This window comes from Massilia sp. NBRC 108631, from assembly GCF_059704565.1.
Genome location: NZ_BAAKJE010000303.1, coordinates 1 through 55,775, shown reverse-complemented (window position 1 = coordinate 55,775; position 55,775 = coordinate 1). Strand labels below are relative to the sequence as shown.

55 protein-coding genes and 1 tRNA gene (1 of these 56 running past the window's edge) are annotated in these 55,775 nt (G+C 64.6%); 38 read left to right on the top strand and 18 right to left on the bottom strand.

Translation table 11 applies throughout. The annotated features are described in order from the left end of the window. The 6 genes from AC6H42_RS32785 to AC6H42_RS32760 form a co-directional block, all read right to left on the bottom strand. On the bottom strand, positions 1-573 hold the 5' portion of the coding sequence (locus tag AC6H42_RS32785) for a diguanylate cyclase (RefSeq protein ID WP_497549908.1). It extends 1,116 nt beyond the left edge of the window; the window shows 573 of its 1,689 coding nt (coding positions 1-573); the start codon lies at positions 571-573; its stop codon lies off the left edge, out of view. A gap of 162 nt (positions 574-735) precedes the next feature. Beyond that, a complete protein-coding gene (locus tag AC6H42_RS32780; protein ID WP_057155866.1) occupies positions 736-1,902 on the bottom strand; it encodes an ABC transporter permease in 1,167 nt (388 codons plus the stop codon). Continuing rightward, the gene (locus AC6H42_RS32775) at positions 1,902-3,059 is read right to left on the bottom strand and encodes an ABC transporter permease (RefSeq protein WP_497549907.1); all 1,158 of its coding nucleotides are present in this window, start codon (positions 3,057-3,059) and stop codon (positions 1,902-1,904) included. The genes AC6H42_RS32780 and AC6H42_RS32775 overlap by 1 nt, the downstream gene beginning before the upstream one ends. Positions 3,060-3,093: 34 nt before the next feature. Beyond that, on the bottom strand, positions 3,094-3,792 hold the full coding sequence (locus AC6H42_RS32770) for an ABC transporter ATP-binding protein (RefSeq protein ID WP_057155864.1): 699 nt from the start codon (positions 3,790-3,792) through the stop codon (positions 3,094-3,096). Continuing rightward, entirely contained in the window at positions 3,789-5,012 is a 1,224-nt protein-coding gene (locus tag AC6H42_RS32765) for an efflux RND transporter periplasmic adaptor subunit (RefSeq protein WP_057155863.1), read from the bottom strand. The genes AC6H42_RS32770 and AC6H42_RS32765 overlap by 4 nt, the downstream gene beginning before the upstream one ends. Positions 5,013-5,094: 82 nt before the next feature. Beyond that, positions 5,095-5,994 carry a LysR family transcriptional regulator ArgP gene (locus AC6H42_RS32760; protein ID WP_497549913.1) on the bottom strand — a complete coding sequence of 300 codons (900 nt, stop codon included), beginning with the start codon at positions 5,992-5,994 and terminating at the stop codon, positions 5,095-5,097. A 106-nt stretch (positions 5,995-6,100) separates the two neighbouring features. On the opposite strand from AC6H42_RS32760, the gene AC6H42_RS32755 reads away from it, so the two are divergent. The 14 genes from AC6H42_RS32755 to AC6H42_RS32690 all read left to right on the top strand — a co-directional run bounded on the left by AC6H42_RS32755 (position 6,101) and on the right by AC6H42_RS32690 (position 16,699). Continuing rightward, complete coding sequence (locus tag AC6H42_RS32755; protein ID WP_497549906.1) at positions 6,101-6,712, top strand: LysE/ArgO family amino acid transporter; 612 nt, start codon at positions 6,101-6,103, stop codon at positions 6,710-6,712. A 73-nt stretch (positions 6,713-6,785) separates the two neighbouring features. Then, on the top strand, positions 6,786-7,478 hold the full coding sequence (locus AC6H42_RS32750) for a DUF4214 domain-containing protein (RefSeq protein WP_057155860.1): 693 nt from the start codon (positions 6,786-6,788) through the stop codon (positions 7,476-7,478). A 63-nt stretch (positions 7,479-7,541) separates the two neighbouring features. Next, positions 7,542-8,318 (top strand): uracil-DNA glycosylase family protein, encoded by a 777-nt coding sequence (locus AC6H42_RS32745; RefSeq protein ID WP_057155859.1) that lies wholly within the window; start codon positions 7,542-7,544, stop codon positions 8,316-8,318. Between the two features lie 131 nt (positions 8,319-8,449). After that, the gene (gene iscR / locus AC6H42_RS32740; RefSeq protein WP_056405225.1) at positions 8,450-8,923 is read left to right on the top strand and encodes a Fe-S cluster assembly transcriptional regulator IscR; all 474 of its coding nucleotides are present in this window, start codon (positions 8,450-8,452) and stop codon (positions 8,921-8,923) included. Between the two features lie 39 nt (positions 8,924-8,962). Beyond that, positions 8,963-10,228: an IscS subfamily cysteine desulfurase gene (locus AC6H42_RS32735; protein WP_057155858.1), complete on the top strand. Its 1,266-nt coding sequence runs from the start codon at positions 8,963-8,965 to the stop codon at positions 10,226-10,228. 24 nt (positions 10,229-10,252) lie between these two features. Next, a complete protein-coding gene (gene iscU / locus AC6H42_RS32730; protein ID WP_057155857.1) occupies positions 10,253-10,654 on the top strand; it encodes a Fe-S cluster assembly scaffold IscU in 402 nt (133 codons plus the stop codon). A 15-nt stretch (positions 10,655-10,669) separates the two neighbouring features. After that, positions 10,670-10,993, top strand: a complete 324-nt coding sequence (iscA, locus tag AC6H42_RS32725) for an iron-sulfur cluster assembly protein IscA (RefSeq protein WP_056405219.1) — start codon at positions 10,670-10,672, stop codon at positions 10,991-10,993. A 25-nt stretch (positions 10,994-11,018) separates the two neighbouring features. Next, positions 11,019-11,534 (top strand): Fe-S protein assembly co-chaperone HscB, encoded by a 516-nt coding sequence (hscB, locus tag AC6H42_RS32720; protein ID WP_057155856.1) that lies wholly within the window; start codon positions 11,019-11,021, stop codon positions 11,532-11,534. Between the two features lie 30 nt (positions 11,535-11,564). Beyond that, positions 11,565-13,448: a Fe-S protein assembly chaperone HscA gene (gene hscA / locus AC6H42_RS32715; RefSeq protein ID WP_057155855.1), complete on the top strand. Its 1,884-nt coding sequence runs from the start codon at positions 11,565-11,567 to the stop codon at positions 13,446-13,448. Positions 13,449-13,471: 23 nt separating this feature from the next. Next, positions 13,472-13,813, top strand: coding sequence for an ISC system 2Fe-2S type ferredoxin (gene fdx, locus AC6H42_RS32710; RefSeq protein WP_056405212.1), 342 nt, complete (start codon positions 13,472-13,474; stop codon positions 13,811-13,813). A gap of 10 nt (positions 13,814-13,823) precedes the next feature. Continuing rightward, complete coding sequence (gene iscX / locus AC6H42_RS32705; RefSeq protein ID WP_057155854.1) at positions 13,824-14,018, top strand: Fe-S cluster assembly protein IscX; 195 nt, start codon at positions 13,824-13,826, stop codon at positions 14,016-14,018. After that, a complete protein-coding gene (locus AC6H42_RS32700) occupies positions 14,005-14,937 on the top strand; it encodes a class I SAM-dependent methyltransferase (RefSeq protein ID WP_057155853.1) in 933 nt (310 codons plus the stop codon). Before iscX ends, AC6H42_RS32700 begins: the two co-directional genes overlap by 14 nt. Positions 14,938-14,954: 17 nt before the next feature. Continuing rightward, positions 14,955-15,974, top strand: a complete 1,020-nt coding sequence (gene ltaE / locus AC6H42_RS32695) for a low-specificity L-threonine aldolase (RefSeq protein ID WP_497549905.1) — start codon at positions 14,955-14,957, stop codon at positions 15,972-15,974. After that, positions 15,971-16,699: an rRNA pseudouridine synthase gene (locus tag AC6H42_RS32690; RefSeq protein WP_497549904.1), complete on the top strand. Its 729-nt coding sequence runs from the start codon at positions 15,971-15,973 to the stop codon at positions 16,697-16,699. The genes ltaE and AC6H42_RS32690 overlap by 4 nt, the downstream gene beginning before the upstream one ends. Before the next feature lie 43 nt (positions 16,700-16,742). Here the strand turns inward: AC6H42_RS32690 and AC6H42_RS32685 are convergent, their stop codons facing one another. From AC6H42_RS32685 to AC6H42_RS32665, 5 genes are read right to left on the bottom strand one after another with little or no spacing between them, the layout of a single operon-like run. After that, positions 16,743-17,339 (bottom strand): hypothetical protein, encoded by a 597-nt coding sequence (locus AC6H42_RS32685; protein WP_157200959.1) that lies wholly within the window; start codon positions 17,337-17,339, stop codon positions 16,743-16,745. A gap of 49 nt (positions 17,340-17,388) precedes the next feature. Then, positions 17,389-17,922, bottom strand: a complete 534-nt coding sequence (locus AC6H42_RS32680) for an RDD family protein (RefSeq protein WP_057155849.1) — start codon at positions 17,920-17,922, stop codon at positions 17,389-17,391. Continuing rightward, positions 17,912-18,718, bottom strand: a complete 807-nt coding sequence (locus tag AC6H42_RS32675) for a DUF3106 domain-containing protein (RefSeq protein ID WP_082551858.1) — start codon at positions 18,716-18,718, stop codon at positions 17,912-17,914. Before AC6H42_RS32675 ends, AC6H42_RS32680 begins: the two co-directional genes overlap by 11 nt. Positions 18,719-18,720: 2 nt before the next feature. After that, a complete protein-coding gene (locus AC6H42_RS32670; RefSeq protein WP_057155848.1) occupies positions 18,721-19,122 on the bottom strand; it encodes a DUF3619 family protein in 402 nt (133 codons plus the stop codon). Further along, entirely contained in the window at positions 19,119-19,691 is a 573-nt protein-coding gene (locus AC6H42_RS32665; RefSeq protein WP_057155847.1) for an RNA polymerase sigma factor, read from the bottom strand. Before AC6H42_RS32665 ends, AC6H42_RS32670 begins: the two co-directional genes overlap by 4 nt. Positions 19,692-20,172: 481 nt before the next feature. Here AC6H42_RS32665 and AC6H42_RS32660 point away from each other — a divergent pair, with 481 nt between their 5' ends. The 3 genes from AC6H42_RS32660 to ilvC are packed head-to-tail and all read left to right on the top strand — an operon-like array spanning position 20,173 to position 23,459. Beyond that, positions 20,173-21,897, top strand: a complete 1,725-nt coding sequence (locus AC6H42_RS32660; RefSeq protein WP_057155846.1) for an acetolactate synthase 3 catalytic subunit — start codon at positions 20,173-20,175, stop codon at positions 21,895-21,897. Continuing rightward, complete coding sequence (gene ilvN / locus AC6H42_RS32655) at positions 21,897-22,388, top strand: acetolactate synthase small subunit (RefSeq protein ID WP_057155845.1); 492 nt, start codon at positions 21,897-21,899, stop codon at positions 22,386-22,388. Before AC6H42_RS32660 ends, ilvN begins: the two co-directional genes overlap by 1 nt. A 54-nt stretch (positions 22,389-22,442) precedes the next feature. Beyond that, the gene (gene ilvC / locus AC6H42_RS32650; RefSeq protein ID WP_057155844.1) at positions 22,443-23,459 is read left to right on the top strand and encodes a ketol-acid reductoisomerase; all 1,017 of its coding nucleotides are present in this window, start codon (positions 22,443-22,445) and stop codon (positions 23,457-23,459) included. Between the two features lie 41 nt (positions 23,460-23,500). On the opposite strand, the gene gcvA is transcribed toward ilvC, so the two are convergent. Further along, positions 23,501-24,433, bottom strand: coding sequence for a transcriptional regulator GcvA (gene gcvA / locus AC6H42_RS32645; RefSeq protein ID WP_497549903.1), 933 nt, complete (start codon positions 24,431-24,433; stop codon positions 23,501-23,503). Between the two features lie 154 nt (positions 24,434-24,587). On the opposite strand from gcvA, the gene AC6H42_RS32640 reads away from it, so the two are divergent. From AC6H42_RS32640 to AC6H42_RS32630, 3 genes are all read left to right on the top strand, one after another. Further along, positions 24,588-26,030 (top strand): amidase, encoded by a 1,443-nt coding sequence (locus AC6H42_RS32640; RefSeq protein WP_057155842.1) that lies wholly within the window; start codon positions 24,588-24,590, stop codon positions 26,028-26,030. A 2-nt stretch (positions 26,031-26,032) separates the two neighbouring features. Further along, the gene (locus tag AC6H42_RS32635) at positions 26,033-27,280 is read left to right on the top strand and encodes an MFS transporter (RefSeq protein ID WP_497549902.1); all 1,248 of its coding nucleotides are present in this window, start codon (positions 26,033-26,035) and stop codon (positions 27,278-27,280) included. A 351-nt stretch (positions 27,281-27,631) separates the two neighbouring features. Further along, a complete protein-coding gene (locus AC6H42_RS32630; protein WP_497549901.1) occupies positions 27,632-29,431 on the top strand; it encodes a putative bifunctional diguanylate cyclase/phosphodiesterase in 1,800 nt (599 codons plus the stop codon). A 10-nt stretch (positions 29,432-29,441) separates the two neighbouring features. Here AC6H42_RS32630 and AC6H42_RS32625 read toward each other — a convergent pair whose 3' ends face one another. Then, on the bottom strand, positions 29,442-29,858 hold the full coding sequence (locus AC6H42_RS32625) for a YidB family protein (protein WP_057155840.1): 417 nt from the start codon (positions 29,856-29,858) through the stop codon (positions 29,442-29,444). Between the two features lie 160 nt (positions 29,859-30,018). On the opposite strand from AC6H42_RS32625, the gene AC6H42_RS32620 reads away from it, so the two are divergent. From AC6H42_RS32620 to AC6H42_RS32610, 3 genes are all read left to right on the top strand, one after another. Next, positions 30,019-30,780, top strand: a complete 762-nt coding sequence (locus AC6H42_RS32620; protein WP_057155839.1) for an SIMPL domain-containing protein — start codon at positions 30,019-30,021, stop codon at positions 30,778-30,780. A 97-nt stretch (positions 30,781-30,877) separates the two neighbouring features. Further along, positions 30,878-31,750, top strand: coding sequence for a CDP-diacylglycerol--serine O-phosphatidyltransferase (pssA, locus tag AC6H42_RS32615; RefSeq protein WP_057155838.1), 873 nt, complete (start codon positions 30,878-30,880; stop codon positions 31,748-31,750). A 53-nt stretch (positions 31,751-31,803) separates the two neighbouring features. Then, positions 31,804-33,351: a 2-isopropylmalate synthase gene (locus AC6H42_RS32610; protein ID WP_057155837.1), complete on the top strand. Its 1,548-nt coding sequence runs from the start codon at positions 31,804-31,806 to the stop codon at positions 33,349-33,351. 37 nt (positions 33,352-33,388) lie between these two features. Here AC6H42_RS32610 and bamE read toward each other — a convergent pair whose 3' ends face one another. Continuing rightward, complete coding sequence (bamE, locus tag AC6H42_RS32605; protein WP_057155836.1) at positions 33,389-33,889, bottom strand: outer membrane protein assembly factor BamE domain-containing protein; 501 nt, start codon at positions 33,887-33,889, stop codon at positions 33,389-33,391. 131 nt (positions 33,890-34,020) lie between these two features. On the opposite strand from bamE, the gene AC6H42_RS32600 reads away from it, so the two are divergent. The 3 genes from AC6H42_RS32600 to pnp all read left to right on the top strand — a co-directional run bounded on the left by AC6H42_RS32600 (position 34,021) and on the right by pnp (position 37,501). Then, a complete protein-coding gene (locus AC6H42_RS32600; protein ID WP_497549900.1) occupies positions 34,021-34,752 on the top strand; it encodes an MOSC domain-containing protein in 732 nt (243 codons plus the stop codon). A gap of 115 nt (positions 34,753-34,867) precedes the next feature. Then, positions 34,868-35,137: a 30S ribosomal protein S15 gene (rpsO, locus tag AC6H42_RS32595; protein ID WP_056405183.1), complete on the top strand. Its 270-nt coding sequence runs from the start codon at positions 34,868-34,870 to the stop codon at positions 35,135-35,137. 237 nt (positions 35,138-35,374) lie between these two features. Further along, positions 35,375-37,501, top strand: a complete 2,127-nt coding sequence (gene pnp / locus AC6H42_RS32590) for a polyribonucleotide nucleotidyltransferase (protein ID WP_497549899.1) — start codon at positions 35,375-35,377, stop codon at positions 37,499-37,501. A gap of 255 nt (positions 37,502-37,756) precedes the next feature. On the opposite strand, the gene AC6H42_RS32585 is transcribed toward pnp, so the two are convergent. After that, positions 37,757-38,389 (bottom strand): hypothetical protein, encoded by a 633-nt coding sequence (locus AC6H42_RS32585; RefSeq protein WP_497549898.1) that lies wholly within the window; start codon positions 38,387-38,389, stop codon positions 37,757-37,759. 89 nt (positions 38,390-38,478) lie between these two features. Here AC6H42_RS32585 and AC6H42_RS32580 point away from each other — a divergent pair, with 89 nt between their 5' ends. From AC6H42_RS32580 to AC6H42_RS32550, 7 genes are all read left to right on the top strand, one after another. Then, positions 38,479-38,916: a DUF29 domain-containing protein gene (locus tag AC6H42_RS32580; protein ID WP_057155832.1), complete on the top strand. Its 438-nt coding sequence runs from the start codon at positions 38,479-38,481 to the stop codon at positions 38,914-38,916. Positions 38,917-38,988: 72 nt separating this feature from the next. Next, positions 38,989-40,569, top strand: coding sequence for an AAA family ATPase (locus AC6H42_RS32575; RefSeq protein WP_497549897.1), 1,581 nt, complete (start codon positions 38,989-38,991; stop codon positions 40,567-40,569). Positions 40,570-40,583: 14 nt separating this feature from the next. Further along, positions 40,584-41,591, top strand: coding sequence for a hypothetical protein (locus AC6H42_RS32570; protein WP_057155830.1), 1,008 nt, complete (start codon positions 40,584-40,586; stop codon positions 41,589-41,591). Beyond that, positions 41,588-43,393, top strand: coding sequence for a VWA domain-containing protein (locus tag AC6H42_RS32565; protein WP_497549896.1), 1,806 nt, complete (start codon positions 41,588-41,590; stop codon positions 43,391-43,393). The genes AC6H42_RS32570 and AC6H42_RS32565 overlap by 4 nt, the downstream gene beginning before the upstream one ends. Beyond that, positions 43,390-43,977 carry a hypothetical protein gene (locus AC6H42_RS32560; RefSeq protein ID WP_497549895.1) on the top strand — a complete coding sequence of 196 codons (588 nt, stop codon included), beginning with the start codon at positions 43,390-43,392 and terminating at the stop codon, positions 43,975-43,977. The genes AC6H42_RS32565 and AC6H42_RS32560 overlap by 4 nt, the downstream gene beginning before the upstream one ends. Before the next feature lie 7 nt (positions 43,978-43,984). Continuing rightward, positions 43,985-45,352: an AMP-binding protein gene (locus AC6H42_RS32555; RefSeq protein ID WP_229418202.1), complete on the top strand. Its 1,368-nt coding sequence runs from the start codon at positions 43,985-43,987 to the stop codon at positions 45,350-45,352. Then, positions 45,349-46,413 (top strand): AAA family ATPase, encoded by a 1,065-nt coding sequence (locus AC6H42_RS32550; protein ID WP_057155827.1) that lies wholly within the window; start codon positions 45,349-45,351, stop codon positions 46,411-46,413. The genes AC6H42_RS32555 and AC6H42_RS32550 overlap by 4 nt, the downstream gene beginning before the upstream one ends. A 289-nt stretch (positions 46,414-46,702) precedes the next feature. Here AC6H42_RS32550 and AC6H42_RS32545 read toward each other — a convergent pair whose 3' ends face one another. Both AC6H42_RS32545 and AC6H42_RS32540 read right to left on the bottom strand, forming a co-directional pair. Continuing rightward, positions 46,703-46,903: a YbdD/YjiX family protein gene (locus AC6H42_RS32545; RefSeq protein ID WP_057155826.1), complete on the bottom strand. Its 201-nt coding sequence runs from the start codon at positions 46,901-46,903 to the stop codon at positions 46,703-46,705. After that, positions 46,903-48,963: a carbon starvation CstA family protein gene (locus AC6H42_RS32540; protein ID WP_057155825.1), complete on the bottom strand. Its 2,061-nt coding sequence runs from the start codon at positions 48,961-48,963 to the stop codon at positions 46,903-46,905. The genes AC6H42_RS32545 and AC6H42_RS32540 overlap by 1 nt, the downstream gene beginning before the upstream one ends. Positions 48,964-49,231: 268 nt before the next feature. Here AC6H42_RS32540 and AC6H42_RS32535 point away from each other — a divergent pair, with 268 nt between their 5' ends. The 5 genes from AC6H42_RS32535 (at position 49,232) to AC6H42_RS32515 (ending at position 54,804) form a co-directional block, all read left to right on the top strand. Next, entirely contained in the window at positions 49,232-50,605 is a 1,374-nt protein-coding gene (locus AC6H42_RS32535; RefSeq protein WP_497549894.1) for a cache domain-containing protein, read from the top strand. Between the two features lie 15 nt (positions 50,606-50,620). Continuing rightward, positions 50,621-51,256 (top strand): response regulator transcription factor, encoded by a 636-nt coding sequence (locus AC6H42_RS32530; protein WP_057155823.1) that lies wholly within the window; start codon positions 50,621-50,623, stop codon positions 51,254-51,256. A gap of 296 nt (positions 51,257-51,552) precedes the next feature. Continuing rightward, positions 51,553-52,656 carry an EAL and HDOD domain-containing protein gene (locus tag AC6H42_RS32525; RefSeq protein WP_307188281.1) on the top strand — a complete coding sequence of 368 codons (1,104 nt, stop codon included), beginning with the start codon at positions 51,553-51,555 and terminating at the stop codon, positions 52,654-52,656. Between the two features lie 2 nt (positions 52,657-52,658). Continuing rightward, a complete protein-coding gene (locus AC6H42_RS32520) occupies positions 52,659-54,692 on the top strand; it encodes a putative bifunctional diguanylate cyclase/phosphodiesterase (RefSeq protein ID WP_497549893.1) in 2,034 nt (677 codons plus the stop codon). A gap of 22 nt (positions 54,693-54,714) precedes the next feature. Then, positions 54,715-54,804, top strand: a tRNA-Ser gene (locus AC6H42_RS32515). Between the two features lie 188 nt (positions 54,805-54,992). On the opposite strand, the gene AC6H42_RS32510 is transcribed toward AC6H42_RS32515, so the two are convergent. Next, positions 54,993-55,541, bottom strand: coding sequence for a hypothetical protein (locus AC6H42_RS32510; RefSeq protein ID WP_497549892.1), 549 nt, complete (start codon positions 55,539-55,541; stop codon positions 54,993-54,995). Between the last annotated feature and the right edge of the window lie 234 nt (positions 55,542-55,775).

Genomic DNA, 55,775 nt, shown 5'->3' with positions numbered 1-55,775 from the left:
CGCGGCGCGCACGCCGGCGATCCATTCCTGCACGCGGGGCGTCTGGTCGCCCACCACCACGATGCGCTTGACGCTGGGCGCCACCAGCGGGATCACGCCCAGCATGCGGCCATAGTCCGGCGCCAGTTCCAGTGCTTCGCCGTCGCCGGGGCGCCAGTTGCGGCGGCCGTGGTTGACGTAGTAGCGCGGCACGCCGGGGAACAGGTCCGGGTGGCTGTTGAGGAACCCAGCCGCCAGGTGGTTTTCGGTGACGATGGCGTCCAGCTTCACGCTGGCGTATTTGGTGCGCAGGTACGGCGCCATGCTGTCCAGCGACGCCTGTTCGCCCACCCGCACGGAGTCGAAGTGCTCCTCGAAGATGTTGGGCGCGTCGCCCCAGCGCTTGTTGGCCAGTTCGTCATCCATGCCCTTGCGCACCAGCTGCTGCCACTCCGACGCGGAGTCCGAACCCAGCGAGTACAGCACCAGCACCGTGCGCGTGCCCGCCGCCTGCGCGTGGCGCGCACCCAGCGTGGCGAGTGCGGCCAGTATCAGCAGCAGGCACAGCAAGGCTCGGCGGGGCGGAAAGCGCATGGCGGGAAGGTGGAATCGGCGGAAGTTTGTCTGACGGTCAATATAGTTTGACACAAAGTATCTGGGATTGTGTCTACACTTGTCTATATATTGCAAATCGCTAATAAAATCTCGACGCATATTGCGGTGGCTTATGGCGCGCAGGCAAGCGATCTGCCAAGTCTAGGCCGCCCGTAGCGCGTCCACGATCTTCATGCGCGCGGCGCGCACGGCGGGCAGGAAGCCGCCGATGAAGCCCATCGCCAGCGAGAACAGCAAGGTCTTGACGACGATGGCGCCATCGAGCCGGAAGCCGAACGCCAGTTCCGAGAAGGACTGGAAGTTGGTGGTGGAGAAGGACAGGAACTGCATGAAGGATGCGAACACCAGCCCCGCTGCGCCGCCGGCCAGCGCCAGCAGCATGGACTCGGCCAGGAAGGCGGCCAGGATGTTGCGCCGCTGGTAGCCCAGCGCCCGCAGCGTGCCGATTTCGCCGGTGCGGTTGGCCACCGACGCATACATGGTGATGGCCGCGCCTATCATGGCGCCGATCGAAAAGATGATCGACAGCGTCAGCCCCAGTATGCTGATGAAGGTGGACAGCGCGCGCGACTGGTCCGAATAGAAGGTTTGCTCGCGCTTGGCCTCCAGCGTCAGGCGCTGGTCGGACTCGATATCCTGCTTGAAGCGCGCGAACAGCCCGCTGTCGGCCAGCCGCAGCACCATGGACGAATAGCCGTTGCGCCGGAAGGCCTGCATCAGCTGGTCCGCGTCGCCCCATATCTCCGAATCGAAACCGCTGTTGCCGGCGTCGAACAGGCCCACCACGGTCCACTCGCGCTGGCCGAAGCGCAGCTTTTCGCCGATGCCCGCGCCCGCAAAACGCTTGGCGATGCTGGCCCCGGCCACGATCTCGGAGGCGCCGGGCCGAAACATGCGGCCGGCGCTCAGCTTCACTTGCGGGCGCAGCACCAGGCCGCGCTGGTCTATGCCCCGTATCACCACGTTGGACGGCTTGTCCGAGCCGCGCTTGAGCAGCGAAATCAGCACCACGGTCTCCTTCGAGATCATGGGCTGGCCATCCGCGCCGAGCGCGATGGCGGCGTGGCTGGCGGCGATGTTGGCCTGCGCGCGCTCAACGCCGCTCTGTACTTCGCTTTCGGCCGAACGGCGTATCAGGATCACGTTGTCGTACTCGCCGGTGGTGACCAGCGTGGTGCGCAAGCCCTCGTCCAGCATCAGCACCGTGGCGAACACGAACACCACCAGCGCCAGCCCGCCGGCCGTCAGCACGGTGGTCAGGCGCCTGGCCCACAGGTTGCGCGCGACATAGGAGAGGGGGATCCGCATCAGCCTATGCTCCTCAGGCCCTCGACGATGTTCACGCGCACCGCGCGGATGGTGGGCGCGATGCCCGCCACCACGCCGATCAGCAGCGCGGCCAGGCCCTGCAGCAGCAGGGTGGGCGGCGCCACCTGGAACACCGGGAACATGGTGCCCATGGCCGAGCCGATGATGGCCGCCAGCGGGAACAGCAGGGCGATGCCGAGCGCGGCGCCGAACACGGACAGCAGCAGCGATTCGCCGAAGATCAGCGCCGCCAGGTAGCCCGGGCCGAAGCCCAGCACTTTCAGCGTGGCGTATTCGCCCAGCCGCTCGCGCGCGCTCATGGCCATGGTGTTGGCCATCACCGCCATGATGATGACGATGACCACGAAGGACACCACCCGCACCGCCACCACGATGGCCTCGGACATGGACACGAAGCCGAGCTGGAACGCCTTCTCGGTTTCGGTCAGCGTTTCGGCCAGCGAGTTGCGGAACTGCGAGTCGATCACGCTGGAGGTGGCGGCGGCGTCCTCGGCGCGGGCGATGCGCACCACGTACACGCCCACCTGGTTGGCGCGGCGCGGGTAGATTTTCTTCAGGCCCTCGTTCACGTAGTCCCAATGGAAGAACATGGTGGCGGTGTTGGTCGACTCCTGTTTTCCGTCGTAGATGCCGCGCACCACGAATTCCCATTGGCCGGGATAGATGGTGCCCTTGATGGGAATGGTGTCGCCCACCTTGAAGCCGTACTGGTTGGCCAGCTTGCGGCCGACGATGGCGCCCTTGCGGTCGCGCAGGAAGGCGGCCCGTTCTTCCTCCGGCAGCAGGTAGTCCGGATAAATGTCCAGGTAGCTCTGGCCGGAGATGGCGAATTGCGCGAAGAAGTTCTTTGGGTCCTTGTAGACGCCGCCGAACCAGTTGGCGTAGCCCACGCCGGTCACGCCGTCCACCGCGCGCAGGCGCGCCTGGTAGGCCAGCGGCAGCGGGAACACCAGCGAGGTGGCGTTGCGGGTGACCAGCGTGGTGTTGGATGCGCCCTCGGCGCCCGCGTACCACGCGTCCACCACCGTTTGCAGCAGGCCGAAGGACAGCGTGGCCACCACCAGCCCAAGCACGGTCAGCCCGGTGCGCAGCTTGTGGCGCAGGGCGTTCTTGAAGATCAGCTTGAGCAGGTACATGGCATTTGCATGACAGATGCGTGGCGCGGGCCGGCTACCCGGGCGTGGCGATGAGCTCGCCTTTTTCAAGGTGGATCAGGGTACGCGCCTGCTGCGCCGCATGGGCGTCGTGGGTGACCATGATGATGGTCTTGCCCAGTTCGCGGTTCAGCTGCTGCATCAGCGCCAGCACGTCGCTGGCCGATTGCCGGTCCAGGTCTCCGGTGGGTTCATCGGCCACGATCAGTGTGGGGTCGGTGACGATGGCGCGCGCGATGGCCACGCGCTGCTGCTGGCCGCCGGACAGCTCGTTGGGCGTGTGGTCCATGCGCTCCGACAGGCCCACCATGGACAGCGTCAGCGCCACCCGCTCGCGCCGCTCGCGGCGGGACAGGGGCGTGAGCAGCAGCGGCAGCTCCACGTTTTCGAACGCGGATAGCACCGGCATCAGGTTATAGAACTGGAAGATGAAACCCACGTTGGCCGCGCGCCAGTGCGCCAGGTCGGTCTCGGACATGGAAGCGATGTCCAGGCCGTCCACGCGCAGCAGGCCGGAGTCCGGCTTGTCGATGCCGGCGATCAGGTTCAGCAGGGTGCTCTTGCCGGAACCGGACGGTCCCATCAGCGCGGTGAAGTCGCCGGCCTGGATGTCGAGCGTGATGTCGGTCAGCACCGGCACGTGCTGGCCGCCGCGCCGGTAGGATTTCACCAGGTGCTCGATGCGCACCAGCGCTTCGCTGCCGGGCGCGGTCATTTCTTCGCCACCGACACTGCCTGCCCGTCCTGCAGCCTGGCGTCCGGGTTCGACACGAGCTTGTCGCCCGGCTTCACGCCTTTCACCTCCACCAGCTCGCCGACCTTGCGGCCGCTGCTCACGGCCACTTGCCGCGCTTTGCCGTCCGCCACCACGAACACCACCGGCTTGCCGCCGCGCGTGGCGATGGCGGCCGGCTGCACGGCCGTCACCGGCGCCTTGTCCTCGGCCGGCACCGGCTTGGAAAGGAACGCCACCTTGGCGCTCATGTCCGGCAGCACGCGCGGGTCGCGGTCGATGAAGCGCACCTTCACCAGCAAGGTGGCCTTGCTGCGGTCCACGGTGGGCACCATGCGCGACACCACGCCGGCCAGGCGCAGCTCGGGGAAGGCGTCAAGCTGGATTTCGGCCGGCTGCTCCGCCCTGATCTTCGACAGGCTGGACTCGGACACGTCCGCCTCCACCTCCAGCGTGTCCATGTCGGCGATGGTCACCACCGCGCCCTTGCTGTCGGCGGCGGAGGAGAAGGGCGTGATGTTATCGCCCACGTTGGCGCTCTTGGTCAGGATCACGCCGTCGAACGGCGCCCGGATGACGGTCTGGTCCAGCGCCACTTGCGCGGCCTGCGCGTTGGCCTGCGCCGCCGCGATGGCCGCGCGTTGCGCCGCGATGGCGGCCCTGGCCTTGTTGTAGCGCGCCTGCGCCGTATCGTAGCTGGCCGCCGCGATGAACTTCTGCCCCAGCAGTTCGCCGGCGCGCTTGTAGGCCTGCTGCGCGTCCTGCAGCTCGGCCTGGCCCTGTTCCAGGTTGGCCTGCGCCACTTTGATGTTGGCCTGCGCCTGGCCCAGCGTGGCGCTCACATCGCGGTTCTCCAGCCGCGCCACGATCTCGTCCTTCTTCACGCGCGAGCCTTCCAGCACACCCAGCCACTCCAGCCGTCCGGTGGCCTTGGACGACAGCGCCGCCTTGCGCTGTGCCACCACATAGCCGGTGGCATTGAGCAAGGTGTAGTTCTGCGAGGGATAAGCCTGCGACACCGTCACCGTTTCCACGTCCGCCTTGCCGCCGGCCTGGCGGCTGATGACGACGCCCGCCGCCGCCAGCGCCAGCAGCACCAGTGCAATCTTTATCCACTTGCGCCGGCGCGCGCGCTGGCCCGGTAGCTGGGCTTGGGCGTCGCGGTCGATTTTCAGTTTGGAGAGATCGGGAGACGGCGGCATGGGGCACCTCTGAGTGAATTGCTTGCAATTATAGCCATTTTTCCGTGCGGGGCAGGCGCCGCCGCAGGGCGCCGCTGCGCGTTCACGACGGCAGCAGGCTGCGCCGTCCAGCTTCCAGTATGGCCGCGCTCAGGCGCTCCAGCCGCGGCGACTGCACGCGCCAGGTGTGCCAGTGCAGCGCCACGTCGCTGAACTTGCCGGGCGCCAGGTCGAGCAGGGCGCCGCTGGCCAGCCGGTCGCCCACCTGCTGCTCGGCCACCATGCCGTACCCCAGGCTCAGGTCTATGCAGCGCAGAAAGCTTTCGTTGGCGGGGATGTAGTGGCAGGGATGGCTGCCGGGCAGCAGGCCGCATTCGCGCTGCATGAAGTTCGCTTGCAGCAAATCCTTGCGGTCGAACACCATCATTGGCGCCGTCAGCGCCGCTTTGCGGCTCAGGCCGTCCGGGAACCAGCGCGCGGCGAAGGCGGGCGAGGCCAGCATGCGGTAGCGCATCACGCCCAGCGGCTGAGCCACGCAGCCGCGCATGGGCTGCGCCTCGGTGGAGATGGCCGCCAGCGCCTGGCCGCGCTCCATCAGCGTGTACGTGTGGTCCTGGTCGTCCAGTGACAGGTCGAGCAGGATGTTCTCCTTGATCAGGAAAGGCGCCAGGGCCGGCAGCAGCCAGGTGCCCAGCGTATCGTTGTTGACGGCCAGCGACACGCTGAGCGGGCGGGCGTCCTCCTCTTGCATGGCGGACAGAAATTCGTCTTCCAGCAGCTTGCTGCGGCGCAGGTATTGCACCAGGCGTTGGCCGGCGCTGGTGGGGCGGCAGGGACGGCTGCGGATGACCAGCGGCGTGCCCAGCGCCACCTCCATGGCGCTGACCCGCTGCGACACGGCCGAGGCCGACACGTGCAGCAGCGCGGCGGCCTGCTCGAAGCTGCCGGTGTCGATGATGGCCAGCAGGGCTTCGGCCTGGCGGGTGTCGGGCAGCATGGCAATCTCCAGATTAGCGATTCTTAAGTATCCTGAGCAATATTAATCCAGCTTCATCTACGGCGGCAAGCCATGGAAAATGCGTGCACCCCCACTCATCAGCGAGCTTGCCATGTTTACTACGCACGTCTTCTTCAACGGCCTGGGCCTCGGCGCCAGCCTCATCATGGCCATCGGCGCCCAGAATGCCCACGTGTTGCGGGTCGGCGTGCGGCGCCAGCATGTGGCGGTAACGGTAGCGACCTGCATCCTGATTGACGTGCTGCTGATCGGCGCCGGCGTGGCCGGCATGGGTGCGCTGATCCAGGACTCGCCGCTGCTGATGGGCCTGGCGCGCTGGGGCGGGGCGGCGTTCCTGGTGTGGTACGGCCTGCGCAGTTGGGCCGCCATGCTGCGCGCGGACGCGCTGCAGCTGCAGGCGGGCGCGGTGCCGCCCAGCCTGCAACGCGCCCTGGTCAGCGTGCTGGCGCTGTCGCTGCTCAACCCCCACGTCTACCTGGATACGCTGGTCTTGCTGGGTACCTTGGGCGGCAACTATCCTGCCCATCAGCGCGCCAGCTTCGCGGTGGGCGCGATGACGGCCTCGCTGCTCTGGTTCACGGCGCTGGGTTTCGGCGCCAGCCGCTTGTCGGATGTATTCCAGCGCCCCCTGGTCTGGAAAACCATCGAAGCACTGACCGGCTGCGTCATGCTGGCGCTGGCGGCCGGACTCGTGTTGCAGTAACTAGTATTATGATATTTGCAATATCTTCAATGTGCATGCATGATGGTGGCCAGTCCACCTATCCAGGATAAACATGGCCACCGCAGAAGACTATACCTTGCTTGCCCAACAGCTTTATTTGGCCAACCTTTGGCGTCCAGCCGACTACAACGGCTTGAAGTCCCTTTCCACCTACCTGGCCAATGCCAACGCGCCCACCAATCTGACGGACCTGCAGGCGTCCTACAACACCCATAGCGGCGTGCGGGACGTCCTGAACAATTTCAGCGGCAGCGCGGAATCGGCAGCCCTGTACGGCAATGTCACCGATGCCGTCTTTGTCACCGCCGCCTACCAGCATCTGCTGGGACGCGATCCCTTGCTGGCCGGCCTGACGTTCTGGACCGATGCCCTGAAAAACCACGAAGTCACCCGCGCCACGGTGGCGACGCAGATCATCGCTGCCGCCAGCAAGGAGGGCGCCAACGCGGCCGACAAGGCGACCATTGCCAACAAAATGCTGTTCTCCACCTACTTCACGTCCGTCATCGACACGCCGGCCGAGATCGCCAAATACAGCGGCGCCGCCGCCGCTGCCCAGGTGCGCGTGCTGGAGGGGGCGGTTGGCGCCACCACGGCGGAAAGCGTGATCAAGTCGCTGGTGGATAACTACTGGAATCCCGTTCCGACACCGGTGGCCGCGATGGCCGCCGAAACCCATCTGGCCGTGGCCAACGCCGACGGCGCGGAGCTGATCGGCATCAACCAGTCCACCGTGCTGAGCTGATCCAGCGGCCCTGCCGGGGCGGCCGCAAGCGGGGAATGCGGGGCTAAGGTAAAATCTTGCCCCATGCCTCATACACCGCCCCTCCCAGCCCCCATACTGCAAGCGCTGGACCGTGCCGACGCCTCCTGGCGTGCGGTCCTGTTGCGCGGCCTGGAAGCGATGGCGGCGGCCGATCCGGCCTATCTGCCGGCGCTGGCCGCGGACAACTACCTGCCCACTGAATTGCGCCTGTTCGCCGCTTTCGAGCTGCCGCTGGACCGGGTGCGCTATGTGCTGGTGGGCGAGGGGCCCTATCCGCGCGCGGAAAGCGCCACCGGCGTCTGCTTCATGGACGGCGCCGTCAAAGGGCTGTGGTCGGACCAGGCGGGTGGCGGCCTGGCCAAGCCGGTCAACAAGGCCACCTCGCTGCGCAATTTCATGAAAATGCTGCTGGTGGCGGACGGCCTGCTGGCCGCCGACAACACCGCCGGCGCGGCGCTGGCCGCCGTGGCCGCCCAGGCGCGCGGCAGCGCGCAGGCGACCCAGACCCTGGCCGGCATCCAGCACAAACTCATCGGGCACGGCTTCCTGCTGCTGAACGCCTCGCTGGTGTTCCGTCCGCATGTTGCTCCCGTGAAAGACGCGAAAGCCTGGCTGCCGTTTTTTGAAACGGTGATCGCCGCGCTGGAGCCGGCCCAGCCTACGCTCATCCTGTGGGGAAAGATCGCCGAGCAGCTGAACCGCTTGCCCGTGGTGCAGGCGCTGCCGCAGATCGTGGCCGAGCACCCTTATAACCTGTCATTTATCGGCAACCGCGACATGCACGCCCTGTTCGGGCCGTTGCGGCTGCTGCGCGCCTGAAGGGCAAGCAAGCGGCTTGCCAGGGGTGCCTGACAAAATTGGTCAAGTTTGGTATACTTGACTAAATCGTTCAACTAATCAGGGTTTCGACTGCTTGGAAGGAACGATATTTTAACCGAACCGAGGTTGTGATGCGTCTGACCACCAAAGGCCGTTTTGCAGTGACTGCGATGATCGATCTGGCTTTGCGCCAAGGCAAAGGCCCGGTCACGCTGTCTGGCATTTCGCAGCGCCAGGCCATTTCGCTGTCTTACCTGGAGCAGCTGTTCGGCAAGTTGCGCCGCCACGAGATCGTCGAATCGATCCGCGGCCCCGGCGGCGGCTACAGCCTGGCCCGCCGCGCCGACAAAGTCACGGTGGCGGACATCATCATCGCCGTCGACGAGCCGCTGGACGCCACCCAGTGCGGCGGCAAGGAAAACTGCCATGGGGCGGACGCCGCCACCGGCGCGCGTTGCATGACCCACGAACTGTGGGCCACATTGAATGAAAAAATGGTCGATTACCTGGACTCCGTATCGCTGCAGGATCTGGTCGATCAACAAAGGCAAAAACACGCCGAGCAGGCCGTGGTGGTGATGCACCGCAACGCCGCCGTCGGTTAATAGATTCGCAGTACGCAGATACGCTGATTGGAGTAATAGATGAACGCCCCAGAAAAAAACGTCGCCCAGGTAGCCCCGGTTGAATTCAAGACCGCGCCGCACTTCCCGATCTATATGGACTATTCGGCCACCACGCCGATCGACCCGCGCGTGGCCGACATGATGATCCCCTACCTGCGCGAGCAGTTCGGCAATCCCGCTTCCCGCAGCCATATGTACGGCTGGACCGCTGAAAAAGCGGTGGAAGAGGCGCGCGGCCACGTGGCTGCGCTGGTCAACGCCGATCCGCGCGAAATCATCTGGACCTCCGGCGCCACCGAGTCGAACAACCTGGCCATCAAGGGCGCGGCGCAGTTCTACAAGACCAAGGGCAAGCACATCATCACCGTGAAGACCGAGCACAAGGCAGTGCTGGACACGGTGCGCGAACTGGAACGCGTGGGCTTCGAAGCCACCTACCTGGAACCGCAGGACAACGGCCTGATCACCATCGCCCAGCTGGAAGCGGCGATCCGCCCGGATACCATCCTGATCTCGGTCATGCTGGTCAATAACGAGATCGGCGTGATCCAGCCGATCGACGAGATCGGCGCGCTGTGCCGCTCGAAAGGCATCATCTTCCACTGCGACGCCGCGCAAGCGACCGGCAAGGTGGTGATCGACCTGCAGAAGACCAAGGTCGACCTGATGACCTTCACCGCCCACAAGACCTACGGCCCGAAAGGCATCGGCGCGCTGTACGTTTGCCGCAAGCCGCGCGTGCGCATCGAAGCGCAGATGCACGGCGGCGGCCACGAGCGCGGCCTGCGCTCCGGCACCCTGCCGACCCACCAGATCGTCGGCATGGGCGAAGCGTTCCGCCTGGCGAAAGTGGAGATGGAGAGCGAAATCGCGCGCATCAAGGCGCTGCGCGACCGCCTGGCAGCCGGCCTGCAGGAGATTGAAGAAACCTACATCAACGGCGACATGGAACACCGTGTGCCGCACAACCTGAACGTGAGCTTCAACTACGTGGAAGGCGAGTCGCTGATCATGGCGGTCAAGGACCTGGCCGTGTCGTCCGGTTCGGCCTGCACCTCGGCGTCGCTGGAGCCATCCTACGTGCTGCGCGCCCTGGGCCGCAGCGACGAACTGGCGCACAGCTCGATCCGTTTCACCATCGGCCGTTTCACCACCGAGAAGGATATCGACTTCGCGGTGGAACTGATGAAGTCCAAGGTCGGCAAGCTGCGCGAACTGTCGCCGCTGTGGGACATGTTCAAAGAAGGGATCGACATCAATTCGATCCAATGGGCAGCGCACTAATTTTAAGATTACAGGAGCATCAAAATGGCATACTCGGAAAAAGTGTTGGACCACTACGAAAATCCACGCAACGTCGGCGCCTTTGAAAAGGGCGACGAATCGGTCGGCACCGGCATGGTGGGCGCGCCTGCCTGCGGCGACGTGATGAAGCTGCAGATCAAGGTCGGCGCCGATGGCCTGATCGAAGATGCGAAATTCAAGACCTACGGCTGCGGCTCGGCGATCGCCTCGTCGTCGCTGGTGACCGAATGGGTCAAGGGCAAGACCCTGGACCAGGCGCTGGCCATCAAGAACACCGCCATCGCCGAAGAACTGGCGCTGCCGCCGGTGAAAATCCACTGCTCCATCCTGGCTGAAGACGCCATCAAGGCGGCAGTTGAAGACTACAAGGCCAAACACGCGGCACCAGTGGCAACAGCGGCTTAAACGCCGGAGGACAGCATGGCAATTACCCTGACCGAAAAAGCGGCCAAGCACATCAACCGTTACATCGAACGCCGCGGCAAAGGCATCGGCCTGCGCTTCGGCGTGCGCACCACGGGCTGCTCCGGTCTGGCCTACAAGCTGGAGTACGTGGACGAAGTGACGGACGAGGACAGCGTGTTCGAGTCGCACGGCGTGAAGGTGTTCGTCGACCCGAAAAGCCTGCCGTACATCGACGGCACCGAACTGGACTTTGCGCGCGAAGGCCTGAACGAGGGCTTCAAGTTCAACAATCCGAACGAAAAAGACGCCTGCGGCTGCGGCGAAAGCTTCCGTATCTAAACCCGCAGTTTCTTTGTAATGCGCCGTGCAAAACCACTTCGAACTTTTCCACCTGCCGCAGCAGTTCGCCGTCGATAAGGAGGCGCTTGACAGCGCCTACCGCGACGTCCAGGGCCGCGTCCATCCCGACCGTTTCGTCAACGCCACCGATGCAGAAAAGCGCGTCGCCATGCAATGGGCCACGCGGGCCAACGAAGCCTACCAGACCCTGAAAAACCCGCAGAAGCGCGCGCAATACCTGTGCGAGCTCAATGGCGTGGACTTGCAGACCGAGTCGAACACCGCCATGCCGGCGGCTTTCCTCATGCAGCAGATGGAATGGCGCGAAGAGCTGGACGACGCGCGCAGCGGCAAGGACCTGGAACTGCTGGAAAAGCTGGACGGCCAGCTGCGCGCCGCGCGCAAAGAGCAGTTGACGGACATCGAGCGCAGTATCACGGCTGGCGACTTCCACGCCGCCGCGCAAGGCGTGCGCGCGCTGATGTTCCTTGAAAAATTCGGCGAAGAAGTCCGCTTCGCCTTCGACGCCCTCGAGGCGTAACTCGCCACCAGGCATACAGCACGAGAACCTATGGCACTACTGCAGATTTCCGAACCCGGCATGTCGACCGCGCCGCACCAGCACCGGCTGGCGGTGGGTATCGACCTGGGCACCACCAATTCGCTGGTCGCCACCGTGCGCAACAGCATCCCCGAAGTGCTGAACGACGAGGAGGGCCGCCCGCTGCTGCCTTCCGTGGTGCGCTATCTGCCGAATGGCCACGCCAATATCGGCTACAAGGCCCAGGCCGCGCAGACCACCGACCCGAAGAACACCATCGTCTCCGTCAAGCGCTTCATGGGCCGTGGCCTGAAGGACATCGCCTACGCCGAGAACCTGCCGTACGACTTCGTCGATGAACCCGGCATGGTGCAGCTGCGGACCGTGGCCGGCGTGAAGTCGCCGGTGGAAACCTCGGCCCAGATCCTGGCCACCTTGCGCCAGCGCGCCGAAGACTCGCTGGGCGACGACCTGGTAGGCGCCGTAATCACCGTGCCGGCCTACTTCGACGACGCGCAGCGCCAGGCCACCAAGGACGCGGCCCAGCTGGCCGGCCTGAACGTGCTGCGCCTGCTGAGCGAGCCGACCGCCGCCGCCATCGCCTATGGGCTGGACAGCGCTTCGGAAGGCCTGTTCGCCGTGTACGACCTGGGCGGCGGCACCTTCGACATCTCCATCCTGAAGCTGAGCAAGGGCGTATTCGAAGTACTGTCCACCGGCGGCGACTCCGCGCTGGGCGGCGACGACTTCGACCACCGCCTGTTCTGCTGGATCCACGAGCAGGAAAAACTGGCGCCGCTGTCCGACGAAGACACCGCCGTGCTGATGGTGAAGGCGCGCGAAGCCAAGGAACTGCTGTCCACCAAGTCCGAAGTGACGGTGGATGCCGCGCTGAGTTCGGGCGAGGAAGTACACCTCAAGATCACCGCCGAGACCTTCGCCGAGATCACCAGGCACCTGGTCGGCAAGACCATGAACGCCATCAAGAAAGCGCTGCGCGACGCCAATGTGGACGCGGACGACGTGGACGGCGTGGTGATGGTGGGCGGCGCCACGCGCATGCCGCATGTGCAGCGCGCCGTGAGCGAATACTTCCACACCATCCCGCACGCGAATATCGACCCGGACAAGGTGGTGGCGCTGGGCGCCGCCATCCAGGCCAATCTGCTGGCCGGCAACCGCGCGCCGGGCGACGACTGGCTGTTGCTGGACGTGATCCCGCTGTCGCTGGGCATTGAAACCATGGGCGGCCTGGTCGAGAAGATCATCCCGCGCAATTCCACCATTCCTTGCGCCCGAGCGCAGGAGTTCACCACTTTCAAGGACGGCCAGACCGCGCTGGCAGTGCACGTGCTGCAGGGCGAGCGCGAGCTGGTGAGCGACTGCCGTTCGCTGGCGCGCTTCGAGCTGCGCGGCATTCCGCCGATGGCGGCCGGCGCGGCGCGCATCCGCATCACCTATCAAGTCGATGCCGACGGCTTGCTGTCCGTGTCGGCGCGCGAACTGCGCTCCGGCGTGGAAGCATCGATCTCGGTCAAGCCGTCCTACGGCCTGGGCGACGACGACGTGGCGCGCATGCTGCAGGATTCCTACAAGTCCGCCGACGTGGACATGAAGGCCCGCGCGCTGCGCGAAGAACAGGTGGAGGCCGAGCGCATCCTGCTGGCCACGCAGTCCGCGCTGGACGAGGACGCGGGCCTGCTGGACGACGCCGAGCGCATCGAGGTGGACGCGCTGATGGCGCAGACGCGCGCGGTGCTGCAGCAGTCCGTGGACGGCACGGTGGACCACCAGGCCGTCAAGCTGGCGGTGGAAGCCCTGGCGCGCGGCACCGAAGAATTCGCATCGCGCCGCATGGACCGCAGCGTGCGCAGCGCACTGGCCGGCAAATCGCTGGACCAGGTCGCGGGTTAAGTTGAAAAATCTGAAAGAACACAATGCCTCAAATCGTATTCCTGCCCCACGCCAAGCTGTGCCCTGAAGGCGCGGTAGTCGAAGCTCCCGCCGGCAAAACGCTGTGCGACGTCATGCTGGAAAATGACATCCACATCGAGCACGCCTGCGAAAAGAGCTGCGCCTGCACCACTTGCCACGTGCTGGTGCGCGAAGGCTTCAATTCGCTGAGCGAAGCCAGCGAAACCGAAGAAGACCTGCTGGACAAGGCCTGGGGCCTGGAAGCGGTGTCGCGCCTGTCGTGCCAGGCGGTGGTGGCGGACGAAGACCTGGTGGTCGAGATTCCGAAGTACACCATCAACCATGCCAGCGAAGGCGGGCACTGAGGAGCGCAGCATGAAATGGAGTGACATCACGGCCATCGCCGAAGCGCTGTACGACAAATACCCCGAGATCGACCCGATCACCATCCGCTTCACCGACCTGCACAACTGGGTGGTGGACCTGGATGGCTTCGACGACGACCACACCCGTGGCGGCGAAAAAGTTCTGGAAGCGATCCAGCAGGCGTGGATCGATGAAGCAGCTTAAAACAGCAGTGAAGACCGCAGCGAAGCCGGCCAGGCCGGCGCCGCTGGGCGACACCGTCACAGTGGCGGCCAACATGCCCGAGATCCGCGAAGGGCAGTCGGTGGCCTTGCTGCAGGAGCTGCACATCCTCACGCGCGACGGCAAGCTGAACCAGGACAGCCGCCGCAAGCTGAAGCAGGTCTACCACCTGTACCAGTTCATCGAGCCGCTGCTCAGGGAAGTACAGGCCCAGGAGGGGAAACTGCGTCCCGGCGTGTCGCTGGTCGACCACGGCGCCGGCAAGTCCTACCTCGGCTTCATCATCTACGACCTGTTCTTCAAGCACCTGGAAGACGGCTCGCACATCTACGGCATCGAGACGCGCGCCGAGCTGGTGGCGCGCTCGCAGGAGCTGGCCGCCAGGTTCGGCTTCAAGGGCATGTCCTTCCTGCCGCTGTCGGTGGCCGAGTCGACCGAGTCGAAAGAGCTGCCCGAGCAGATCGACATCGTCACCGCGCTGCACGCCTGTAACACCGCCACCGACGACGCCATCGCCTTCGCGCTGAAGAAGAAGGCCAAGTTCATGGTGCTGGTGCCGTGCTGCCAGGCCGAAGTGGCCACGGTGCTGAAGAAGAACAAGGCCAAGCAGCTGAAAAGCCCGCTGACCGAAATCTGGCGTCACCCCATCCACACGCGCGAATTCGGCAGCCAGGTCACCAACGTGCTGCGCTGTTTGCAACTGGAGGCGCATGGCTACCACGTCAACGTGACCGAGCTGGTTGGCTGGGAGCACTCGATGAAAAATGAACTCATCATCGCCAGCTACAAAAACCTGCCGCGCCGCCGTCCGACGGAGCGCTTGCAGGAGGTGCTGGAGACGCTGGGACTGGAAGAAATGGGCAATCGCTTCTTTGCGGAGCAGTTAGCCAAAGCTGAATAGACGAAAAGGGCGGGAACATGAGTGAGCAGTGGATAGACCTTCGCAGTGACACCGTAACCCGCCCCAGTCCCGCCATGCTGGACGCGATGCGCGCCGCCGATACCGGTGACGACGTCTACGGCGACGACCCCACCGTCAACCTGCTGCAGGACACCGCCGCCGAATTGTTCGGCTTCGAAGCGGCCCTGTACGCGCCATCGGGCACCCAGTCCAACCTGATCGCGCTGCTGGCCCACTGCGGCCGCGGCGACGAATACATCGTCGGCCAGGAAGCGCACACCTACCGCTACGAAGGCGGCGGTGCGGCAGTGCTCGGCAGCATCCAGCCGCAGCCCTTGCCCAACCAGGCCGACGGCAGCGTCGCCATCGCCGACATCGAAGCGAACATCAAGCCGGACGACGTGCATTTCGCCCGTTCGCGCCTGCTGGCGCTGGAGAATACCATCGGCGGGCGCGTGCTGCCGGCGGCCTACGTGGCGCAAGCCACCGCCTACGCGCACCAGCGCGGCCTGGCCACGCACCTGGATGGCGCCCGCATCTGCAACGCCGCCGTGCAGCAGGGCCTCAGCCTGCGCGACGCGGTGCAGGGCTTCGACAGCGTGTCCGTGTGCCTGTCGAAAGGCCTGGGCGCGCCGGTCGGCTCGGTGCTGTGCGGTTCGCGCGCGCTGATCGGGCAGGGCAAGCGCTGGCGCAAGATGCTGGGCGGCGGCATGCGCCAGGCCGGCGTGATCGCGGCGGCCGGCCTGTACGCGCTGCAGCACAACGTGGGCCGCCTGGCGGAGGACCACGCCAACGCCGCCTTCCTGGCCGCCGAGCTGGCCAGGATCCCGGGCCTGAAAGTCAGCACCCCGCAAACCAATATCTTCTACGTGGACGTGCCGCCGCAGCACACGGCGGGCTTGCAGGCCGCCCTGCATGCCGCGCAGATCCGCGTCTCCATGGCGCCGCGCCTGCGCCTCGTCACCCATCTCGATGCGCCGCGCGCCGGCCTCGAACGCACGGCCGCCGTTTTCGCGGCCTATTTCAACAACTTATGACCGAACAAGACAACACCATCCGCCTCGCCAAACGCGTGGCGGACATGCTCCCATGCTCGCGCCGCGAGGCCGAGCTGTACATCGAAGGCGCCTTCGTGCGCGTGGACGGCGTGCTGGTCGAGGAGCCGGGCGCGCGCGTGGCGCCGGAACAGGCCGTGGAGCTGGACAAGGACGCCACGCTGCTGGAGATCGCCCCGGTCACCATCCTGCTCAACAAGCCGGCCGGCATCAGCGCCGGCATCGACAAGGAAGGCCCGCCGGTGTTCAGCCTGCTGAGCGAAGCCACCCGCGCCGAGTCCGCGCGCGGCGAACGCTTCCTCAAGCGCCACCTGGCCAACCTGTCGCTGGAATCGCCGCTGGAGACCATGGCCAGCGGCCTGGTGGTGCTGACGCAGGACTTCCGCATCACGCGCAAGCTGGGCGAAGGGCTGGAGCAGGAAATCATCGTGGAAGTGGAGGGCAGCATCGCCGACAACGGCCTGGCGCTGCTGAACCACGGCCTGCCGTACAACGGCAAGCCGCTGCCGCCGATCAAGGTCAGCTGGCAGAACGAGCAGCGCCTGCGCTTCGCGCTGAAGTCGCCCAAGCCGGGCCAGATCCAGCACATGTGCAAGCTGGTGGGCTTGAAAGTGGTGGCCATGAAGCGCATCCGCATCGGCCGCATCGCCATGTCCAGCCTGCCGCTCGGCGAGTGGCGCTACCTGCAGGGCTTCGAACGCTTCTGAACCGGGGGGCGGCCTGCAACGGCCGCACACAGCACTTTCAAGATCAGGCGGAGTTTGCCGCCTTGCGCATTTTGGTCCACTTGTAAGTCCAGGTGGCGAATTCATCGTCTCGTGGATCGTCCGCGTAGGACTCGACTCTTGGCGCCAGGTCTTTTCGCGAAGCCACTACCGTCACCCTGGTCCTGCCCAAGCCGAGCCTTTTCCTGCAATATCCTAGTGAGCGCGGACGATGTGTGAATGCACCCGTACGCCACAACTGATATCGCAGGCTAAGGCGAGTCAGGGCAAAGAGAAAAGGCAGCAGCGCGCAGATCGCGGCGAAGCCAGGTTCATGTGCCCAAAGCCAGCCAAGCACGGCCATTGGCAGCGACCCTAGCCACATATACATGGGATGGATGCCGCCGAGTTTGTAAAGCTGAAAGTTGGACAGATCCAGGCCCATCGCGCGCAGCTGGACCACAAGTTCAGGCAGGGCAAGGATACTGCGAGGGGTGTTCAGGTGGCAGAGAAAAACTGTGCCGCTTACGGCATCGCGTCCAACGAGCGCGGTGCAGGTCCCGATATATTGGGTATGAAGCACCCCGTCGCCATCGTTCAGTGTTCCGATAGCGTACTCATTCGTAATGACATCGACGGGCATGGTATTTCGTTCTGATGACTAACTGGCTGCACAGGGGCAGCGATGTTTGTCAGCTTGCTTGAGCGCTAACCGCTTTCTTCTCGGGTTTAGGCAGCTGCACCAGGCGGGTGCCGGCGAGGCGGTCGTGCAGGAACTGGCGGTCCTTGCTGAGGAAGGCCGTCAGCGACCAGGCGAGGATGCCGACGCCGATCGCGTTCAGCGCTTGCCAGCGGTTCAGGCTGAAGGCATAGTTCACCAGCAGCGCGGGCAGCACCCAGCCCCAGCTCAGCAAATAGCGCAGCGCGGCGATCTTGGGCGGCACGTGGGCGTGGCCCGGCAGCACCACCTTGATGCGCCAGGTGCGCATGGCCAGGGTCTGGCCTTGGCGCACCCATTGGTGGATAAAGTAGGCGCCCAGCACCAGGAAGGCCAGCATCTGGCGCATGTGCTCGGCCGTCTGCGTGTGCGACGCGCCGGAGGCGATTTCAAAGATCAGGAAGGGCAGGAACAGCGCCGCGAACGCCAGCAGCAGCTCGTACACCATGGAGATCAGGCGGCGTTTGACGGTCGGTGCGGGCTGGTCGAGCAGGGCGCTATTTGACATTGGCGGATGCGGGCTGGCTGTTCAGGGCGGTGCCGCTGGCTGCTGCCGGGACGGCGGCGGGCGCTGCGGCTGGCGGGATGGAGCCCGGCACGACGTTGGATGCGCCGGGCATCTGCGCGGCGCTGCCGCCTGCCGCGAGGCCGGCTGCCGGGCTGCCGGCATTGCCGGCGCTGCCTGGCACGGTGGCGCCAGGGGCGGCGCCCGGTGTACCCGGAACCAATGCCGCGCCCGGCGGCTTGGCCTTGATCGGCGCCACGACCGGCGCTTTGCTCTGGGTCGGCGTGGGCGGATTGGCGACCTGTTTCTTGGGCGCCTTGTCGGCCAGCTGTTTCTTTTGCTCTTCCGGCAGCTGCTGGTACTGCTCCCACTGGGCTGATTTCTGGCCCGGGGTGATCTTCTGCGTGCGGGCGAAGTTCTCGCGCACCTGGCGGCGCTGGTCGGGCGTCAGGCGCAGCCAGTCGCGCATGCGTTCGTGCACGCGCTGTTGCTCGTCCGGCTTCATCGAGGCGAAGCGGTTGGCGATTTCCAGCCATTTCTGCTTGCGCAGGCCTTCCAGTTTGTTCCACTCGGCCGACAGCGGCTCCAGCGCGCGCTGCTGCGCGGGCGTGAGGTCTTTCCACAGCGGCTTTTCCAGGGCGATGGGCGCGACGGCGTGCTTGCCGGGCGGGGCTGCGACAGGCGCCGCGGCAGGAGCAGGGCCGCTCTGCGCGGAGGCCACGGCGGCCCAGACCAATATCGCCACGCTGACGAGTTCACCCTTGTACTGGTACAGCGTAGTCCAGCTGATACGCGCCATCCTTATTGCTCGCGATTCTCAAGATAGGCGTTGAAGCCATGGTCAAGGTAGGCCGACAGCGGCAGTTCGTCCGACAGCACGGCCGCGTCCAGCTCGGCCAGTTCGGCGATGCGCTGCTGCTCTTCGTACTGGTACACGCCGACCATGCCGGCCACCAGGATCAGCATGGGCACGGCAACGCGCATGCGGCCCAGCCAGCTGAACGGGTTGCTGAAGAAGCCGCCGGCGCCGGAGGTGGCCAGTTCGGCTTGCGTCACGCGCACCGGCACGTGCGCCTTTTTACGGGCCATGGCGGCCTTGCGGGCGGCGGCCAGGCGATCGGTGGTCGAAGCCGGCAGGTCGTCCAGCTTCTCATTGAGTGCGTGGCGCACCCGATAGGCAAAGTTGAGGTCGTCGGTATTCATAGTTTAATTCCCTTGGCTTTGAGCGCTTCGGCGAGAGTGTGAGTTGCTCTTGAGCAATGTGTTTTCACGCTCCCTTCGGAACATCCCATCGCTTCAGCCGTTTCGGCCACGTCCAGATCATGTAAGTAACGCATAAGGAAGGCTTCCCGTTGACGCGCTGGAAGCTTTTGTACTTCGTCATCGATGGCGCTGAGGGTTTGCATGCGCTCGACCTTGTCGGCGCTGGACTCGGCGGCCTGGGAGCCCTGCTCGGCCTCGTACGATTCCAGTATATCAAAGTCGTCATGCTCGGCGCCGGAGGAGGAGCCCATGCCGGAGAACAGGCTGACCCAGGTGTTGCGCACCTTTTCGCGGCGGAAGTAGTCGAGGATGGTGGTCTGCAGGATGCGCTGGAACAGCATCGGCAGCTCGGCGGCCGGCTTGTCGCCGTATTTTTCGGCCAGCTTGATCATCGCGTCCTGCACGATGTCCAGGGCGCTTTCGTCCTTGCGTACCGCGTAGACGGCTTGTTTGAAGGCGCGCCGCTCGACGTTCTCGAGGAAGTCCGATAATTCTTTGTCTGTTGCCATGCGTCGGGGAGCGTACTGCGGGGGAGATGAACAGGCTGCATCCTAGCAAAAAACGGGCCTTTCCGCATGTTTTTACAGCTTGCCAACATGAAAATGCACCAGAACGGCAATCATTTTGAATGTTGCTCACAATTTTGCTTGACCAATTTGGTGCGGCGCAGTAACGTATAGATCGCTTTGCACACCACGAAGCCATTGGTTTTACCCGGCAGCACACAACGCTGCCATTGGTAACTCCCGCTTTCATTTGTCAGCAGTTTGCTCTAACCCGCGCCACAAGCGCGAGAGGTATGCACAACCGCGGCAGACACTCCGGCCAAACGAGTTGCGTTTAGCGCCACTTTGCACCGTATCTATGGGTACGCGAATAAGTGACGTGACCGCAGAAAGAAGGGACGCCAGGAGAACTGCCACGCATTGCATAGCTTCGCCAGGAAAGAGCATCCGATCAATCTCCTATGGACCTTGAAAGGAATGTTTCATGAACACCGAAGCAAATGCACCCATCACGGGCGCAGAGATACTCGTTCGCTGTTTGGCTGAGGAAGGCGTAGAACACGTCTTTGGCTACCCGGGCGGCGCAGTGCTCTACATTTACGACGCCATCTTCAAGCAGGACAAATTCCAGCACGTCCTCGTTCGCCACGAGCAGGCCGCCATCCATGCCGCTGACGCGTATTCGCGTTGCTCGCAAAAGGTGGGCGTTGCGCTGGTGACTTCCGGCCCAGGTGTGACCAATGCCGTTACCGGCCTGTCCACCGCCTACATGGATTCCATCCCCATGGTCGTGATCTCGGGCCAGGTGCCCAGCCACGCCATCGGCCAGGACGCCTTCCAGGAATGCGACACCGTGGGCATCACCCGCCCCGTGGTCAAGCACAACTTCCTGGTCAAGGATGTGAAAGACCTGGCGGAAACCGTCAAGAAAGCATTCTTTATCGCCCGTACCGGCCGTCCCGGTCCCGTGCTGGTCGATATCCCTAAAGACATCAGCATGCACAAGGCGCCGTACTCCTATCCCAAGGAGATCGAAATGCGCTCGTACAAGCCAGTGGACAAGGGCCATTCCGGCCAGATCCGCAAGGCGGTGCAACTGCTGCTGCAAGCCGAACGCCCGATGATCTATACCGGCGGCGGCGTGATCCTGGCCAACGCCTCGCCCGAGCTGAACAAGCTGGTCGACAAGCTGGGCTTCCCGGTCACCAATACGCTGATGGGCCTGGGCGCCTACCGCGCCTCCGACGAGAAATTCGTCGGCATGCCCGGCATGCACGGCACCTACGAAGCGAACATGGCGATGCAGAACTGCGACGTGCTGATCGCCATCGGCGCCCGCTTTGACGACCGCGTGATCGGCAACCCGAAACACTTCGCCACCAACCCGCGCAAGATCATCCACGTGGACATCGATCCATCGTCGATCTCCAAGCGCGTCAAGGTCGATATTCCTATCGTCGGCAACGTCAAGGACGTGCTGGTCGAGTTCCTGGCCCAGCTGGACGCTTCCGAGCAGAAGCCGAATCCGGCCGTCTCGAACTGGTGGAAACAGATCAATGAATGGCGCGGCAAGGACTGCCTGAAGTACAGCGGTTCGGACCTGGTCATCAAGCCGCAGGACGTGGTTGAAAAACTGTGGCAGGTCACCGGCGGCGACGCTTACGTCACCTCCGACGTCGGCCAGCACCAGATGTGGGCTGCGCAGTACTACAAGTTCGACAAGCCGCGCCGCTGGATCAATTCCGGCGGCCTGGGCACCATGGGTGTGGGCCTGCCGTACGCCATGGGCGTGCAGATGGCCAATCCGGACGCCACCGTCGCCTGCATCACCGGCGAAGGCTCGATCCAGATGAACATCCAGGAACTGGCGACCTGCAAGCAGTATCACCTGACGCCGAAGATCATCCTGTTGAACAACCGCTTCCTGGGCATGGTGCGCCAGTGGCAGCAGATCGACTACGGTTCGCGCTACTCCGAGTCCTACATGGATTCGCTGCCGGACTTCGAGAAGCTGGCCGAGGCCTATGGCCACGTCGGCATGCGCATTGAAAAGCCGGGCGACGTCGAGAACGCGCTCAAGGACGCCTTCCGTATGAAGGACAAGCTGGTCTTCATGAATTTCATTACCGACCAGAGCGAGAATGTGTGGCCGATGGTGAAGGCAGGCAAAGGCCTCTCCGAAATGCTCTTGGGTTCGGAGGATCTGTAATGCGACATATTATTTCTGTATTGCTGGAAAACGAAGCCGGTGCGCTGTCCCGCGTGGTGGGCCTGTTCTCGGCCCGCGGCTACAACATCGAAACGCTGACCGTGGCGCCGACCGAAGACGCGACCCTGTCGCGCATGACCATCGTCACCACCGGCTCGGACGACATCATCGAGCAGATCACCAAGCACCTCAATCGCCTGATTGAAGTGGTCAAGGTGGTCGACCTGACCGAAGGCCAGCACATCGAGCGCGAGCTGATGCTGATCAAGGTGCGGGCGGTGGGCAAGGAGCGCGAGGAAATGAAGCGCACCGCCGACATCTTCCGCGGCCGCATCATCGACGTCACCGAAAAGACTTACACCATCGAGCTGACGGGCGCCAAGAGCAAGCTGGACGCCTTCATCGATTCGATCGACCGCACCTCGATCCTGGAGACCGTCCGTACCGGCGGCTCGGGCATCGGACGCGGCGAGCGCATCCTCAAGGTTTAAGTCTCAATAAAAATCAATCAAGTATTTCACCGAATATCTCACCAAGGAATGACCATGAAAGTTTTCTACGATAAAGACGCCGACATCTCCCTGATCAAGGGTAAAAACGTAGCCATCATCGGCTACGGCTCGCAGGGCCATGCGCACGCGCAGAACCTGACCGACTCCGGCGTGAACGTCACCGTCGGCCTGCGCAAAGGCGGCGCCTCGTGGCAGAAAGTAGAAGCAGCCGGCATCAAAGTGGCTGAAGTGAACGACGCCGTCAAAGCGGCCGACGTCATCATGATCCTGCTGCCGGACGAAAACATCGCCCAGGTCTACAACGAAAACGTGGCGCCAAACGCCAAGCAGGGCGCAGTGCTGGCCTTCGCGCACGGCTTCAACGTGCACTACGGCCAAGTCGTGCCACGCGCCGACCTGGACGTGATCATGGTTGCCCCTAAAGCTCCAGGCCACACCGTGCGCGGCACCTACCGCCAGGGTGGCGGCGTGCCGCACCTGATCGCCGTGTACCAGGACAAGTCCGGCAACGCCCGCGACATCGCCCTGTCGTACGCTTCGGCCAACGGCGGCGGCAAGGCCGGCATCATCGAAACCAACTTCCGCGAAGAAACCGAGACCGACCTGTTCGGCGAACAGGCTGTCCTGTGCGGCGGCGCCGTTGAGCTGATCAAGGCTGGCTTCGAAACCCTGACCGAAGCGGGCTACGCTCCGGAAATGGCCTACTTCGAGTGCCTGCACGAACTGAAGCTGATCGTCGACCTGATCTACGAAGGCGGCATCGCCAACATGAACTACTCGATCTCGAACAACGCCGAATACGGCGAGTACGTGACCGGCCCGAAAGTGGTGACCTCGGCAACGAAAGAAGCAATGCGCCAGTGCCTGAAGGACATCCAGACCGGCGAATACGCGAAGAGCTTCATCCTGGAAAACAAGGCCGGCGCCCCGACCCTGATTTCCCGCCGCCGCCTGACCGCCGAGCACCCGATCGAAGAAGTGGGCGCCAAGTTGCGCGCCATGATGCCTTGGATCGCGAAAAACAAGCTGGTCGACCAGTCGAAAAACTAACAAGCAAAGCGCCGGGCATCCGGCGCCTTGGTTCATGCACCCTATAAGTTCCCGAACTTATAGGGTGTTTTCATTTCTGCAGGGCGGTTATCGCCGACCGACTGCAGCATCCATGCGCGGAACGCTGCGATCTTGGGCTGGCTCTGCGTGGCCTCGGGGCAGACCAGGTAATACGCGAACTCCTCGACCTGGCGGGCCTCGAGCAACTGGAGCAGCGTGCCGTCGGCAAGCTGGCTGGTGATCATGGCGGCCGGCAGCAGGCCGGCGCCCTGGCCGGCTTGTATCGCGTCCAGCAACAGCCCCGTGTCATTGAACGACGGCCCGCGCGGCGGCTTGCTGTCGTGCACTGCATTGGCTGCATACCAGGCTGCCCACGCCTTGCGCTCGGCGTCATGCACCTTCGGCCAGTCCACCAGGTCCGCAGCGGCGGCAGGCATGCCCCGGCCCGCAAGCAGCGACGGCGCTGCGACGGCAACCATTTCAACGGCCACCACCCGGTCGCTGCGCAGCCCGGCATAGCGTCCCAGGCCATGCCGCACGCTGACGTCGATTGCTTCGCGGGAGAAGTCCGCCAGTGTGCTGCTGGCGATGACCTGCAGGTCGATGTCGGGATGCGCATCCTGGAATGACTTCATCCTGGGCACCAGCCACGCGGAAGCGAAGAATGGCGTGACGCTGACGGTCAGCAGGCCGCTTCCGGCGGCCGGGGCCGCGACCCGGCGCGACGCCTCCGCGATCTGGCGCAGCGCATTGCGGATCGGCGGCAGGTAGTCGCGGCCGCTGTCCGTCAGGTAGATGCCGCGCGTCACCCGCTCAAACAGCTTCACGCCGAGATGGCGCTCCAGGCCCTTGAGCATCTGGCTGACGGCGCCGGGCGTGACGCACAACTCTTCCGCCGCCAATTTCACGGACAGGTGGCGGGCGGCTGCGTCGAAAGCCTTGAGTGCGTTCAAAGGCGGAAGGCGTTGTGTCATGGGTTAGAAAAACTAAAGTATGCTGTGTAAATATTCTCGTTTGTAGGCCTTATCCGCCTGCGATAGCATCCATCACTATCCGAACGATGCCAAGCCGGTATGCTTAAGTATATCTGCCGCATGAAAAAACCCCAACCGATGCGAAGAGGACGACATGGTGGACGACACGGCTGACAATCAAATGTGGGACCTGATCGCTGTAGGCGAGCGCATCGCCGCCGGCGAGCTGAGCGCGCGAACGGTGACCGAAGCACAGCTTGGCCGCATAGCCAAGCTTGATGGGCAGTTGCATGCTTATGCCCAGGTACTGGCGGACACGGCGCTGGCGCAGGCGGACGCCGCCGACAGGGAGATCGCCGCCGGCCTGCGCCGCGGTCCGCTGCATGGCGTGCCGCTGGCCGTCAAGGACCTGTGCTGGATCGAGGGTGTGCCGACCGCTGCGGGGACCGCTGTCCACCGGCACTTTCTTCCACCCACGGACTCAACCGTTGTGCGCCGGCTCAAGGAAGCCGGTGCCGTGTTGCTCGGCAAGACGCAGCTCACCGAGGGCGCCTATTCCGACTATCATCCGTCCGTCACGCCGGTGGTCAACCCGTGGAACAAGGACTACTGGGCCGGCATTTCTTCCAGCGGCTCCGCAGTCGCTGTCGCCGCCGGTCTTTGCTACGGTGCCATCGCGTCCGATACCGGCGGATCGATACGCTGGCCCTCGGCGGCCAACGGGGTCACCGGGCTGAAGCCGAGCTGGGGCCGCGTCAGCCGCCATGGCGTATTCGAACTGGCCGCCTCGCTCGACCATGTCGGCGCGATTGCGCGCACCGCAGCCGATACGGGCGCCATCCTGGCCGCCATCGCGGGCCGCGACGACGCCGACCCCACCGCCGCTCCGGCGCCGCTGCCCGCTCCTGCGGACGCCGCACTGCTTGGCGCGCAAGGCTTGCGCATCGGCATCGACCCGCACTGGAACAGCGAAGGCGTCGAACCGCAGACGCGCGGGGCGCTGGCCGCCGCCGCGCAAACCTTCAGCGCGCTGGGCGCCACGCTGGTGGAGGTCGTGTTTCCGGACGCCACCCGGATCGTGCACGACTGGGTGAGCAATTGCGCCGTCGAGGCGGCGGTAGCGCACGAGGCCGGCTATGCGGCGCACAAGCAGTTGTATGGGCCGATACTGTCGCAGGTGATCGACGCGGGACGCGCCGTCCCGGGGCTGGACTACCAGAAAATCCTGTTGCGGCGTGCTGCATTCCGTGGCCGCGTCGAAGCGCTGTTTTCAGATGTGGACCTGGTGCTGACGCCGGTCCAGCCATTCGCGCCGCTCAGCCTGGCGACGGTGGCAACGCTGGGCGAGCAGCCGCAACTGATAGCCGCTCTGCAGCGTTACACCTGCCCGTTCAATATGAGCGGTCACCCCGCGCTGACTTTCCCGGCGGGGATGGCGCAAGACGGCTTGCCCATCGGCTTGCAGCTGGTGGCCGCCAATTTCGGCGAACAGACGCTGCTGCGCGCAGGTATCGCATTCCAGTCGGCCACCGGCTGGCACCGGCGGCGTCCGCCGCTGCCGGATACGGGCGCGCCCGCCGTGGCGCAAGGACAATGATCATGCCTTCGCCAGACACGGCCGTCTCCGGAATATTTCATGGCTGGATTGTGGTCGCCGCCGCCTTCGTCGTCACCTTTGTCGGCTTCGGCAGCGCCTACAGTTTCGCATCGTTTCTCGCCGCCTTCCAGGCCGAGTTCGGCGCATCGCGCGGCTCGGTGTCGCTGGTGTTTTCGCTTGCCGGATTCCTGTACTTCGCCCTCGGCCCCATTTCCGGCCCGCTCGCGGACCGCTGGGGTGTGAGGGTGCTGACGGCCGCCGGGATGGCGCTGCTGGGCCTGGGCCTGATTCTTGCGGGCCGCGCAAGCACGCTGATGCAAGTCTACCTGGCCTACGGACTGGGCGTCGGACTGGGCGTGGGCTGCGCCTATGTGCCGGCGCTGGGCGCCGTGCAGCGCTGGTTCGTCCAGCGGCGCGGCCTGGCCTCCGGCCTGGCGGTCAGCGGCATCGGCGTCGGAACCCTGGTCCTGCCGCCGCTGGCCACCTGGCTCATCGCTCAGCTCGAATGGCGCAACGCCTACCTCGTCCTGGGCGTGCTGGCGGTGGTGCTGGGCGGTGCGGCTGCATGGTTCATGGAAGGCGACCCGGCATCCCGGGGGCTGCATCCGGATGGCCAGCGTCCGGCAGCGGGTTCAGTGCCGCGCCGGCAGGAAGGCCTGAGTGTGCGCGAAGCCATGCGGACACGGCCGTTTCGCGGGCTCTACATCGCATGCCTGGTCGGCTCGCTGGGCGTGTTCGTCCCGTTCGTCCACCTGCTGCCTTATGCGGTCGAGCATGGCGTACCGGCTACTGCCGCCGCATGGCTGCTGGGAGCCATCGGCGTGGGCAGCACGGCCGGCCGCTTCTTGCTGGGCGGGATGGCCGACAAGGTTGGCCGGGAACGCTTCCTGATCGCCATGCATCTGGGGATGGCGGCAGCGCTTGCGATCTGGGCCGCCAGCGGCACCTGGCTGGCGCTGGCAGCGTTCGCACTGGTTTTCGGCCTGTTCTATGGCGGCTGGGTGGCCGTGCTGCCGGCGGTCGTGGCCGACCTATTTGGCGCCAAGCACGTTGGCGCCGTGATTGGCGTGCTGTACACAAGCGTGGCGATCGGCACGCTGGCCGGACCCAGCAGCGCCGGCTTCCTGCACGACGTTTTGCACGACGACTTGCTGACGATAATCGCATGTTCTGCGGCTAACGTCATCGCCGCTGCGGTGCTGGCCGTCGTGCTGAAGAAGCCGTTGGCCGGCGCCGGCCCAGGCTCGTGATAGGGCGTGCGTATTCCTGGGGGAGGGGAGCAGTTTGGCAGGCTGGGCATGGCGCGGGCAATTGCATACTCGTCCACATTCTCCATTAAGCAGGAATGTGACATTTGCTGTCTCGTGCGCACACCTGCTGTGTTTGGACGGGCTACGTACACGCCGCGCGTGCACTTTCCGTATCAGCATGCTATCCTTCTACACAGCAATAGTTAGTTTCCCCCGAGCCCCACTCCCGCTCAAGCAATTGAATTCTCGTGCCGCCTCCGGCACGTGCCAGTGCCCCGTCCCGCATTGATTACCCGCCCGCCGCCGCTGCCGCGTCTGCGTGCGCCATATCGACACCTGACCGGACCAGCCATGACCATTTTCTGCTGCCAGACCGAAGCGAACCGCCTTGACGCGCTGTACAAGCTGCGCCTGCTCGATACCCCTCCCTGTGAAGCCTTCGACCGCATCACGCGCATGGCCGCGCGCGTGTTCGACCTGCCCATTGCCGCCGTGTCGCTCACCGACGTCGACCGCCAGTGGTTCAAGTCGCGCGTGGGCGTCGAGCACACCTCGATCCCGCGCTTGCAGGCGCCCTGTGGCACAGTGGCCGATACTTCCGGCGTGCTGGTGATTCCCGATTTGCTGGAAAACGATGCATTCCGCGACAGCCCGCTGGCCGCCAGCGGCGTGCGTTACTACGCCGGCGCGCCGCTGATCACGGCGGACGGCCACTGCCTGGGCGCCATGTGCGTGCTGGGCCTGGCGCCGCGCCACACCACGCAGGAGGAAATCGCCTACCTGTCCGACCTGGCCGCCATGGTGATGGCGCAGATCGAGCTGCGGCATGCGGTGGGCCGTGTCGACGCGCGCAGCGGCTTGCCCAACCGTAACCAGTTCATCGAAGACTTCCAGGACATGCAGCGCGACAGCCCGCCCGATGAACTGCGGCTGGTGGCGGTGATCAACCTGGCCACGCCGGAGCAGCTGGACAGCGCAGCACGCGTCAAGAGCTCCTCTTACCTGGACGAACTGGTGAACGAGGCGGCGCAGTGGATGCGCAGCCAGCTGGGGCTGAGCCGCAGGGTGTACCACGTCGGCGACGCGCAGTTTGCGCTGTTCGCGCCGCCCTGCATGACGGTGGAGGACTATGTGCCGGTGCTGAAGGAGAAACTGCGCCGCGCGGCCGGTCTCGCCAGCTCGCGCCATATCGCCACGCCGTCGGTGGGCGTGGCGCCGTTCGTGCTGGGCGGGGCGAATTGCCTGGACGTGCTGCGCACGGCCCAGAGCGCGGCGCATGACGCGATCGGCCAGCCTGGCAGCATCGCGGTCTACTCGCGCAGCGAAGACGCGGCCTGCCAGCGCCGCTTCCTGCTGCTCAATGAATTCGGCGGCGCGCTGGAAAGCGGCGGCCAGTTGCACCTGGTGTTCCAGCCGCGCGTGGACCTGGAAACCGGGAATTGCGTGGGTGCCGAAGCGCTGCTGCGCTGGAAACACCCGGAGCTGGGCAACCTGTCGCCCGGCGAATTCATCCCGGTGGTCGAGCGTTCGGGGCTGGCGCAGGCCACCACCGCCTGGGTGCTGAACGCGGCGCTGCGGCAGCAGCGCCTGTGGCGCCACGCCGGGCTGGACTTGCTGCTGTCGATCAATGTGTCGGCGGCCAATTTGCTGGAGCCGGATTTTGTGGCCCAGGTCGAGCACGGTTTGCACATGTATGACTTGCCGGCCTCCTGCCTGGAGCTGGAAATCACGGAAAGCGCCATCATGTCGCATCCGGGACGCGCCCACGCCACGCTGGAGGCCATTGCCGCCATCGGCGTGCGGCTGGCCATCGACGATTTCGGCACCGGCTACAGCAGCCTGTCGTACTTGCAGAACATGCCGGCCGACGTGGTCAAGATCGACCAGTCCTTCATCATCGGCCTGGAGGACGACCAGCGCAAGCAGTCGCTGGTGACCACCATGATTTCGCTGACGCGCGACCTCGGCCACCGGGTGGTGGCGGAAGGCGTGGAATGCGGCGAAGTGCACACCTTCCTGAAGCTGGCAGGCTGCGACGAGGCGCAGGGCTATCTGTTTGCGCGGCCATTGGAGGCGGCCAGTTTCCAGGCATGGTGCGGCGGCAAGGTGGCGCCGCACAGCCAGGGGCGCTTGCTGCGCGCGCTGGCCTGAGGTTCGCGGTCTAGCCGAACAGCTTGCCCTTGAGCAGGCTGATGCCTTGCGCCACCATGTCGTCCTGCGGCACGGCGCCGTGCGGCGTCAGCTGGTCGATGATTTGCGGCAGCAGCTGGGCCAGGCCGGTGCTGGCGTGTTCCGGCTCCAGGCCGGCCTGCTGGGCAATCTGCGCCAGCTGGCCAGCGCCCAGCGCGTCCATGATCTGGTTGCCCGACACGGCCTGGTTCTCGCCGGTACCTACCCAGGACGCGACCTGGTCGCCCAGGCCGCTGGCCTGGAGTTTCTGCAGCAGCCCCTGCAGGCCGCCGGCCTGGTCGATCAGGCCTATCACGCTGCCGATCAAGTCGCCTTGCGGCACCGGGTCCTGTTTCTGTGCGCCCAGCGAGCCGAGCACTTGTCCTGCGAGTTGATCGAGTAATCCCATGATGGTTCTCCGGTTGACCGCATTGAGGGGTGATGCAGGGTGTTGTTCATATTATCACGCTGAAAAAATTCCGCACTGTTACAAACGCTCACTTAGTTGTGCTTGGAGCATCGCTATTTTCGGGTAAAGTTGCTCCACGATTTAACCAAGGAGCAACACAATGACCGCCAAGAAGACCATCCTCGCCGCCGCCATGCTGATACTGGGCGCCCACGCACAAGCGCAGGCTCAGCAAACCCCGACCAGCGGCACCCTGGTCATCGTTCCCGCCCAGGGCGAAGTGCGCGCCAATAACGACCAGGCCGTCGCCACGCTGGCCATCGAAGAGCAGGACAAGGACAAGGCCGCCGCCGCCTCGCGCGTGAACCAGAAGATGAAGCAGGGCCTGGATATCGTGAAGAAGGAAGATCCGCAGGCCAGCCTGAAAACCCAGGGTTACTACACCTATCCGGTGTACCCGGAAGACCGCCCGGTCGCGCCGGGCGCCGCGCCCAAACCGCGTGTGCCGACCGCCTGGCGCGTGGGCCAGTACCTGCAAGTGACCACCACCAATCTCGACAAGCTGCCGAAAACCGTGGCCGCCGCGCAGAAGGTGCTGACCCTGAACAACCTGAACTTCGGCCTGTCGCCGGCCGCCACCAGGAAGCTGGACGAGCAGCGCATCGCCGCCACCTACCAGAACCTGAACGAGCGCATCGCCGCGATCGCCAACGCCATGGGCCGCAAGGTCAGCGACGCCACGCTGGACACGGTGGACTTCGAAGGCTCCGGCGCCTACGCCCGCGAAGCGATGGCCGCGCAAGCGCCCATGATGATGATGCGCGGCAAAGCCATGGACAGCGCGGAAGTGTCCGAGCCGAGTTTCGAACCCGGCGAGACCACGCTGGAGATGCGTGTTGTCGGCAAAGTCAAGTTCAAGTAAGCAGAGCGTCGTTGTCAGTTCATTTCTTTTGCTGCGGTGTCCCTTATATAATAGGGTGGAACAATGTACTCACCCGCAGCACTAGAAATGGAACCCAATGGCAAATTTCCCCCGTCGCAGACCTAAGAATGGCGTAGCACCGGCCAAGCCCAAGAACTCGCGTTTTGCACGGTTCGCGCGCAAGGCCCGGGGCGAGGGCGGCGGCGACCGTCCGCGTTCGCGCGGCATCTACCTGCTGCCCAACGCCTTCACGACGGGAGCGCTGTTCTGCGGTTTCTACGCCATCGTCATGGCCATGAACCAGCGTTTCGAGCACGCCGCCTGGGCTATCTTCATCGCCATGGTGCTCGACGGCCTGGATGGCCGCATCGCGCGCCTGACCAATACGCAAAGCGAATTCGGCGCCCAGTACGACTCCCTGTCGGACATGGTGTCTTTCGGCGCCGCGCCGGCGCTGGTGATCTATGAATGGTCGCTGCGCGGCATGGGCAAGCTGGGCTGGATCGCCGCCTTCGTTTACTGCGCCGGCGCCGCGCTGCGCCTGGCCCGTTTCAACACCAATATCGAAGTGGTGGACAAGCGCTTCTTCCAGGGCTTGCCCAGCCCTGCGGCGGCGGCCATTGTCGGCGGCTTCGTGCTGCTGATGGTGGATCTGGAGATGCCGGGCCTGCAGCTGGCCTGGACCTCGTTCGCCATCGCTCTGTTCGCGGGCCTGACCATGGTGACCAACGTGCCGTTCTACAGCTTCAAGGACGTCAATTTCCGCAAGTCGGTGCCGTTTATCGCGGTGTTCCTGATTGCGCTGTTCTTCGCGCTGGTGTCGATCGATCCGCCCAAGGTATTGTTCCCGCTGTTTATTGCATACGGCCTGTCCGGCTACCTGGTGTCGTTCTGGCGCCTGGCCAAGGGCAAGCCGGTGAGCATCATCCAGACCGACGAAGAGCCGGTCGACGAAAGCGAACGCCGCTAGCAAGCGCAGATGTGATGCAGGCGGTTCCATCCCAGCCATAAGGAGAATTCGTTATGAGCCTTAGCAACCGCCTCATCATTTTCGACACCACCCTGCGCGACGGCGAGCAATCGCCCGGCGCGTCCATGACGCGTGAAGAGAAGTTGCGCATCGCCAAGCAGCTTGAGCGGCTGAAGGTGGACGTGATCGAAGCCGGCTTCGCCGCCGCCTCGCAGGGCGATTTCGAATCCATCAAGGCCATCGCCTCCCATGTGCGCGAATCGACCGTCTGTTCACTGTCGCGCGCCAACGACCGCGACATCGCCCGGGCCGCCGAGGCGCTGGCGCCCGCCGAACGCAAGCGCATCCACACCTTCATCGCCACCTCGCCGCTGCACATGCAGATGAAGCTGCGGATGGAGCCCGAGCAGGTGCTGGAGCAGGCCAAACTGGCCGTGCGCTTCGCCCGCAACCACACCGACGACATTGAATTCAGCCCGGAAGACGGCAGCCGCTCGGAAGAGGACTTCCTGTGCCGCGTGCTGGAGGGCGTGATCGCCGAGGGCGCCACCACCATCAACTTCCCGGACACGGTAGGCTACGCGGTGCCGGAAATGTTCGGCGCCACCATCAAGCGCCTGCGCGAGCGCATTCCCAATTCCGACAAGGCCGTGTGGTCGGTGCACTGTCACAATGACCTGGGCCTGGCCGTGGCCAACTCGCTGGCCGGCGTGATGATAGGCGGCGCGCGCCAGATCGAATGCACCATCAACGGCCTGGGCGAACGGGCCGGCAACACCGCGCTGGAAGAGGTGGTGATGGCGCTGCGCACGCGGCAGGCGTATTACAACCTGACGGTGGGCATCGACACCACGCAGATCGTTGCCGCCTCCAAGATGGTGTCGCAGATCACCGGCTTCGCGGTGCAGCCTAACAAGGCCGTGGTGGGCGCCAACGCTTTCGCGCACGCCTCCGGCATTCACCAGGATGGCATCCTGAAGGCGCGCGAAACCTATGAGATCATGCGCGCCGAGGACGTAGGCTGGACCGCCAACAAGATTGTGCTGGGCAAGCTGTCCGGCCGCAACGCCTTCAAGCAGCGGCTGCAGGAGCTGGGCATCGAGATGGAGTCGGAAGCCGAGGTCAACGCCGCCTTCGGCCGCTTCAAGGAACTGGCAGACCGCAAGTCCGAGATCTTCGACGAAGACATCATGGCGCTGGTGGCGGACGAGGAAGTGGCGCAGGAAAACGAGTACTACCGTTTCGTGTCGCTGGCGCAGCGCTCCGAAACCGGCGAGACGCCGCACGCCAAGGTGGTGTTCTCCATGGACGGCAAGGAGCGCAGCTGCGAAGGGCAGGGCGACGGGCCGGTGGACGCCATGGTCAACGCGATCGAGAGCCAGGCCAAATCGGGCGCCGAGCTGGTGCTGTTCTCCATCAACGCCATCAGCACCGGCACCCAGTCGCAGGGCGAGGTGACGATGCGGCTGTCAAATGCCGGGCGCATCGTCAACGGCGTCGGCTCGGACCCGGACATCGTGGTGGCCTCGGCCAAGGCTTACCTGTCCGGCCTGAACAAGCTGCATTCCAAGATCGAGCGCGTGAACCCGCAAACCGAGTAAGGCCGGGGGCTGACCTCGGGGGCAAGACACACTAGGGCTAGCGGAAGAAGCGCGGCTTTTCTTCGTAGGCCGGGTCGGGCCCGGCCATCATTTCGCGCACGATGCCGGCCTGGTCGAAGTGCACGTGCATCAAGGAATTCCATACGCCGGACTGCTTGTAGCGGTAGGACCAGACCGTGAGGTCGCGCAGCGACAAATAGCTCGTCTCGGCCGGATGGCCGATGGTGCGCAGCACCTCGTCGCGCGTGGCGAGGCCGACTTTCAAGGTGGCGAATTTTTCGTCCGTCAGCACCTGTTCGTACGATTTCAGCCCGCCGTCCGGCCCGAAGCGGGCCATCCAGGCGTATTGCCCGAAGGGCTGGGTGGTGTATTCCAGTACCGTGTCCCCGCCCACCGGATAGACGGCGGTGGGCCGGCCCAGCTTGGCCTGGACCGCATCCATGCGCTCGCCGATGGCAGGCGGCGGGCCGCCCAGGCCGGCGCACGCGGCCAGCAGCACCGGCAGCAGAAATGCCGCGGCTAGTCGTTTGATGGTCATGTCATTCACCGAGTTGTGTTATGAGGATTGTAAGCCGCCGGCGCGCGGCGCGTCGCCTCCCTGGTATCGGTAGGACTCCTGCATAAATTGGGTTTGCACCGTATAATCGTGGCTGGACGACGGGAGGCGCCATGCATGCAATCACAGCGTTATTGACGGGCAAGGCGGTAGCGCTGGGGCAGGGCGTGTCCACCGGCATTGCCAAGCTGCCTGCCGGCGGCCCATTATGGCTGGCGGCGGACGGCCTGCGCGGCGACGAGCAGGGCGACCGCCAGTACCACGGCGGCCCGGAGAAGGCGCTGCATCACTATGCGCTGGAACATTATCCGCACTGGCGCGGCCGCTTCGGCGCCGCCGCGCCGCTGCAGGGGCCGGGCGCATTCGGCGAAAATATCGCCACGCTGGGCATGACGGAGCGGGACGTCCATGTCGGCGACGTGTACCGCGTCGGCACGGCGCTGGTGCAGGTGTCGCAGGGGCGCCAGCCTTGCTGGAAGCTGAACTTGCGCTTCGGCCAGCCGGATGCCGCGCGCGCGGTGCAGGATTCGGGGTTGACCGGCTGGTACTACCGCGTGCTGCGCCCAGGCTGGATCGCCCCGGCAGACTTGCTGGAATTGCAAGAGCGACCACTGCCGGACTGGCCGCTGGCGCGGCTGATCGCGGCTTTGTTCCTGCTGCCGCGTCCGGCCGGCGAGGGCGCCGCGGCTGGCCGGCCCGGCGCTGCGGCCTGGTGTGCCGAATGGCAGGCCGCTGCCGCGCTGGCGCCGCTGGCCGAGAACTGGCGCGCCAATTTCCGCCTGCGCCTGGAGCGCGGCGGAGTGGAAGACTGGAGCCGCAGGCTGGACACGCCCAATACTTTCTAGCCACCGCCGTCCAAATCCGTTATACTCGCGGGTCTGGTCTTTGGATCAGCTTCTTAAATCGTAATCACGGTGCGCAGGGTTCAGACTCCGCATACCGCATGTGAAAGGTAATATCATGACCGTAGAAAACATCAACAAAGCCGCGATCATCGCGGACAACGCACGTGGCCAGAACGACACCGGCTCCCCAGAAGTTCAAGTTGCGCTGCTGACCGCACGCATCAACGAACTGAACGGTCACTTCAAAGCCCACAGCAAGGATCACCACAGCCGTCGTGGCCTGATCATGATGGTTAACCGTCGTAAATCGCTGCTGTCCTACCTGAAGAACAAAGATGCAACCCGTTACCGCGACCTGATCGCTAAACTGGGCCTGCGTAAGTAATCTTTGTACGTCCCGGCTTGAGCCGAAATGCCTGCGTCAGTTCTCTGCCGCGGGCATTTTGTCATTCTGAGCCGGGAAAATAGGGCAATCCGGCAATACCTGTAGCAACGCAGTAAGTGGCAAACAAGCAGAAAACAAGCAGAAAATAAGCAGTAAAGGCGGCGGCCCCGGCCGTCGTCTGTGGTGAGGTGAACGACAGCTCCTGAAAATCTGTCGGCAAATAGAAAGGGATTACCCATGTTTAACAAAGTTACGAAAACCTTCCAGTACGGCCAACACACCGTAACCCTGGAAACCGGCGAGATCGCTCGCCAGGCATCCGGCGCGGTGATGGTGTCGATCGAAGACACCGTCGTGCTGGCAACCGTCGTGGCGCGCAAGGAAGCCAAGCCTGGCCAGGACTTCTTCCCGCTGACCGTTGACTACCTTGAAAAGACTTACGCAGCCGGTAAAATCCCGGGCGGCTTCTTCAAGCGCGAAGGCCGTCCTTCCGAAAAAGAAACCCTGACTTCCCGCCTGATCGACCGTCCTATCCGCCCTCTGTTCCCGGAAGGCTACATGAACGAAGTGCAAGTGATCATTCACGTGCTGTCGGTCAATCCTGAAATCGATCCTGACATCGCTTCGATGATCGGCGCCTCCGCTGCCCTGTGCGTAGCCGGCGTACCGTTCAACGGCCCGATCGGCGCCGCCCGCGTGGGTTACGCCAATGGCCAGTACATCCTGAACCCGACCACCACCCAGCTGAAGACCTCGCAGATGGACCTGGTTGTGGCCGGTACCGAAACCGCCGTGCTGATGGTGGAATCGGAAGCGCAGCAGCTGTCCGAAGAAATCATGCTGGGCGCCGTGGTCTTTGGCCACACCGAAATGAAAGCAGTCATCGACGCGATCCACGACCTGGTGCGCGACGGCGGCAAGCCTGAAGTGCAGTGGTCGCCGGCGCCGAAGAACGAAGCGCTGATCGCCAAAGTGGCGCAGTTCGCCGAATCGAAGATTCGCGCAGCCTATCAGACCAAAGACAAGCAAGCCCGCACCGACAAGCTGCGCGCCATGTCCGCCGAAGTGGTGGCCGACCTGGCCGCCGACGCAGCGGCCAACGGCGCCGACGCGCCGGACGGCGTGGAAGTTGGCAACATCCTGTTCGACATGGAAGCCAAGGTTGTGCGTTCGCAGATCCTGGAAGGCGAGCCACGCATCGACGGCCGCGACACCCGCACCGTGCGTCCGATCGCGATCCGCACCTCGGTACTGCCGCGCACCCACGGTTCGGCCCTGTTCACCCGCGGCGAAACCCAGGCACTGGTGGTCGCGACGCTGGGCACCGCCCGCGATTCGCAGAAGATCGACGCGCTGATGGGCGAGTACACCGACGACTTCATGCTGCACTACAACATGCCTCCGTTCGCCACCGGCGAAACCGGCCGCGTCGGTACGCCGAAGCGCCGCGAAGTGGGCCACGGCCGCCTGGCCAAGCGCGCGCTGATCGCCGCGCTGCCGGCAGCCGACGAGTTCAGCTACTCGGTGCGCCTGGTATCGGAAATCACCGAATCGAACGGTTCCTCGTCGATGGCTTCCGTGTGCGGCGGCTGCCTGGCACTGATGGACGCCGGCGTGCCGATGAAAGCGCACGTGGCCGGTATCGCCATGGGCCTGATCAAGGAAGGCGGCCGTTTCGCCGTGCTGTCCGACATCCTGGGCGACGAAGACCACCTGGGCGACATGGACTTCAAGGTAGCCGGTACCGCCAATGGCATTACCGCGCTGCAGATGGACATCAAGATCCAGGGCATCACCAAGGAAATCATGCAAGTGGCGCTGGCGCAAGCCAAGGAAGGCCGTGAGCACATCCTGGGCGAAATGCAAAAAGCCATGCCGCACGTGAAGACCGAGCTGTCCGACTTCGCACCGCGCCTGATCACCATCAAGATCAACCCGGAGAAGATCCGTGACGTGATCGGCAAGGGCGGCGCCGTGATCCGCGCGCTGACTGAAGAAACCGGCACCCAGATCGACATCAGCGATGAAGGCGTGGTCACCATCGCTTCCGTCGACGCTGCCGCCGGCCAGGAAGCCAAGCGCCGCATCGAAGAGCTGACCGCATCGGTCGAAGTGGGCAAGACCTACGACGGCACCGTGCTCAAGCTGCTGGACTTCGGCGCCATCGTCCAGGTTATGCCGGGCAAGGACGGCCTGCTGCACATCTCGCAGATCGCCAACGAGCGCGTCAACGCCGTTGCCGACTACCTGAAAGAAGGCCAGCAAGTGCGCGTCAAGGTTCTGGAAACCGACGACCGCGGCCGCCTGAAGCTGTCAATGAAAGCCGCCGCCGAAGAAGGCGCAGCGCCAGCCGCAGCGCAGTAATCGAGCTCTAGCTTCATCCGGAACCGCCAGTGCGCAAGCCTGGCGGTTTTTTTTTCGCCCGGCTGGAACTTGTGCCGCGTTCGCCTGTTTCAGTATCAGGAGGGACGCCATGGGCACGCTATACGACGAGGGTGTGTTGCGCTGGGCCGGGGAGCAGGCGGCTCTGCTGCGTGAAGGCAAGCACCCGATGCCTGGCCTGGGACATCCGGACAAGTCCGGTCGCAGGACTTCTTCCCCGACGGTGAGTGAGCCGCGCTATTGCAGTTTGCGGAACGGGTCGGCGGGGTCTGGCTTGCAGCGCACGTAGAGGCTGCTGCGGTTGATCCGGCTTTCTTCCAGCACGCCCTGCTGCTTGCAAATGTCTTCCACGGTGCGGCGCCATGCGGGGCGCAGTTCGCGGTTGTTCGCGTCCAGCGCCAGGATGCGTTCGCCGGCCAGTACGCTGTCCTGGCATTCCGGCTGGGTGCAGTAGCGGATGCAGTCGTTGCAGACCACGGCCTGGCCGGCGTGGAATGGCTGGCACTGGTCGTAGGTGGCGGGAATCACGATCTGGTAGGTCTTGACGTTGAAGTAGCCGCAGCGTTGCACGCCGAAACGGCCGATGCCCGCTTCCGCGTCCTGGTAGTCGAAGTCGCCGGCGAAGTAGATGCCCGGCACTTTGATGACGCCCAGGCGGTCGATCGCGGCCAGCTCCATCGGCTCGCGCGTCAGGACCGCATGGCCCGATTTGTCGAACTTCACCTTCTTCAAGTAAGCCTTCTTGAGCCGCTCGCCATCGCCGGCCGGTTCGAAACACTGGTCCGCCCACACGTCGTCCTTGCCGGGACAGTCCGCCACCGCCTGTGCTGCGGCCAGCGCCAGCAAGCTACCGATCCAGAAGTGTCTCATTCTTGGTATCCCTTAGATAAACCTGATCATCTTACATTTTCGGGGGAACGTTTGGCGTCCTCGACGGTCAAATCACTAAGGGGGCCGCCATGGGAACGCTGTACGACCAGGACATTGCAGCATGGGCGCAGGAGCAGGCTGCGCTGCTGCGCGACCGGCAGTGGGATCTGCTCGATGTGGAGCACATTGCCGAGGAAATCGCCGAGCTGAATTTGCGCGAGCGCCACGAGCTGGCGCACCGCTACATTATTTTGATCAGCCACCTGCTGAGATGGCGCTATCAGCCGGATCGCCGCTGTTCAAGCTGGCGCAATACCACACGCCACCAGCGCAGCCGCATCGAGCGCCTGCTCGCGCGGGCGCCGAGCCTCAAGCATGTGATGGACGACGCCGCCTGGCGGGCGGATGCGTGGGAGGATGCAGTCGATAAAACAGTACATGAAGCGAATCTGGATGATGCCATCCTGCAGGCAGCGAAGGCCTGGACCTTTGAGCAGATCCGCACGCCGGAGTTTTTCCCTGAGTAACTACCGTACGCGCTGCCGTTGGCGGCCTCGGCTATACTTTGCGCATTGCCTATTTCTCAACGGCCTGCGCCCATGTCCCCGTTCAATCTGTTCCAGCGCGTCTCGAAGGCGCCGACCAACCCCAAGGCGGCGCCCAAGCCGCGCCAGTTCGACGTCGCGGACCTGTATGACGGGCCGGTCAAATTGGGCACGCAAGAGGGCGCCGTCGCCCAGCCGCTGGACGAGAAGCTGCGCCAGGCTTACTTCTGGATCGTCAACAACGCCATCATCAGCCCGCATTACGACATCGAGTACAACAGCGGTCCCGCGCAATCCTACTCCGTGGGCGACAGCAAGCGCACCCTGAACCTGCCGTCGGCGCAAAGCTACTCCAGCTTCGTGCTGCTGCCGCTGCTCACCTTCGCCACCCGCCGCAAATGCCTGTTCGTGGGCGGCCCGGGACGCGGCAAGACCGCCAGCGCCATCCTGATGGGCGTGCTCTCGGGCGCGTCGGTGAAAGAAGTCAAGCGCGCCATGCAGCACGGGCATCCGCAGATGACCATCGCCGACCTGCTGGGCAACCCGCTGCCGGCCGACCTGGTGAACGCGCAGAGCATGGACGACATCCGCATCGCGTGGCGCAGCTGGCTGGGCATGCGGGTCAAGATCATCGACGAATACAACCGCATCCCCACGCGCACGCAAAGTGCGCTGCTCACCCTCATGGGAGACAATTACGCGGAAGTGCTGAACCATATCTACGAGTGCCCGGAATCGGCGTGGTACCTCACCGCGAACGACGACCAGGGCGGCGGCACCTACGAGGTGATCGAAGCGCTGCGCGACCGCATCGATGTGATCGTGCAGGCGCTGTCCTTCAATCCGCGCTTCCTCGGCGAACTGCTGGTGCGCATCGAGGAGAACCTGAAGCCGGAGGAACTGGTGCCGGCCGAGATCATCTTTACGCCGGAACAGGTGGACCGCATCGGCGAGGAGATCCGCGCGGTGCTGGTGCCGGAGCCGGTGCGGCGCCGCCTGGAATTTTTCACCAGCCAGTTTGAGCTGCTGGAGACGGCGGGCGGCCAGTTCGAGTACATGACCAAGGACACAGCGCGCCTGTCGGGCTTCGACTGGAGCCAGATCACCGCCGCCGACAATGGGCGCGACCGCCTGAAGGACCTGGGCTGCCAGACCCTCAATGGCATCTCGGTGCGCAACCTGATGACATTGCTGATCTACGCCAAGGCACTGGCCTACTTCCGGGGCAATGCGGAGGTGGAGCTGGACGATGTGCGGCAGGTGCTGCCTTTCGTCCTGCACGACAAGCTGCAACCGGACCTGGATGCGCCGTTCTTCGGCCTGCCGGAAAACGCCGCCTACCGCACCGACAGATTGAGCTGGCTGCGCCGCCTGCTGGACGCCTCCAACGCCGACTATGACCGCCTGGACCTGGACCGCAACGATCCGGTCGGCGATTTCGCCGCGAAGTTCGCGGAGGGACTGGACGGCCTGAGCGAGCGCGAAGTGCTGTCGCGCCTGAGCAAGATCGAGCGGCAGGTGGCCGAGCAGACCAGGGGGCGCAAGTTGTACGGCCATCTGTATGACGACCTGCTCAAACTGAAGTACCTGCACCAGCGCTACACCAACTACCTGGTGTGGCTGCGGTCGCAATAGGGGATGGCACCAGCATGATGTCGCCGCAGTTCGCCAGCCTGCTTGCATCCGGCCGCCCCGAGTTCAACCGGCGTGTGGCCGAGGCGCGCCGCCGCTATCCCGCCTTCGACACGGCAGCCTTCGGCGCCTTCGTGCAAGGCCCCGCCGACCAGGCCTTCCGCGCCGCGGCGGCGGCGGGCGCCTCTGACCGCTTGCCTGCTGTCGCCATGGCGGCCTTCGACGTGGCGCTGGAGCTGGTGGCGCACGGGCAGGGCGGCGGCATCGCTGTGCAGGTGTGGTGCGAGCTGGCGCCGCGCTACGCGGCGCTGCTGTGCGCTCAGCCGGCGCAGGTGCTCGGCATGCTGAGCAACGCTGCGCTGCACCTTGAGAAGTCCGGCCATGCGCGGCCTGCCCAGTGGCTGGCGCTGATGGCCGAACTCGCGCCGCAGATCGCGGATCTGCAGCAGCTGAGCGCCGCCGGCCAGGTATGCGCCTGGCGCGCCGGCATGGCGCACTTCCGCCAAGGCGCCATCGCCGCCGCCGGCAGCCTGCCCGAACCGCTGGCGTTGGCCGCGTTCGGCGTGCCCGCCGGCGCTGGCGGCATGCCGGCAAGCGCCTGGCCCGCGCTGCGCGAGACGGCGCTGCGCGACCCGTGGTGGACACCCGACCATGCCGCCCGCGAGCGCGCCAAGGACGGAGCGGACATCGGCAGCTTTACCGGCTTTGGCGGCGCCTTCCCCGAGCCGCCCGAAGTGCGACCCGCCGCCGACGGCTTCTGGGTCCGCAGCGGCGAGCGCTACGCACTGCTGGTGGCCGATGCCTGCGGCGCCGTGCTGCACGCGGCCACGCAAGATGAATACGAGCAGCCGCAGCCGCCGGCCGTGCGCGCCAAGGTTAGCCAGTCTGGCCAACGCATCGCCATCAACGGCCGCGAGTTCACCGTGGACTTGCCGGCCGACGCGCTGCGCATCGTCTGCAACGAGCACACTGTGGCCATCACCTCTCCCTACAGCCACGCCATCCGCGTGCTGCCGCTGCCATGAGCGCCACCGGCACGCCGACCGCAGAGCTTCTCGCCCAGTGGCGCGCCGCCTGGCCGCAGGCGCTGGAAGCGTGGAGCAAGTTCACCCGCCTGCGCGACGCGCGCCTGTGCGCCAGTACGGTGGAAGCGGCAAGGGAAGGGCTGGGAGGCAGCTTCGCCATGATCCGCCTGCTCGACCAGAGCGTGGTGGTGGACATGCAAAGCGTGCAGGAGCTCGGCCTGGATGACTACGCCGTGGAAATACTCGCCCACGAGATCGGCCACCACGTGCTGGCGCCCGGCAGCGCCACAGATCAGTTCCGCCTGCTGGCCCGCATCCGCCGGGCCTTGCCCACGCTGGAGCGGCACGCCGCCATGGTGGCCAACCTGTACACGGACCTGTACATCAACGACCGCCTGCAACGGCAAGCGCACCTGCGCATCGACCACATCTACCGGCGCCTGGAACAAGGGCGCGCTCCCGCCGCGCGCAGCAAGGTCTGGTCGCTGTACGTACGCATTTATGAGAACCTGTGGCAGTTGCAGAAGGGCGACCTGGGCGGCGAGGAGTGCACCAGCGCCATGGACACCGACGCCTGGCTGGGTGCGCGCCTGATCCGCGTCTACGCCAAGGACTGGATGGACGGCGCCGGAAAGTTCGCCACGCTGCTGTTGCCCTACCTGGTCGAGAGCATAGAGGACGAGCAGGAATTCCGCCGCATGTTCGACACCCGCGACGCAGCCGAAGGCTGCGAGCCCGCCGGCGGCCAGCAAATCGAACCGGGCGAGGTGGAGGACGCCGTCCATCCCGTGCATGATGCGCGCATCTCCGGCCTGGACGATGCACCGGACCAGCCGCCGGCCGACATCCCGGCTGCCAGTGAAGCCGGGCAGACCCGCGAGCCCTACGAATACGGCGAAATCCTCAAAGCCGCAGGCCTGAAGCTGAGCCAGGAAGACATCGCCGTGCGCTACTACCGCGAACGCGCCTTGCCGCACCTGATTTCCTTCCCCAAAGTCCCCGCGCCCGCGTCGGCCGAGCTGCAGATGGAGGGGCTGGAGCCGTGGCAGACCGGCGACCCGCTGGACAACGTGGACTGGCTGCAAAGCGTGATTCAGAGCCCGCGCGTTATCCCCGGCCTCACCACGGTGCAGCGCAGCTACGGTGTCGAGGCCGCGCGGCCGGAAAAACCGGCCCTGATCGATCTGGACCTCTATGTGGACAGCTCCGGCTCCATGCCGGATCCCCGCGTCCGGACTTCCTACCTCACGCTGGCAGGCGCCATCATCGCGCTGTCCGCGCTGCGCGCAGGTTCCAGCGTGCAGGCGACGCTGTGGAGCGGCAAGGGCGAAGCCATGGCCACCGATGGATTCGTGCGCGACGACCGCGCGGTGCTCGGTATCCTCACCGGCTTCTACGGCGGCGCCACCTGTTTTCCGATTCATCAGTTGCGGGAGACATTCAAGAAGCCGCGCCAGCGCCGCACGCATATCCTGATGATCTCGGACGACGGCATCACCACCATGTTCGACCGGGATGAGCAGGGCAACAGCGGCTGGGATGTTTCCGCGCGAGCGCTGGCGGCGGGCGACGCCGGCGGCACCATGGCGCTCAACATCGCCCGCGACTGGGACGGCGAGGATGTCTCGCGCTGGAACCGCAAAGCATACGACGCCCTGCGGCGCGCCAGGGATGCGCAAGGCTGGGAAATTCACGCCATCGAGCAATTCGAAGACTTGGTAGAATTCGCCCGCGCCTTCAGCCGCCGCCACTACGGGCCAAAGAGCGCAACAAAGAACGCGCCACGCAGAACGAAAGCATGATGGAACACGCCGGCCCACCTATTGAAACCTTGACGCACCGGCTGGCCGAAACGCCCGCGGAGTTCCTGGCCGAGCCGCGCATCGGCACGGTGGGCACCGTGCATGTCGCCGCGCTGGTGAATGACGTGCTGGCGCTGCACGGCCAGCGCGCGCCCTTTGCCGCGCTGGAGCGCTTCACCAGCACCGACGCGCGGCGCGACCGCAACCGGCTGGCGCTGGCGATGATCGCTGCCTGGCTGCTGGCCGACGATTGGTTCGTGGCCGCCGGCATGCCTCAGGCCAAGGTGTTGGCGCTGCTGCAAACCGCCATGCAGGAATTGGCGGAGGCCACGCCGGCCCATAAATTCGTGACCGATCCGGACCGGCGCGAAGAACTGGCGCGCGTGGTATTGGCGCGGCTGGACTACCGGCCCGCCGGCGAGACGGTGGCGCAGGCGACAGACCGCTTGTCCGGCATCAGCGGCGTGGAGCGCCGCCGCCTGCTCGAAGCGAGCCGTGCGGCCGAGGAGCGTGCGGCCGAAATCCGCGCCGCGCTGGCGCGCAAGGCGGCCGAAGAATCCGCCGACAAATGGTCGCGCGAGTGAGGCACGCGTGACAGCATTGAACGACGAACGCATGGACGAAGACGCCGAACGCTTCCCCACGCTCACCGCTGCTGGCCGCGCCATGCTCAATTTCCTGCGCGAGCACCCGTCGGCTCCGGTGTTTCGCAACGAGAGCGGCAACAAGCTGCTGGCGCACGAGGTGGAGCAGGTGCGTGCATTCGAGCAGGATGTGGCACAAGCCACCGTGGGTTGGTCCGGCCAGGGCCGGCCCACGTGGATGGACGATTTTGTGCGCGCCGCTTTCGAGAGCGTGCCGCACTACCGCCAGCTTGGTTCCCCGCCCAGGGACTTCAACGCGCTGCCGACAGTCTGCCGCGCCGACTTCGCTGCCGACATTGCTGCCTTCGTTCCCGATACGGCCGACGTGAAGCGCATGATCAACTTCCGTACCACCGGCACCACCGGCCATCCGCTGGTGATTGCATCGCACCCCGTGGTGGCGGCGCGCTACCTGGCCTTCCACAAGCGCGCGCTGCGGCGTTTCGGCGTCGAGCTGACGCATGGCAGCGGGCAGGTGGGCGTGGTGCTGCTGGGGCATCAGAAGCGTTGCTTCACCTACGTGTCGGTAACGCCGACAATGGGCGAATCCGGTCTGGCCAAGATCAACCTGTATCCGGACGAGTGGCGCACGCCGGAAGATCGGGCGGTCTATCTGGACGCACTGGCGCCTGAGGTGATCGCGGGTGATCCGATCTCGTTCACGGAACTGCTCAACATCCCGCTGACCATGAAACCGCGCGCCCTGCTGTCGGTGTCGATGCTGCTGCTGCCGGCCTTGCGCGCCCGGCTGGAGCAGCGCTTCGGCTGTCCCGTGCTGGACATCTACTCGCTGAACGAAGTGGGCCCGGTGGCGGTGCATGACGCGCGCGCGGGCGGCCACGTGCTGCTGCAACCGCAGCTCTACGTGGAGATCCTGGACCGCGGCGGCCAGCCGGTGCCCTACGGCGAACGCGGCGAAATCACCGTCACGGGCGGCTTCAACTTCTGCCTGCCGCTGCTGCGCTACCGGACCGGCGATTTTGCGTCGCTGTCGTTCGACGCCGCCTCTGGCGCGCCGGTGCTCGTGGGCCTGTCCGGGCGCTCCCCGGTGCGCTATTTTGCTTCCGGCAAGTGGATCAACAACATCGACGTCACGCACGCCTTGCAGAACCTGCCCATCCCGCACTTCAGCGTGCACCAGCACGCGGACGCTAAGGTGGTGCTGCGCATGAAGCAGGCCGTCACCCCGCTGGGCGACGAGGCGCGCTCCGCGCTGGAGACGCTGTTCGGCGCAGGCCAGGTCACGCTGGAAGTACTGGCAGCGGACGACAAGACACTCCAGTACTCATCCGACCTGGAAGGCGCGCACGCATGAAAGCTTTCAGGACCGGTCTGGTGGTCGGCAAGTTCAGCCCTTTGCATCTCGGGCACGAGCTGCTGATACGGCGCGCGATGGAGGCGTGCGGCGAGACCATCATCATCAGTTACTCGCTGCCCGAACTGCAAGGCTGTGAGCCATGGAAGCGCGAACAGTGGCTGCGCGCGCGTTTTCCTCAGGCGCGGGTGCTGGTGCTGGACGGCGAGCGGCACGCGCTGCCGCACAACGACGCGGACGCGCTGGCGCAGCGCGAATTCGTCGGCCGGCTCTGCGTGGACGTGCTGGGCACCACTGTCGATGCGGTATTTACCAGTGAAGACTACGGCGACGGCTTCGCAGCCGAGCTGACGCGGTATTTCGCGCGGCGCGCGTGCGCGGAAGCGAAGAGGGACGCGGGCGTTCGCGCGTTTGCCGTGGCGCAGGGCTGCGCACTGGCGGCAGTGCAGCACGTGTGCGTCGACCAGGCGCGCAAGGCGGTGCCGGCGTCCGGCACGCTGGTGCGCAGCGACCCTCACGCGCACCGCGCCTTCCTGTCGCCCGAGGTCTATAGCAGCTTCGTGCAGACTGTGTGCTTCCTCGGCGGGGAATCGAGCGGCAAGACCACCATGGCCGCAGCCATGGCGGCGCGCATGGAGACCGTCTGGGCCGCCGAGTATGGGCGCGAGCTGTGGATGGAGCAGGGCGGGCGGCTTGCCTACGCAGACATGGCGCGCATCGCGGAAACGCAGCAGCGGCGGGAAGACAGCCAGCGCCTGCAGGCGCGCCGCTATCTGTTCTGCGACACGTCCGCGCTCACCACCTTGTTCTATTCAGGCGAGATGTTTGGCCGGGCCGAACCTGCGCTGGAGAGGATGGCGCAACGCCGCTACGACCACGTGTTCCTGTGCGCACCGGATTTTGACTTCGTGCAGGACGGCACGCGGCGCGAGGCGGAATTCCGCCAGCGCCAGCACAGCTGGTACCTCGCCGAACTGGCGCGGCGCGAGATTTCCCATGTGCTGCTGGAAGGCCCGCTGCAGCGGCGCATCGCAACCGTGCTGCAGTGCCTCCGCTGCTAAGGATTTGTCTGCGCGCCTGTTAAGACGAACAAAGGGCCATCGCGGATTTTCGAGAAGGTGTTTCGCCGCGAGGCGCTTGCGGCGGCTAGCCCGTCCCGGAGTCGTGCTTGCTCTTCTCTCCTTCCTTTGCCGCCGGCGCGCTGCGCGGCGGGCTGTCGGCCCGGCCGGTTCGGGGCTGCCGTGCACCGTCGGCAGGTAAGCCCCGAGAGCAATGCCTGGTTCCCGTATATCCGTGAAGAACCATAAAAAAGCCCCTTGGGGAGCAAGGGGCTTTTAGGGGGAAGGAAGCCTAACAGCAGCCGCCGCGTTTGCCGGCGCCGCCGTAGCGCGCTTCCTGGCGCTCGCGGAAGAACTCCTCGTAGCTCATCATGGGCTGATCCGGATGGGTCTTTTCATGATGCGCCACGTAGGTGTCGTATTCGGGCAGGCCCACCATCAGGCGCATGCTTTGCCCGAGATAGCGGCCGGCCTGTACCAGTTCCTGAAACATTACTGCACCGCAGGCATGGATTGGAACGGGCTTTCCTTCACGGTCGGCTTGGCGTTGGCGCGCGCGATCATCGCGGTGCGCACACCGAACACCAGCACGCTCAATACCACCACCATGAAGAAACCGGCCAGCGACGCGTCCAGGTAGTCATTGAAGACGATCTGGTGCATCTGCGCCATCGACTTGGCCGGGGCCAGCACTTTTTCTTCGGCGATTGCGGCCGAGTACTTGGCGGCGTGGGCCAGGAAGCCGATCTTCGGATTGGCGTCGAAGATCTTCTGGAAGCCGGCGGTCAGGGTGCACAGCAGCAGCCACACGGTTGGCACCATGGTGACCCAGGCGAAGCGCGCGCGCTTCATCTTGAACAGCACGCAGGTTGCCAGGATCAGCGCGATACCGGCCAGCATCTGGTTGGCGATACCGAACAGCGGCCACAGGGTGTTGATGCCGCCCAGCGGATCGACCACGCCCTGGTACAGGAAGTAGCCCCAGCCCGCCACGCACAGCGCGGTGGCCAGCAGGCCGGCGAACACGTTCTTGGAATCCTTCAGCGCAGGGTGGAAGGCGCCCAGCAAGTCTTGCAGCATGTAGCGGCCGGCGCGGGTGCCCGCGTCCACGGCGGTCAGGATGAACAGCGCTTCGAACAGGATGGCGAAGTGGTACCAGAAGGCCATCATGGCCTTGCCGCCGATGACGTTCGACAGGATGTGGGCCATGCCCACGGCCAGCGTCGGCGCGCCGCCGGCGCGCGAGATGATGGAGTGCTCGCCCACGTCCTTGGCGGTCTGTACCAGGACTTCCGGAGTAATGTGGAAGCCCCAGCCTGAGATGACGGCGGCAGCCGCTTCAGGCGTGGTGCCCAGCAACGCGGCCGGCGCGTTCATGGCGAAGTAGATGCCCGGATCGATGGTGGACGCGGCCACCAGCGCCATGATGGCGACGAACGATTCCATCAGCATGGCGCCGTAGCCGATGAAGCGGGCGTGCGATTCGTTCTCGATCATCTTCGGCGTGGTGCCGGACGAGATCAGTGCGTGGAAGCCGGACACGGCGCCGCAGGCAATGGTGATGAACAGGAAGGGGAACAGGTTGCCCGACCAGACCGGGCCGGTGCCGTCGATGAACTTGGTCACCGCAGGCATCTGCAGGTAAGGGGCGACGATCACGATGCCCAGCGCCAGGCCGACGATGGTGCCGATCTTGAGGAAGGTGGACAGGTAGTCGCGCGGGGCCAGCAGCAGCCACACGGGCAGCACGGAGGCGATGAAGCCGTAGCCGATCAGCATCCAGGTCAGTTCGGTGCCGCTGTAGTTGAACATGGGCGCCAGCGCCGGGTTCTCCTGCACGTACTGGCCGCCGACGATGGCCAGCATCAGCAGCACGAAGCCGATGATGGACACTTCGCCGATGCGGCCGACACGGATATAGCGCGAGTACACGCCCATGAACAGCGCGATCGGGATGGTTGCCATGACGGTGAAGCTGCCCCACGGCGAGCCGGTCAGCGCTTTCACCACGATCAGCGCCAGCACCGCCAGGATGATGACCATGATCATGAAGGTGCCCAGCAGCGCGATATTGCCCGGGATCGGGCCCAGCTCGGACTTGATCAGGTCGCCCAGCGATTTGCCGTCGCGGCGCATGGAGATGAACAGGATCATGAAGTCCTGCACCGCGCCGGCGAACACCACGCCGGCCAGAATCCACAGCATGCCGGGCAGGTAGCCCATCTGCGCGGCCAGCACCGGGCCGACCAGCGGACCGGCGCCGGCGATGGCGGCGAAGTGGTGGCCGAACAGCACGTATTTATTGGTGGGCACGTGGTCCAGGCCGTCGTTCAGCTTGTAGGCCGGGGTCATGCGGTTCTTGTCCAGGCTCATCACTTCCTTCGCGATGAACAGGCTGTAGAAGCGGTAGGCGATCAGGTAGACGCAGACGGCCGCGATGACGATCCAGATGGCGCTGATGGCTTCGCCGCGCTTGAGCGCGATGACGCCGAGGGCGCTTGCGCCGGCCAGCGACAGTGCCGCCCAGCCGAGCTTGCGTAGCAGTGCTTGCATGGTTTTTCCTCCGAGAGATAGCTATAGTTTTCGTAGGGCGGGTTCGCTTGCGTCGCCCGCCATGAGCTGCCGAGACGCATGGCGGGTTATGGCTACGCCTAACCCGCCCTACGAGACCTTTTCGGCTTATGGCTAGTATTCATGAAGCAAATATCTGCCACAAGCGCAGCACTACGCAGATAGACTACGTACTACTACGGAGCGCCAGGCGGTGCCGGCGACGTACAATCCGCGTCACCCCATCGGACCCGAGCTCGGAACCTTAGACATGAAGCTGCGCCAAAAAGTCATTTTCCTGGCGATTACGCCGCTGATCCTGGCGCTGTGCGCCATTGCGCTGGCGGTGCGCCACCAGGCCAACGTGCTGGCCCAGCAGCAGCGCGACACCATCCAGCAGGCCTATCTGGCCAGCAAGGAAGCCGAGCTGGAGCACTACGTGACGCTGGCCACGCATTCCATTTCGCGGCTGTACAAGTCCGGCGCCAAGGATCAGGCCAGCATGGACGAAGCCAAGCGCATCCTCGGCTCGCTCAGCTTCGGCGACGACGGCTATTTCTTCATCTACGACTTGAAGGGCAATTCGCTGATGCACCCGCGCCAGCCCGAGCTGGTGGGGCAGAACCTGTGGGAGCTGAAGGACCAGAACGGCACGCCCACCATCCAGCGGCTGCTGCAGCGGGCCCAGGCCGGCGGCGGCTACGAGCGCTATTACTGGGTCAAGCCCTCCAGCCACCAGCCGGCGCCCAAGCTGGGCTATGTGATCCTGCTGAAGGAGTGGGGCTGGATGCTGGGGACCGGCATCTACCTGGACGACGTGGACCGCGCGCTGGAAAAGGTGGACACGCAGCAGCGCGCCAACATCCAGAACACCATGCTGTGGATTACCGGCATCGCCATCCTGGCCGCGCTGGTGGTGGCGGGCGCCGGCGTGGCGCTCAACATCAGCGAGTTGCGCGTCGCGGACGCCAAGCTCAAGGCGCTGGCGCAACGGGTGGTGGAGTCGCAGGAGGAGGAGCGGGCGCGCTTGTCGCGCGACCTGCACGACGGCATTTCGCAATGGCTGGTGTCGATCAAGCTGCAGATCGAGGCCGGCATCATCCGGCTCGGCAACGTCAAGCCGGCCGCCGGGCCGGACCAGTGCGCCGCCGCCCAGGGCGTGTTCGAGCACGCCGCCGAACAGCTCAACAACGTGCTGGGCGAAGTGCGCCGCATTTCCCACAACCTGCGCCCGGCGCTGCTGGACGACCTGGGCCTGGCTGCCGCGCTCAGCCACCTGGCCGAAGAATTCCGCCTTAGCAGCGAGGTGCCCATCACGTTTTCGGCCGAGGGCAGCACCGAGGATCTGCCCGAAGTGGCGAACACCGTGCTGTTCCGCATTGCCCAGGAAGCGCTGACCAATATCGAGCGCCATGCCGGCGCCAGCCATATCGAGATCAGCCTGACCGGCGCCCAGCGCGCCGTCACCCTGCGCATTGCCGACGACGGCCATGGCTTCGACACCGACAGCATTGCCGTCCACCCCAAGCGGGGCATCGGCTTACGCAATATGATGGAGCGCATGGAGGCCATCGGTGGGCAATTCTCCATCTCGTCCTCGCCAGCGGGTACGGTGCTGCTGGCCCACGTTTCGAATGAGCGCTAAACGAAAGTTAATCCGATGACAATCAAGATCTTGCTGGTGGACGACCACCCCCTGGTGCGCGACGGCCTGCGCGCCCGGCTGGAGGCCGTGCCGCAATTCGAAGTGGTGGCCGAGGCCGGCGGCGCGCAGGAAGCGCTGGAGCAGGCGCGCCACTGCACCGTGGACCTGGTGCTGATGGATATTAATATGCGCGGCGGCAACGGTATCGAGGCCACTGCCCAGTTCAGCCAGCAGTTTCCCGATATCGCCGTGCTGATCCTGTCCATGCACGACAAGCTCGAGTACGTATCGCAAGCCATCCAGGCCGGCGCGCGCGGCTACGTGCTCAAGGACGCGCCCGGCAAGGACATCGTGGTGGCCATCGAGACGGTGATGTCCGGCGGTATCTATTACAGCGCCGCGCTGGCGCGCCAGCTGGCCAAGCCGCAGAACCTGGACGCCCAGCTCACCTCGCGCGAGCACCAGGTGCTGCTGCATATCGCCAACGGCCAGTCCAACAAGCAGATCGCGCGCGACCTGGACCTGTCGGTGCGCACGGTGGAAACCCACCGCCTCAACATCAAGCGCAAACTGGGAATAGAAGGGCAGGCCGAATTGATACGCTATGCCGTGCAATTTGCCAACGGTACGCCGTCACTACAGACTAAATAGCCACAAACCACCGCTGAAGCCGCCAATAACGCGTCGGCGGGCTGCAACAATGTCACAATCAGAGCACGCACTCTAGCGTACAGAACCTGTCCAATCGGCAATTTCTGATATATTCCTGCTCCCAGGCAACGCGAAATGCGAACCGTTGTTATTTGGGTCACAAAGAGTTGCTTTTAATCAATATTTGTTATACTATTGCACGCACTACCCACGCCGAGATACTGATGTCCTTGTCTGACGCAAGCCCGTTTCCTTTGGTGGGCCTCACAGCGGTGTCCAACGCTCAAAACGAGTGGGTGGCCCTGTCATTCCAAATTTCCGCCGTCCCCGACGAAACCCAGCTGACCACGCTGCAAACCGTGTTCGGCTATCCGGATATGGACGCCGCGCTGGCGCCGCTCGACTACCTGGTCACCGTCGCCGGCCTGCAGCAGTACGACCTCAGCCAACTGGCCTTCCTGGCGCCGGCGCGCACCATCCTGCGTGTTCCCGCCGCGGCCTGCGCCGAGCCGGCCATGCAAGCCAAGTGCAAGCAGCTGGCCGAGGCCGGCTACCGCCTGATGGTGGACGGCGAAGCGGGCATCGACGCCGGCAAATGCGCCATCCGCAGTCTGGCCTTCGATTGTCGCGCAACGCTGCCCAGTGAACTGACCATGCTCACCATGGCCGGCCCGCACCTGGCCCTGAATGTCGACACCCCGGCCCGGCTGGCAGCCTGCCGCGCGGCCGGCTTTACCCTGTTCAGCGGCGACTACGTGCGCCACCCGCAGCGCGAAAGCAGCGCCGCCGACGGCACCTCGCGCAAGCGCCTGCTGGCGCTGCTCGGCCTGCTGGCGCGCGACGCCGACTCGCGCGAACTGGAAATCCTGCTCAAGCAAGACCCGGCGCTGGCCTACCACCTGTTGAAGGTGGTGAACTCGGCCGCGTTCGCCGCCAAATCGCCGATCCACAGCTTCGGCCAGGCCATCAACGTGCTGGGCCGGCGCCAGCTGCAGCGCTGGCTGCAACTGCTGCTGTACGCGCGCCAGCAGGACGACGGCGGCGCCAACGCGCTGCTGCCGCTGGCGGCCGTGCGCGCGGCCCGCATGGAAGCGCTGTGCAAGGCGCGCGGCGGCGACCGCGACCAGCAGGACATGGCCTTCGTGGCCGGCGTGTTCTCGCTGCTGGACGTGCTGCTCGACATGCCGATGACGGAAATCGTCAGCGCGCTCAGCCTGGACCTGGACGTGGTGATGGCGCTGCTGGATCGCGCCGGCCCGATGGGCGACATGCTCAAGCTGGTGGAGCAGGACATGTCCGACACCAGCGCCTTGCACGACCTGGGCATCGACCACGAAACGCACTGGCGCAGCCTGCTGCAAGCCTGCCACTGGGCGATCCAGGTGAGCAGGAACCTCTAGCCATGCTGGCCCACCCGGTCTCCGATTTCCTGGGTAGCAGCGCAGCCCTGTGCGACGCGGTACTGCGCTTGCGCGGCGCGGCCCTGGCGGAGGAGCTGGGCCGCATCGCGCGCGACGTGGTGCACTCGCCGCAGGGGCGCTACTTGCCCGCCGGCGCCGACGGGGCCTCCGCATGGCAGGGCGGCATGGTGCAGGAAGTCCGTTTTGAAAACCAGTACTTCGGCCGCTTTGAAGTGGCGGGGCGCGACGACTACAGCGACGCCGAGCGCCAGCACCTGGCCAGCCTGGCCGCGCTGGCCGCCAGCGTGCTGCAGGTGCACTCCATCGCCCAGCGCAGTACCCACGCCTACGTGCAGGTGGAAGCCCAGTTGCAGCACCAGGCACAGATCCTGGACCAGATCCACGAGTCCGTGCTGACGATGGATATGAACGGCTTCATCACCAGCTGGAACAAGGGCGCCGAGCGGCTGTTCGGCTACACCCCGGTGGAAGCGGTGGGGCGCAACATCCTGTTCCTGTACGATGACGAAGACGTCGGCTTCAGCGACCCCTTCCTTGAGCACGGCGGGCGCCTGATGGAAGTGCGGCGCAAGAAAAAGTCCGGCGAAGTGTTCTGGGCCAGCCTGTCGTTGTCCACCCTGCACGACATGGACGGCAGGCCGACCGGCATGATCGCCTACCTGACCGACATCACCGAGCGCAAGCTGGCCGAAGAACGCATCCACCACCTGGCCTACTACGACGCGCTGACCGGGCTGCCCAACCGCACCCTGCTGACCAAGCTGGTCGACCAGGCGCTGACGGTGGCCCAGCGCAGCAAGCTGCACGGCTGCGTGCTGTTCATCGACCTGAACCGGTTCAAGCTGATCAACGACACGCTGGGCCGGCGCATCGGCGACGCGCTGTTGAAGGAAGTGGCCGCGCGTTTCCGCGTGGTGCTGCGCGACCAGGACCTGGTGGCGCGGCTGGGCGGCGACGAGTTCGCCGTCGGCCTGTTCGACATCGGCCAGCACTACGAAGCGAGCCGCGTGGCGCACAAGCTGCTGGCCGCGCTCAACGAACCGTTCATGGTGGACGGCCACGATTTGAGGGTAGGGGCCAGCATCGGCATCAGCGTCTACCCGCAGGACGGCGCCGACGCTGAAACGCTGCTGCGGCTGGCCGACATTGCCATGTACCGCGCCAAGCAGGGCGGCGACTCGGACGCCGAGCACGTGGCCTTCTACAGCCGCGACATGAACCAGGGCATGCAAGAACGCATGCGCATCGAATCCGGTCTGCGGCAAGCGCTTGGCAACGGCCAGCTCGAGCTGCACTACCAGCCCAAGTTCTCCATCGCCGACAGCAAGATCATCGGTGCTGAAGCGCTGGTGCGCTGGCGCCACCCCGAGCGCGGCCTGGTGCCGCCGGCCGAATTCATTCCGCTGGCCGAAGCCACCGGACTGGTGGTGCAAGTGGGCGAATGGGTGCTCGAAGCGGCGTGTGCGCAAGCGCAAACCTGGAAGGACGGCGGCTTGCCGCCGATCCGCCTGGCCGTCAACGTCTCCGCCCGCGAATTTACCTCCGCGCTGCCGGGGCGGGTGAAAGAGACCCTGGAGCGCTACGGGCTGGAACCGTCGTGGCTGGAGCTGGAAATTACGGAAAGCACGCTGATGCACAACATCGACCGCGTGATCGGCATCATGGACCGGATTACCGCCTTGGGCGTGACCCTGTCGCTGGATGACTTCGGCACCGGCTACTCCAGCCTGTCGTACCTGAAGCGCTTCCCGATCGACACCCTGAAGATTGACCGCTCCTTCACCACCGGCATTCCCACCGACGCCAGCGACTGCGCGATTGCCAGTACCATCATCAGCATCGCCCAGCAGCTCAACCACAAAGTGATCGCCGAAGGCGTGGAAACGGTGGAGCAGCTCGCTTTCCTCAAGGACAACGGGTGTGATGAAGTGCAAGGGTACTTATTCTCCAAGCCGCTGCCGGCGGAAGCGTTCGAAAAAGCGCTGCGGGAGGACTGGCTGGCGGAAGGGCGGTAATTCTGTATAATGCTGCCACTCAGGAAGCGTGGCCGAGTGGTTGAAGGCAGCAGTCTTGAAAACTGCCGACGGTGTGAGCCGTTCGTGAGTTCGAATCTCACCGCTTCCGCCAGTACTTATAGGTAAGTTATTGATTTTGTTGATAATTTCATCTTTATGAAGGTGTAAACTATCAAATTGACTATCAAATTTAGATTTGGTTGAGGATGGGTGTTTGCCTCAAGAAATGTCGGAAAATAAGCTAACGCAACGCGTTCGTGCCAAAAAATCAGGGCCGGTGAGTTCACTGTAAGTGACGATTTACTTTGCGGAGATCACGCAAGCCAACTTCTCGCGATAGAAGACCATATTCACGACGATCAAGTCCTCGGCCTCTATTACTTGATACCCAAAAACGTCTTGGTTGGTGCCGAGAATGGGATACTCATTCAAATCTTGTCTTGTGAATGTCTCGATTTCAGAGAGTTTTTGGCGGAAATCGACCGAAATATTGGGATCAGGCCCAAGGAATATTGGAAACGTCGTTACTGCAGAGGTCAGTTTCTTCGACTTGCCACTATCGTAGTGGTAAATGGCTCTCGCAATTGCGGCTATAGTTTCCGTAACTGAGAGGCAATCCACCACAGCGGTACCATCCGTTTCGTACGCATTAGATGGCGCGTTCAGTTTCGAAACGCCATATTTGTCGAGACTGTGGCTCCCTTTCTGCATTAGTCGAACGACGCCCCGCACAGCGCGGTCAACGACCTCCTGATGTACACTACTTGAGGTGGAGGCTAAAACGAATCTCAAATACTCATCTGAATTGGATTTCCTCGTATTGTGCTCCTCGCACGAGGGTACGGTCATCAGTGTGGATATCCCTCTCCCTTTCTCTACAAAGAAGCAGCATGGTGGGACGTGTTCAGTTGTGTTGCCGGGTTTGTTACAGCAGTAGCAGGTAGACATAGTTTTCTGAATAATTTCCTCTGGAAAAGAAGTAAGCGTCCAGCCGCCGCCGTCTAGACTTCAAGCGGCAGCATCTCTGATGATCGAATCGAAGGCACAACAAATTTGTGCCCACAAATTCGATTATGGACACAA

Coding starts and splice junctions, on each gene's coding strand:
- AC6H42_RS32780 (WP_057155866.1), bottom strand. CDS start 1,902: ATGCGGATCCCCCTCTCCTATGTCGCGCGCAACCTGTGGGCCAGGCGC.
- AC6H42_RS32775 (WP_497549907.1), bottom strand. CDS start 3,059: ATGTACCTGCTCAAGCTGATCTTCAAGAACGCCCTGCGCCACAAGCTG.
- AC6H42_RS32770 (WP_057155864.1), bottom strand. CDS start 3,792: ATGACCGCGCCCGGCAGCGAAGCGCTGGTGCGCATCGAGCACCTGGTG.
- AC6H42_RS32765 (WP_057155863.1), bottom strand. CDS start 5,012: ATGCCGCCGTCTCCCGATCTCTCCAAACTGAAAATCGACCGCGACGCC.
- AC6H42_RS32755 (WP_497549906.1), top strand. CDS start 6,101: ATGTTTACTACGCACGTCTTCTTCAACGGCCTGGGCCTCGGCGCCAGC.
- AC6H42_RS32750 (WP_057155860.1), top strand. CDS start 6,786: ATGGCCACCGCAGAAGACTATACCTTGCTTGCCCAACAGCTTTATTTG.
- AC6H42_RS32745 (WP_057155859.1), top strand. CDS start 7,542: ATGCCTCATACACCGCCCCTCCCAGCCCCCATACTGCAAGCGCTGGAC.
- iscR (WP_056405225.1), top strand. CDS start 8,450: ATGCGTCTGACCACCAAAGGCCGTTTTGCAGTGACTGCGATGATCGAT.
- AC6H42_RS32735 (WP_057155858.1), top strand. CDS start 8,963: ATGAACGCCCCAGAAAAAAACGTCGCCCAGGTAGCCCCGGTTGAATTC.
- iscU (WP_057155857.1), top strand. CDS start 10,253: ATGGCATACTCGGAAAAAGTGTTGGACCACTACGAAAATCCACGCAAC.
- iscA (WP_056405219.1), top strand. CDS start 10,670: ATGGCAATTACCCTGACCGAAAAAGCGGCCAAGCACATCAACCGTTAC.
- hscA (WP_057155855.1), top strand. CDS start 11,565: ATGGCACTACTGCAGATTTCCGAACCCGGCATGTCGACCGCGCCGCAC.
- fdx (WP_056405212.1), top strand. CDS start 13,472: ATGCCTCAAATCGTATTCCTGCCCCACGCCAAGCTGTGCCCTGAAGGC.
- iscX (WP_057155854.1), top strand. CDS start 13,824: ATGAAATGGAGTGACATCACGGCCATCGCCGAAGCGCTGTACGACAAA.
- AC6H42_RS32700 (WP_057155853.1), top strand. CDS start 14,005: ATGAAGCAGCTTAAAACAGCAGTGAAGACCGCAGCGAAGCCGGCCAGG.
- ltaE (WP_497549905.1), top strand. CDS start 14,955: ATGAGTGAGCAGTGGATAGACCTTCGCAGTGACACCGTAACCCGCCCC.
- AC6H42_RS32690 (WP_497549904.1), top strand. CDS start 15,971: ATGACCGAACAAGACAACACCATCCGCCTCGCCAAACGCGTGGCGGAC.
- AC6H42_RS32685 (WP_157200959.1), bottom strand. CDS start 17,339: ATGCCCGTCGATGTCATTACGAATGAGTACGCTATCGGAACACTGAAC.
- AC6H42_RS32680 (WP_057155849.1), bottom strand. CDS start 17,922: ATGTCAAATAGCGCCCTGCTCGACCAGCCCGCACCGACCGTCAAACGC.
- AC6H42_RS32675 (WP_082551858.1), bottom strand. CDS start 18,718: ATGGCGCGTATCAGCTGGACTACGCTGTACCAGTACAAGGGTGAACTC.
- AC6H42_RS32670 (WP_057155848.1), bottom strand. CDS start 19,122: ATGAATACCGACGACCTCAACTTTGCCTATCGGGTGCGCCACGCACTC.
- AC6H42_RS32665 (WP_057155847.1), bottom strand. CDS start 19,691: ATGGCAACAGACAAAGAATTATCGGACTTCCTCGAGAACGTCGAGCGG.
- AC6H42_RS32660 (WP_057155846.1), top strand. CDS start 20,173: ATGAACACCGAAGCAAATGCACCCATCACGGGCGCAGAGATACTCGTT.
- ilvN (WP_057155845.1), top strand. CDS start 21,897: ATGCGACATATTATTTCTGTATTGCTGGAAAACGAAGCCGGTGCGCTG.
- ilvC (WP_057155844.1), top strand. CDS start 22,443: ATGAAAGTTTTCTACGATAAAGACGCCGACATCTCCCTGATCAAGGGT.
- gcvA (WP_497549903.1), bottom strand. CDS start 24,433: ATGACACAACGCCTTCCGCCTTTGAACGCACTCAAGGCTTTCGACGCA.
- AC6H42_RS32640 (WP_057155842.1), top strand. CDS start 24,588: ATGGTGGACGACACGGCTGACAATCAAATGTGGGACCTGATCGCTGTA.
- AC6H42_RS32635 (WP_497549902.1), top strand. CDS start 26,033: ATGCCTTCGCCAGACACGGCCGTCTCCGGAATATTTCATGGCTGGATT.
- AC6H42_RS32630 (WP_497549901.1), top strand. CDS start 27,632: ATGACCATTTTCTGCTGCCAGACCGAAGCGAACCGCCTTGACGCGCTG.
- AC6H42_RS32625 (WP_057155840.1), bottom strand. CDS start 29,858: ATGGGATTACTCGATCAACTCGCAGGACAAGTGCTCGGCTCGCTGGGC.
- AC6H42_RS32620 (WP_057155839.1), top strand. CDS start 30,019: ATGACCGCCAAGAAGACCATCCTCGCCGCCGCCATGCTGATACTGGGC.
- pssA (WP_057155838.1), top strand. CDS start 30,878: ATGGCAAATTTCCCCCGTCGCAGACCTAAGAATGGCGTAGCACCGGCC.
- AC6H42_RS32610 (WP_057155837.1), top strand. CDS start 31,804: ATGAGCCTTAGCAACCGCCTCATCATTTTCGACACCACCCTGCGCGAC.
- bamE (WP_057155836.1), bottom strand. CDS start 33,889: ATGACCATCAAACGACTAGCCGCGGCATTTCTGCTGCCGGTGCTGCTG.
- AC6H42_RS32600 (WP_497549900.1), top strand. CDS start 34,021: ATGCATGCAATCACAGCGTTATTGACGGGCAAGGCGGTAGCGCTGGGG.
- rpsO (WP_056405183.1), top strand. CDS start 34,868: ATGACCGTAGAAAACATCAACAAAGCCGCGATCATCGCGGACAACGCA.
- pnp (WP_497549899.1), top strand. CDS start 35,375: ATGTTTAACAAAGTTACGAAAACCTTCCAGTACGGCCAACACACCGTA.
- AC6H42_RS32585 (WP_497549898.1), bottom strand. CDS start 38,389: ATGAGACACTTCTGGATCGGTAGCTTGCTGGCGCTGGCCGCAGCACAG.
- AC6H42_RS32580 (WP_057155832.1), top strand. CDS start 38,479: ATGGGAACGCTGTACGACCAGGACATTGCAGCATGGGCGCAGGAGCAG.
- AC6H42_RS32575 (WP_497549897.1), top strand. CDS start 38,989: ATGTCCCCGTTCAATCTGTTCCAGCGCGTCTCGAAGGCGCCGACCAAC.
- AC6H42_RS32570 (WP_057155830.1), top strand. CDS start 40,584: ATGATGTCGCCGCAGTTCGCCAGCCTGCTTGCATCCGGCCGCCCCGAG.
- AC6H42_RS32565 (WP_497549896.1), top strand. CDS start 41,588: ATGAGCGCCACCGGCACGCCGACCGCAGAGCTTCTCGCCCAGTGGCGC.
- AC6H42_RS32560 (WP_497549895.1), top strand. CDS start 43,390: ATGATGGAACACGCCGGCCCACCTATTGAAACCTTGACGCACCGGCTG.
- AC6H42_RS32550 (WP_057155827.1), top strand. CDS start 45,349: ATGAAAGCTTTCAGGACCGGTCTGGTGGTCGGCAAGTTCAGCCCTTTG.
- AC6H42_RS32545 (WP_057155826.1), bottom strand. CDS start 46,903: ATGTTTCAGGAACTGGTACAGGCCGGCCGCTATCTCGGGCAAAGCATG.
- AC6H42_RS32540 (WP_057155825.1), bottom strand. CDS start 48,963: ATGCAAGCACTGCTACGCAAGCTCGGCTGGGCGGCACTGTCGCTGGCC.
- AC6H42_RS32535 (WP_497549894.1), top strand. CDS start 49,232: ATGAAGCTGCGCCAAAAAGTCATTTTCCTGGCGATTACGCCGCTGATC.
- AC6H42_RS32530 (WP_057155823.1), top strand. CDS start 50,621: ATGACAATCAAGATCTTGCTGGTGGACGACCACCCCCTGGTGCGCGAC.
- AC6H42_RS32520 (WP_497549893.1), top strand. CDS start 52,659: ATGCTGGCCCACCCGGTCTCCGATTTCCTGGGTAGCAGCGCAGCCCTG.
- AC6H42_RS32510 (WP_497549892.1), bottom strand. CDS start 55,541: ATGACCGTACCCTCGTGCGAGGAGCACAATACGAGGAAATCCAATTCA.